Raw genomic sequence first — 49,600 nt, 5'->3', positions numbered from 1 at the left:
CAGGCCGTGGAGGAGCTGCTGCGGTATCTGACCGTCGTCAAGGGGCTCATGCGGGTCGCGCTGGAGGACGTCGAGCTGGGCGGGCAGACCATCAAGGCCGGCTCGATGGTCATCCTGTCGTACAACACCGCCAACCGCGACCCCGAGCGCTTCTCCGACCCCCACGTGCTCGACCTGCGCCGGCAGGACGGCGGGCACCTGGCCTTCGGCCACGGCATCCACCAGTGCCTGGGCCAGCAGCTGGCCCGCGTCGAGATGCGGGTCGCCTTCCCCGCGCTGGTCAACCGCTTCCCCGCGCTGCGCCTGGCCGTACCGGCCGACGAGGTCGCCCTGCGCCCGGAGACGGCGGACGTCTACGGGGTCAAGAGCCTGCCTGTCACCTGGGACGCGTGACCACGAACTGACGACAGGCGAGGGTTCGTACGGGCCGGACGCTTCACCGCCTCCATCGCTCGCGGCTGACCAGCCCCTCTCCCATGTCGTGCCGCGCTCGAACAGGCGGAACATGCTTCATCGGCGGCCTCCCCCTGAGCGGCACCACCCGGTGCGAGCCGGAGCCAGACGATGGCCTGGGGCTGACGGCCGGGTCGCCTTTCGACAGGAACCGCTCGTGCTCCTCGCACCTCGCTCTTGCCGTGCCGATTCAGTAACGCGGACCGTCCCGGTCGATCAGAGCGCACGTCTTCTCCAGAAGCCTCAGCTCTCTGAGTTTCAGCTCTCCAGAAAGGAATCCCAGCATGGCAGACACAACAGGCGGGACACCCGAACAGGGACACGTCGCGCGTCGGACCGTGTTGCGGGGCGTGCTGGGCGCCGGCGCGCTCGCCGGCGCACATGCCGCCCTCCCCGGCCGCGCCTACGCCTCCGTGAGCGGTGGTGGTGGCGATGGCGAGCGCGGTGTCGAGCACGGCTGGGGAAAGGTCGCCGACGTGTTCCGCGCGAACTTCGGAAACCCTGGCGAGGTCGGTGCGGCGTGCAGCGTCTACGTGGGCGGCCGCCCCGTGGTCAACCTGTGGGGCGGCCTCGCCGATCGCGAGGCGAATCGGCCGTGGCGCAGGAACACCATCGTCCAGGTGGCCTCCACCACGAAAGGTGCCACCGCCATCTGTGCCCACATGCTCGTCCAGCGCGGTGAGCTGGATCTGGACGCCCCGGTGGCCCGGTACTGGCCAGAGTTCGGCGCCGCCGGCAAGGAGCAGATCCCGGTTCGCTGGTTACTGTCGCACCAGGCCGGCCTGCCGATCGTCGACGGGCCGCTGACGTTCGAGCAGGCGTGCGCCTGGCACCCGGTCATCCGCGCGCTCGAGGCGCAGAAGCCGCTGTGGCAGCCGGGCACCGAGCACGTGTATCACAGCGTCACGTACGGGTTCCTGGTCGGGGAGGTCGTACGCCGGATCACCGGCAAGTCGCTCGGCACGTTCTTCGCCGAGGAGGTGGTCGCCCCTCTCGGGCTGAGCGCCTGGATCGGGCTGCCCGAGAAGGAAGAGAAGCGGGTGGCCCGGCTCCACGATGCCGCGCCGTTCAGCGTGGAGGAGCTGCTGGCCGGGCTGATCGCGACGACCGGGCTCGATGCGGAGACGGTCACCGCCTGGGTGAACGCCGTGTGGGCCCCGGGTTCGGTCCAGGCCCGCGCCGGCGAGCTCGGCGGCGCCTTGACCAACCCCGAGGTCTACGCCACGCGTGCCTGGCGCGCGGCCGAGTTCCCAGCCGCGAACATGCTCGCGGATGCCCGATCGGTGGCGCGGATGTATGCCGCCACGGTCAGCGACGTCGATGGGGTGCGGCTGCTCGAACCGTCGACGGTCGAGAGGATGACCGTCGTCCAGACCGACAGGACGCCGATGCACGGACTGCCGCCGGGGCTGAACCTCCCGGCCGACCGCTCCTTCTACATGTCGCTCGGGTTCTGGCGGGCCTGCCCGCCGATGCCGCTGACCGGGCCGGGGGCGTTCGGTCACCCGGGCTCCGGCGGATCGATCGGCTTCGCCGACCCCGACGCCGGTGTCGGCTTCGCCTACGTGACGAACCTCTGGAACTATCGGCCCGACGACCCGCGGGCAGCGAACCTGGCCAAGGCCGTCCGCTCCTGCCTCGGATGACGACAGCCCTCGTGGGGGCGGGCATCGGCACTGCTGCCCGGTCCCGTGATCCGGGCGCGAACCGGCCGCCGCAGGCCATCCGGCTCCCTTCCCGACGCACGTGGTCCTCGCCGGCGTCGACCGTGCTCTCGGCTGCTGCCGGCGACGGAGCACGACCTCACAAGCGCTGCTGCAATGGGCGACCGGCGAGTCGGCCTGGACTGAGGTCGGCTTAGGCCGGCAGGCGGGTGTGTTCGGCTCGGCTGGCGGCGATGCGCTGGGCGGCGAGCCCGCGGGCCCGCTCGGTGTCGTGGTCGGTGAGCCGGCCGAGGATCGTCGCGAGCGGCCTGACCTGCCCGTACCCGCCCCAGTGGCCCTCAGGGATCTCGGTGGGGAACACCCAGATCCGGCCGGCATCGCGCGGCCAGGCACCGTTCTCGGCGTCCAGGATCGCCTCGGTGACGTCCGCGATGACGCCCGCCCGCGTCTTCTCGTCGAGCTGCCCCTCAGGGACAGACGGGACGACCTTGTAGTGCGGCGCGTCCGCGGGCGATCCGCCGACGTAGACGGCGACCGGCCGGTGCAGGAAGACCCAGGAGACGGACCGGGTCACCGGGTCGGCGGGGTCGAATCCCTCGTGGCGGATCAGGATCTCGGTGATGTGGTTCAGGAGTGCTGCCTCGGCATCGGGCTGGAGCGCACCGTCGGGGATGTACACGTCGAGCATGGGCATGGCCCGCCTCCTCGGTTTATTTCTTCAACTCAGCGCCCGGAGCCTAGGAAGGCTGAGTGGAAATTGTCAACTCAGATCGCTACGATCCACCCGTGGAGACACAGCGGATCGACCCCGTGAACTGTTCGGTGGCCCGTGCCCTCGCGATGGTGGGTGAACGCTGGTCGCTGCTGATCGTGCGCGAGGCACTGGACGGCGCACGCCGGTTCGGGGAGTTCCGGGCCCGCCTCGGTGTGGCGAGCAACCTTCTGGCCACCCGGCTCGACACCCTCGTGGCGGCAGGAGTGATGCGACGCGTCCCCTACCAGGAACCCGGCGACCGGCAGCGCTTCGAATATCACCTCACCGAGCAGGGCCAGGACCTGCGGCCCACGCTGGTTGCCCTCCTGGAGTGGGGCGACAAGTATCTCGCCGACCCGCAGGGGCCGTCGGTCATCGTCCGGCACCGACCCGCCGACGATGACACCGCCTGCGAGGAGCCGGTGAGGGTCGTTCTCGAATGCGCTGCGGGGCACACCCGTCTGGCACCGGAAGCCGTCTACCGCGCCCCCGGACCGGGCGCCCGCTTCCTGGACCCCGGAAAACCGAAACCGGCCACGCCAGGGGCAGGAACGTGATCGCCGTGAGGTCCTGACACGGACCCGGGCACCGACATCCGGCCGCCGGGCCAATACGATGACGCACTCGCAGGTCAAGCAGCGGGTGACGGAGTGGGCATGGAACTGATCAGGGTGCTGGTGGCCGAGGACATGCGCATCCTGCGCGAGGCGCTGGTCGGGCTGCTCGCGATGGAGGCCGACATCGAGGTCGTGGCCGAGCTCGGTTCCGGCGACGGCATCGTCGGCGCGGCGCTGGAGCACCGTCCGCACGTGGCCGTCCTCGACATCGAACTCCCCGGGCTGGACGGGATCGCCGCGGCGGCCCAGCTGCACGAGCGGCTGCCCGGCTGCCGGTCACTGGTGCTGACCGGGGTGGGGCGGCCGGGCAACCTGCGCAGGGCGGTCAACGCCGGCGTGGCCGGGTTCATGCTGAAGGACTCCAGGCCGCAGGACCTCGTCGCCGCCGTGCGCACCGTCGCGGCGGGCGGGCGGGTCATCGACCCGCAGCTCGCGTACGCGGCACTGGACGTCCCGGCCGGCCCGCTGACCGACCGCGAGCTGGACGTGCTCAGGCTGACCGCGTCCGGCTCCGAGCCGCGCGACGTGGCCCGGCTGCTCAACCTGTCGTACGGCACGGTGCGCAACTACCTCGCCTCAGCGGTGACCAAGCTCAACGCGCGTAACCGGGTGGACGCCATCCGCATCGCCACCGAGGCCGGCTGGCTCTGAGCAGGGCACCTCGGCGGTCAGCGTGAACCGGCCTCCGTCCCGCTCCACCGACAGGCGCCCGCCCGCCTCCTCCAGGCGCCGGGTCAGGTTGGCCAGGCCCGTGCCCTCCCGCGGGGCGGAAGCGGTCGCGCCGTCGTTGGAGACGGTCAGGCGTACGGCGTCGCGCACGGTGATCGCGCACCAGGTGGCCTGCGCATGCCGTACCACGTTGGTCACCGCCTCGCGGAGGACGACGGCCAGGAGGGAGTCGGTCTCGGGCGGCAGCCGTACCGGTGGCAGATCCACCGTGACCTCGACCCCCGAGGCCGCGAGCATCGAGCGGGCCGTCGCCGCCTCCTCCCGCAGGGAGAGCGGCGCGGGGCCGCCGGTGATGGAGCGGACGTCCACCAGCGCCTGCTCGGCGAGTTCGCGCAGCTCGGAGGGGTCGGCCGAGTCCGGGCCCGCGATGAGCAGCTCGCCCTTGAGCACGATCGCGGAGAGCCGGAAGCCGAGCAGGTCGTGCAGGTCGCGGGCGACCCGCAGGCGTTCCTGGAGCATGGCCATCCTGGCCAGGTCGCGGCGGGCCTCCTCCAACTGGAAGGCGGCGAGGGGCAGCGTGCTCAGCCCGTAGGCCATGGCGGTGAAGCCGATCATGACCATGGCGTATTCGGCGCCCCACAGGGGAACGCCGGTCTGCGCTATCCAGAGGGCCACACCACCCAGGAGCGGACCGAAGCCCAGCGCCCAGGCCCAGGCGGAGCGGATCAGGAACAAGGTGGTGCCCGCGGTCAGGCCGACATAGGAACCGGCGCGCTGCCCGATGATCGCCATGGCCGTGACCATGAGCACGATCTGCGCGCCCAGCGTCCAGCGCCAGGCGCGCGGCCGGGCGCCACGGCGGGGCAGGCCGTTGTAGAGCTGCAGGCCGCTCACCACGGGCAGGAACACGGCCACCGTCACGACCTGGAAAGCCGAGGACGACCCGAGCCTGATCATGTTGACCACGGTGCTGCCCAGGGTGTCCACCTCGAGGATCACCAGAGTGAACCAGGCCAGCCACGGCGCGCCCGCCAGCGGGCCGGACGCCGCGGCCTTGACCGGCGTCACGGGCAGGCGAACCTCCGTCCATCCGGCGCCGGAGGTGAGGCAGCCGCCCAGCTCGGCCGCTTCCTCACCGAGCTCACCGAGTTCCTTGGGTTCGTTGGGTTCGTTGGGTTCGCTGGGTTCGGCGAGCTCGGCGGCCCGCCCTCCCGTACGGCCGGCGCGCAGCACGACGAACCGTGTGTCCGCCTCGAGCTCGACCAGGACCCGCTCCGGCGGATCGGTGCTCAGCCAGGCGAGCATGGTCCTGCGCAGCACCCTGGCCAGCAGGCCGTCGACCGGCAGGGGCAGCCGCGGCCGGTGCGTGGTGACCTCCGCGTCCACCCCGGCCGCCGTGAGCACGGAGCGCGTCGCCTCCAGCTCGGCGGCCAGCGTCCGGTCCCGGTGGTCGTCGGCGATGGATCGCACGTCGGTCAGTGCCTGGCGGGCGGCGCCCACGACCTCGACGAGGTCGGCGCGGTCGAAGCGGTGGACGAGCGCCGACAGCTTGTCGCCCAGCGCGTCGCGCAGGTCGCGGGCCACGCGCAGCCGTTCGCGGGCCGCCTCCAACTGGCCGATCTCGGCACGGGCCGCGTCCGTCTGCCTGATCAGGTCATGGAGCCAGCAGACGGCGTACAGCCCGACGCCGGGCCCGAGTGTCGCCAGCGCCGACCAGTAGCTGAGCGAGCCCAGCTCGGGATAGAAAGCGGCCCTGACCGAGAACTCGCCCGCGAGGATCAGGACCACCAGCGGCCAGGCCGTTCTCGCCTTGAGCGTGAGCAGGAGCGAGGCGACGAGCATGGCCATCACCGGCGTCCACGGTGACTGGACCAGGTAGAAGGAGGAGGCCAGCAGCGCCTGAGCCACCAGGTTCCAGCGGGCCGTGGCGGGCGACGCCCGGCGGAACGCGATCGGGACGAACAGCGCTTCCAGGGCGACGACGATGAGCAGGCCAGGGACCAGGGCGACCTGCTCCTTCAGGAGCGACGCCTGCACCAGCTGGCTGACCTTGACGGCCAACTGGACGGCCAGGCAGATCAGGATGAGCGTCCTGGCGAGCCTCAGCTGAGGGGTCACAGGCCGTCCTTCCGTCTCATCCAAATAAATGTGCATTTTGCACGATTCATCAGGGTGAGTTGTAGGTGGGCCGCCGCCCCCTTTCGCGATTCCGCGCGGCTTGGCCGGACGTGAGCACGCGGCCGTCCGCGCCAACGCCGCGCGTGACCCAGAGGAGTACGCCAACCTCGCCATCATGGCGGGCATCCGCATGGGGCACGAGCACAAGCGAAGCGCAGGCCGCTCGTTCGGGCCGCTCACCGCGTCCCTCGTCCGCACCGAGAACGCGATGGTCGCCGGCGACCCCGGCAAGGCCGTCGAGCGGTTCGGCACGCTACCGCGCGGCGTCGGCAAGACGGACTCCAGCACGTGGAACCGGGCTCTGCTGGACGCCGCTCGAGCCAATGCCCGCATCGGTGACGTGGCACGGGCGACGGAGAGGCACGGCTGTCACCGGGGGCTGATCATGGTGGTCGCGGGAACGCCCCATCAGCGGTGACCGGCCAGGTCGAGGAAGGCCCGTACGGCAGGCCCGCAGTCGCTCGGTGACAGGACGGCCAGGGCCAGCGTCCGGGTGAGGCGGGGTTCGAGCGGCCTGGTCACGACTGCTGCGAGCTCGGCGGGCAGGCCGAGCGTGGGCACGATGCTGACGCCCAGGCCTGCGGCCACCATTTCGAGGATGGCCGACTGGCCGCCGGCCTCGTAGGCGATGTCGAGCTGGGCATCGGCCTGGCGTGCCGCATCGGTGATGAGTGGGCGACAGCCTGCCGTGGTGAGGATGAACGGCTGTCCGGTCAGGTCGGCGATGTGGATGGTCTCCTGCCCGGCCAGGTGATGGCCGGCCGGAACCACGGCGACCATCTCGTGGGTGCTGAGCGGGATCGTGTGCAGGCCGGGGGCCGGGAGCGTGACCACGCCGACCTCGGCCGCGCCCCCCTGCAGCCAGCCGCGGACGTCGTGGTCCGCCCCCTCGAACAGACGCACCTGGACCTGGGGGTAGCGATCGGTGAAGGCCCGCAGCAGGTGGGCGATGAGGGTGCCGGTGGCGCTCGGCAGGCTGGCCAGGCGTAGCGGCCCGGTGACCTCGCCGGCGGCGGCCGCCACCTCCGCGCGGATCAGGTCGAAGTGGCGCAGCGCCTCGCGGGCGCGGAGATGGGCCCGCCGTCCGGCTTCGGTGAGCGCGATGCCGTCCGCGTGGCGGACGAACAGCGGGGCGCCGAGCTCGCGTTCGAGGCTGGCGATCGCGCGGCTGACAGCGGGCTGGGACATGCCGATCAGGTCCGCCGCCGCGGTGAATCCGCCGTGCTCGGCCACCGCGATCAGCACGCGGAGCTGCGTCAATGTCATGAGGCCATACCCTAAGTGGTATTTGACCCGTGCAGGCCCATTCCCTGATGGTTATGGCCATGTCCACACGCATGATGATCGAAGTTGACGGCCGCATGGCCAGCTATCTGACGGCGGGCGAGCACGGCCCGCAGGTGTTGCTGCTCCACGGCACGTATTGGAGCCGGGTCTGGCTGCCAGTGCTCGACGACCTGGCCGCGGCCGGGTTGCGGCCGGTCGCCGTCGACCTCCCCGGACTGGGCCGCTCGGAAGGGGAGCTGACGCTGGAGACGGCCACCGTGCCCGCGCTGGCCGCCTGGGTGACGCGGTTCGCTGCGACGCTGGGCATGGGCGCGCCGGCGGGGGTGGCCGGGCATGACATCGGCGGTGCGATCGCCCAGCAGCTGCTGGCCGGCGGCGAGCTGGCGGTTCCCCGGCTGGCGTTGGTCAATTCGGTGAGCTACGACTCGTGGCCGGTGCCCGGCGTGGCGCGCTACCGCGATCCTGCCGTGGTCGCCGCCACCACCGTGGAGGAGTTGCTCGCCGCCCGGCGCGTGGCCGTTTCCACCGCCTTGGCGCGGCCTGTCTCCGAAGGGGAGATGGCCGACTATCTCGACCCGTGGCGTGATCGGCGAGTGGGTCGGTCCTGGATGGCGCTGGCCGGCGCCGCCGACAGCCGCTACACCTTCGACCTCATGCCCGCTCTGGTCGCCTCCGATGCGCCGAAGCTGCTGGTGTGGGGCGAGGACGACACCTTCCAGAAGGTCGGCTACGCGCAGCGGTTCGCCGATGAGGTGCCGAACACCACGCTGGTGCGGGTGCCCAAGGCCGGTCACATCCCGATGGAAAACGACCCCGCACTGGTCGCCCGCACGCTGGCCGCGTTCTTCCTCGCCTGACGGGTTGATCCGTCCGGCGCCCTCCCTCTCGCGGTAGCGCGGGTCTCGCAGTTCGACCTCGTAGCCGCCTTCGTCCAACAGCGACACCGAGGCAAACCAGTCCTGTTCTTCACCGTCGGGCTGAACCACGACGAAAGTGTTGTCGGTGTGGTTCAGCTTCTGGAACATCATGAACAGCCCGTCCTCGGAGGGGCTCGCGGTGCTGTCGCCGTTCTCGGCGTCGGCGATACAGCCGGGCATCGGGATCCCTTGCGGTTCAAGCAGTGCGCGGCCACCAGCATGGCAGGCGCCCGCTGGGGATCACAGCCACTCGGCCAGCGCGGCGATAGTGACAGCCGCGGCGAATCGGACGGCGAGCTTGTCATACCTGGTGGCAACGGCGCGGTATCGCTTGAGCCGGTTGATCCCGCACTCCACCGCGTTGGCGCAGCTTGTAGTCCTCCTTGTCGAACACCGGCGGCCGGCCACCAGAGCTGCCGCGACGCTTGCGCCCGGCGATCTGGTCACGGCGCTCCGGGATCGTGGCCCGGATCCCGCGTCGGCGCAGGTAGGCCCGATTGGCCTTCGAGCAGTACGCCTTGTCCGCGCGCACCCGATCCGGACGGCACCGCGGCCTGCCGGCACCGAGTCGGGGCACCCGGATCTGCCTCCAGGACCGGCACGAACTGCCGGGAGTCCCCGCGCTGCCCCGTGGTGACGACCAGCGCGAGCAGCCGCTGACCGTGCTCACACGCAAGGTGAATCTTGCTGGTCAGCCCGCCACGGGACCGCCCCAGACCGTGATCGGCGGGCTCGGCCTGCACCCCGCCAGGCGGCTCCTTCTGCGCCGCGCCGTCCCGGCGGGCATCAGCCCTCGCGCTGCCAGCGCCGGAACAGCCCGTAGACCGTCTGCCGAGGCCCGTACTCCTCCGGCAGGTCACGCCACGGCAGACCGGTGCGGACTCGATACCGGACCCCGTCGATCAGCCTGCGCTGGCACAACGCAGGCCGTCCCGACACTGCCACCGGCAACAACGGCTCCAGCACCGCCCACTGCGCATCACTCAAGTCCCCTCGCGCCACACCGAGATCATCCCGGTATAGCGCGATCACCACGACAGGGTTTAAAACGCCCTAGGACCCGAAGTCGATCTCGGCGGTCGGGTGCGCGGCGGTGATCCGGTCGCGGACCTCCTCGGGGAGCAGGTTGTATCCGAGGTCGACCGCCGCCAAGTCGGGGAGCGCGTCGAACTCGGCCGGCAGGTCTTTGAGCTTGTTGAAGGACAGGTCGATGGTCCGCAGTCGGCGGAACGTCCCGATCCCGGCGAGGTGTTCGGGCTTGAGCTCGCGGCCCTCGCCGTCCCCGTGCCACCGGTCGATCCGGAGTTCTTCCAGCCCGGTCAGCGCCATGCCGAACAGCTCCCGCAGGAAGATGTGCGCCGGCTCGCGGACGAGAGCGTGCCTGGTGCGCCACCCGCTGAGGCCGAGGACCCGCAGGGCGGGCAGGCGGCCGAGATCCGGCAGCGGGTCGCGCACCAGGCTGAGGCTGCCGCCGAGGTCGAGGTCTTCGAGCCGGGTCAGCCGAAGCAGGCTGTCGGGGACGGTGTCGAAGAAGTTATGGCTCAGGTCGAGCCGGCGCAGGTTCGGGAAGGTGGTGACGGCCTCGGGGAAAGTCCGCAGGTACAGGTAGCTGCCGCCGGACATGGACACCTCCTCGATGCTGGTCAGGCCGTGCGCGGAGTCGGGGAACACGACGTTGGTTCCGTCGGCGATCAGCTGCCGCAGCGCGACCAGGCCGCCGAAGGTGTCCGGCAGGACGAACCGCGTCACCTCGGGCGGGTTCGCCCTCGGCCAGGTCACCGCGCCGGAGGGGACGGACAGTCGGGAGATGTCGAGTTCCTCCAGGGCGGTGAGCCGGCCAACACCGGCCGGCAGGGTGAACCCGACCTTGTTGCCGGCGACCCGCAGCACTCGTAGCGCGGCCAGGTCGCCGATCGACTCGGGCAGGGCGGTCAGCCCGCACTCGCGCACCGACAGGTGCTCCAGCCGGGTGAGCGTCCCGAGCGTCTCGGGCAGCTCGTCGATCAGGTTGCCGTCCAGGATCAGGGTGCGCAGCCACGGCATCTGGAGCACCTCGGCGGGGAACGCCTGGAGTTTGCGCCCGGTCAGGTCGAGGTGCTCTGCCCGGTCGGCCAGAGACCGGGACACGTGATCACTCGCCGACTCGGCCGCCGTCCGGGCTCCTGGCCGCAGGACCGGCAGCCCGGCCCGCAGCCGGTCCAGGAACTCGTCGACGTCCAGGCAGCGGTCCTCCGCGTCGACGACCTCGGGCACGAACGCCTCGACGATGCTGTCCCCGACGGCGAAGTCGGCGTCGTCGTCATCGTCGTAATTGTTCACCCAGCGCCCGCCGGGGGCGTACACGTCCATGGCGTGGTCGTAGTCGATCACCCAAGGGGTATCGACGATCCCGGTCCGCAAAGAGCCGTGGTTGTACCAGCCGTAGACCAGGTGGGTGAAGGCGCCGTCGTGGATGTAGATCTCCGCTTCGCCGCCTTCCAGGGTCTCGGCCTCGGTGTGACCGCCGACGTACAGGCCGGGCCGGTCCTCATAGAGCGCGATCGGGCCGTTGACCGTCAGATCGCCGGTGACCACGATCAACTCGACGTTGCCCTCGGCGTCGCCGCCGCGCAGTTCGTTGATGGCGTCCAGGAAATTCCCGTCGAGGGTGAGGTCGCCGTCGAAGAACAGCACCTCGTCGTAGCCGGGCGACGCTCCCGCACCCTCGAACACGGCGGACAATGCGCCGCCCAGGCGGGCATCGGCATCGGCAAAGGACAGGGACGCGGGGATGGCGGATATCGGCATGGGGAAGAGCGTAGGTCCGTGTACAGACAATCCGGCGCGCGCGACAGGGTTCTGGAACACGGCCCTAGACCCTAGCGACCTGGTCAGGGGTCGTACGGGGGCTGTTTCCTGATCTCCCGATGCATCCGCTCATTCATCCGCTGCCTCCGCTTCCAGGACTTCCTGTCGACTCCAAACGGCGGGTTCTTGTCGTCGAAGCTCGGCTTCGGAATCCCTCGCCAGCCGGGATGCTCTTCGCTGTCCCCGTCCGAGCCGATCAGGTAGATGATCGCGATGACAACCGCTATGCCCAGCAGAAGTTCCATGGGTGACCCCCTCGCAGCCCTGGCTGCGTCTGTTGTGGCCATCGTGGTTCTGACTTCAGTTCAGAGTGTCGTTGTGCGTCGCGCCTGGCAACCCACCGCTCACGCGACGTTGTGATCCTCCTCATTCGTGGTCGGATTTGTGGAACCCTGCCTGAGCTGCGCTGGAGGGCCGTCCCGTTAGGCTTCCTCGTCCCGAACATGTCCCCAGCCCCAAGGTAGGCAGGTCTGCGCAGATCACCGGGTTTCCGGGAAGCCCCCGTTCTCGGAAGCGGATACGGCTTTTGTGATCACACTGCGCGTGTCATGGACGACGGAGCGCGACGTGGTGCTCCTCATCGCGTACGGCGGACTGGGCTACGACGAAGTGGCGGCGGCGCTCAGGATCGCCTCGGGGACGGTCGCGTCCCGGTTGAGCAGGGCCAGGATCTCGCGCGGCCCGTCGCCCGGGAAGTCCCCAGCCGCCACGTAGGCCGATCACGATGATCAGGTACAGCTCTGTCTTATGCGTCGGCGGGTTCGATGAGCTCCATCTCGAGGGCCGGCACATCGAGGGCTTCCTTCTCGGCATGGCGTCGAAGCTGTCACCAGGTGCACGCGAAGTGCGTTACCCCTGGTCAGCGTCGATTGCTGTGGTGAATGCGATGGTGGCCCGTACGGTGCGCGTGGCCATCATGGTGGGGGACTAGTGAGTGAGCCCACCGGTGCACGCCGCATGCCGGGGGACCTTCATCTCGTGAGGGTGCCCGGCACGCGGCGATCTGTCACAGCCGTGTGCCGTTGACGACCAACGCCACTTCGATGTTGCCGCGCGTGGCATTGGAGTACGGGCAGACCTGATGCGCCACCCGGACCAGGTCGACGGCCTGGGTGGGGTCGGCGATGGACGGCAGGCTGATCTCCAGTTCGACGCCCAGCTTGAAGCCGCCGTTGCCGGCGGGGATGAGCATGACCTTCGAGTCGATTGCCGCGTCGTCGGCGCGTAGGTGCTTGCGCTGGCCCACCAGGGCAAGTGAGGCGGCGAAACAGGCGGCGTAGCCGATGGCGAACAGTTGCTCGGGGTTCGCCCCTTCGCCGTCCCCGCCCAGTTCCTTGGGCTGCCTGAGGTCAACCTCCAGCCTGCCGTCGGCGGTGCGTCCGTGACCGTCGGCCCGGCCTCCGACGACGTGGGCCTGTGCGGTGTAAAGGGCGTTCGTCATGATGATCTCCTTCGCGCGTCTGCTACTGGAAAAAGAATCATAAACTTCAAAAACAGGAAGTCAATGGTTATGATCCGGGAAGCTGTCATCGACGAGAGGGATCACATGGCCTCACTGAAGGTCGGCTACCTGTTATCGACGCGCGATCAAGCCGTACGCGGCGATCACGACGTGGAGCATTTGGTCGAACAGACACGGCGTGCCGAAGCGCTCGGTTTCGACTCCGTGTGGGCCGGCGACAGTCCTCTCACCCGGCCCCGCGCCGACCCCTTGCTCCTGTTGTCGGCCGTAGCCGTCGCCACCCGGCGCATCACGCTCGGCACTGCCGTACCGCTGCCCGCGCTCCGTCATCCGATCCTGCCGGCGCACCAACTCGCCACCTTGGACAGGCTCGCCGGCGGGCGCCTGATCGTCGGCATGGGCGGCGGATTTCCCAGCCCCGGCACCGAAGCTCAGTTCACCGCGATCGGCGTCGCCTTTGAGCGCCGCATCAGCCGGCTGGAGGAATCGATCGAGGCCTTGCGTCTCCTGTGGAGCGGCCAGGAGGTCTCCTTCACCGGCCGGCACTTCGACTTCCACGGTGTGACCCTGGCTCCCGCGCCCGCTCATCCAGCAGGCCCGCCGATCTGGCTGGCCGGAGGCGGCGCTGCGGCGCGTGGCCGGCCTCGCCGACGGCTGGCTGCCCTACCCGCCCCAGGCCCAGATCTACGCCCGCGAGCGGGCGGCCATCCAGCAGAGCGCGGCTCGGGCGGTCACTCCCGGCCTGTACGCGACCCTGTGCCTGGATGAGGACCCCGAGCGGGCGCGCCGGCGCCTGCGCGAGAGCGTCGAGCGCTACTACAACGCCCCCTGGAGGCCGTCGAGGCCGTCCAAGCCCTGTTCGCCGGTACGGCCCGCGCGGCCGCCGACTGGCTCACCTCCTACGCCGAGGCCGGCGCTGGCCATGTGGTGATCCGCCTGGCCGCCGACGACCACCACGCGGCCCTGGAGAACTTCGCCGGCCACGTCCTGCCCCTGCTTCGCCCGAAAGGAACAGCATGACCACCTTCGTTCTCGTACACGGCGCCTGGCACGGTCCCTCCGCCTGGGAGCGCCTCACCCCGCACCTGCACCAGGCAGGGGCGCGCACCCTGACCCCCTCCCTCACCCTGGAAGGCGACGTCGGCCTGGACGTCCACGTCGACGAGGTCCTCACCTGCCTGGACGGCGCCACGACCGCCGTTGACGACGTGGTGCTGGTCGGACATAGCTACGCGGGCCTGATCGTCCGGCAGGCCGCCGACCTGCGACCCGACATGGTGAAGCAGGTCATCCTGATCGACGGCTGGGCCGGCGGCGACGGCGCCAGCATGTTCAGCCTGGCCTCCGACGCCTTCGTCAACGCGATCCGCGCCGCCGCCCGGACGAGCGCGGACGGCCGTCACATCCCCGCCCCACCCCCGGCGAGATACGGCATCACCGACCCCGACGACACGCGCTGGCTCGCCCCACGCCTGCGCCCACAACCTCTGCGCACCTTCACCGACGCGACCCGGCTGAGCGGAGCCGTCGACCAGATCCCCGGCACGGCCATCTACTGCCGGCCGCAGGCCTACCCCTTCGACCGGTTCGCCGCGGCGATCGGGTACCGGACCATCGCCATGGACGCCCCGCACAACGTGATGCTCACCCATCCCGCGGCCCTGGCCAAGCTCCTCCTCGACTCCCAGGCGTTCCATTTCAACAACGAGAAGCTGGAGGATTAGAATATTGAAGTGGAACAGCGCACCTACAACCAGTACTGCGCCACCGCGCGCACCCTCGACCTCGTCGGTGAGCGCTGGACGCTGCTGCTGATCCGTGAACTGCTGACCGGGCCCAAACGCTTCGGCGACCTGCAACACAGCCTGCGCGGCCTGGGCACCGGACTGCTGGCAGCACGGATGAAGTATCTGGAACGCGAAGGGCTGATCCACAAGGTCACGCTCCCGCCGCCGGCTCGGACCCCCGCCTACGCCCTCACCCCGGCGGGTGAGGGCCTCGAGCCGGTGGTGCTGGCCCTGGCCCGGTGGGGGCAGACCTGGGCGATGGACGAACCCCGCGACCAGGAGAACTTCCACCCCGGCTGGGCGGTGCTCGGCCTGAAGGCATGCTTCGACGCCGAGGCCGCCACCGGCCTGCGGGCGCTGTACGAGTTCCGCGTGGAGGAGGAAGTCTTCCACGCCCGCATCGACGACGGCACCATCGAAACCGTGCACGGCCCGGCCCAGCACCCTGACGTGATCATCACGACCAGCAGGGAGACTTTCCGCGACATCGCCGCCAGCAGGTCGAGCCTCGATGAAGCGATCAGCAGCGGCGCCGCGTCAGCCTCCGGCGACCGGCAAGCCCTGCGCCGGCTCCCCCACCTGTTCCACCTGCCGCTCCCACGTGCGCGATCCACGGCTCCAGCCTCCACGTCATGAATCGAAGGGCGTCATCACGTCCACGCGTCGTTACGCTCCTCCAATCCGTCGAAATCGATAGGCGGACCGGCCCTTTTGACGCCAGCGATTCGCGCGACTGGTGCAGACATGGCCGATGCCCTCGTCGATACTTCACTCCTCGGCCCCGTCTACTCTCCAGAACGCGAAAGCCCCCTCCGAAGAAGGAGGGGGCTTGAGTGAGCGGCCTCGTACTGCTACACCACGGACGAGGAGATACGCGGCGGCGGTAGCAACCCGAGCAAGCGCAGCCAGGGCGTGCTCCTCGCGGGAGGTAGCGGGCGGCCGTTGGGCGGCAGGTGGATGGGCAGCACGGTGAGCGGTATGAGGCCGGCGAAGACTCGGCTGCCTCCCCTCTTCGGGGTGGCTGCCGATCTCGGCTGATTGTCGGTATGGCCTGCCAGCATGGCCCGCGTGACGGCAACTGATCCCTTGGCCCCGTTCCAGTGGCTCAACGTGTCCGAGAGAGCGAGGGCGGCGGCCCGCTGGGCGTGATCTTCAGCGTGGCCTTCTTCCGCGGGCTCGATCCGGCGGAGGTGGTACGCCGCTTCAGCCGCGGCGAGGACTCCGGCCAGGAGTCGGACTTCGGCGGACTCGACGAGCAGGCCCACGAGTTCGTCGCGGAGACGGATGGCGGGCTTCCAGGCCGGCGAGTGGTGCGGATCTCTCGGGTCAGGCGCTCTGTTGACGCACTGCCTCAGCCGGTCTTGCGCAGCGCCACCACCGCCATCACGGCGGCCAGCGCGATGCAGGTGGCCACCGCCACCGTCATCCCCGCGCCCCATCCGAACGCGCCGATGGCCAGCGCCACGCCGCCGGTCCCCAGGGACGAGCCGACGTAGCGCGCGGTGTTGTTGGCGCCGGAGCCCATGCTAACCCGGTGGGAGGGCACGCTCTCGACCGCCAGCTGTGTGATCGAGGCGTTGGTCAGGCCGGCCCCGACCCCGCTGACCGCGAGCCCGGCCAGCACGAGGCCACCGGAGAACGCCGACCCCACGCCGAGCAGCCCGGAGAACCCCAGTGCTGTCAGAGCCATGCCGAGTGCCAGACGCGACCGGGTGGCCAGCCGTACCCGCTTGGTCAGCAGGGCGGAAACGAAGGACAACCCCGACCAGAGGCAGAGAAGCAGCGCCGTGTGCAGCGGCGTCAGACCGTGCGCGGTCTGGAGGACGGTCGGCAGATAGCCCATCAAACCCACCACCGCCGCGCCCACGACCAGCGCACCACCCGTCGCCACCAGGAACGGTGGTCGCTTGAACAGGTCGAGATCGATGAGTGGATCCGCACGTCGCCGCTCCACCCGCACGAAGCAGGCAACCAGCGCGACCGCCGCCGCGATCGCCCCGAGCGCGGTCGGGCGCGACCAGCCGAGCCGTCCCTCGGTCACCCCGGCGAGCAGCGTGGCCACCCCCGAACCGAGCAGGATCACCCCGGGCACGTCGAAGCGCCGCGGCTCGGCTGAGCGTGACTCCTCCAACGCGCGCGCCGAGATCACAGTGAGGGCCAGGGCGCAGGCCGCCATCAGCCAGTAGACAATCCGCCAGCTCGCCGCCACGGTCAGCAGCCCCGACACCAGCGGCCCCACCGCGGTGCCGAGCCCGATCATCGCCCCGTAGCGTCCTGTCGCCCAGACCCGCTCGACCCCCGAAGGGTAGGCGTGGCCCACCAGGCCCAGACTGGCCGCCAGCATCGCCGCGCTCGCGCCGCCCTGCACCACCCTGGCCGCCACGAACATCGGCACCGCCGTACTCAGGGCGGCGAGCACGCTGGCCGCGGCGAGCACGGCCGTCCCCATCACCAGCACCCGCTTGCGTCCGTGGTCGTCGGCCAGTCCGCCGGATACCAGCAGGAGCGCCGACAGCCCCAAGGCGATCCCGCCCAGCATCCATACCGGTCCCGTGGCTCCCGCGCCCAGAGCCCGTGCGGTCTGGGGGAGGGTGACCATCGGCACCGTGTAGTTGGTCAGCACGAGCAGGGGCGCCATGGACGCCACAGTGAGTGTCTCCCGCCGCAATGTCGGTTCGGTCATTGAACTCATGCGGTCGCACGCTAGCACGGTTCATTCAATGAACTAAAGTGAGCCCATGGCGCTCGGCAAGAACTACGAAGGCCAGGACTGCTCGCTGGCCAAGGCGTTGGAAGTGGTCGGCGAGCGTTGGACGTTGCTCGTGATCCGTGACGCGATGTACGGCGTGCGCCGCTACGGCGACTTCCTGGCTCACCTTGACATCCCGAGGGCGGTGCTGTCGCAGCGGCTGACCGCGCTGGTCGCGGCCGGCATCCTGGACAAACGCCGCTATCAGGAATCTCCGCCGCGCGAGGAGTACGTGCTGACCCCGATGGGCCGCGAACTCTGGGTCCCGCTGCTTGCCCTGGCTCAGTGGGGTGGGCGGCACCTGGCCGAGGCCGGCCCCTGCCGGCTCTTCTTCCACCAGACATGCGGCACCCTGCTGGATCAGGTCTCGTTCTGCTCCCATTGCGGTGTGCGCGTCCCAGTCGAGGACGCGGAAGTACGGCCAGGCCCTGGCCTGAAGGGCGTCAGGGGCGACCAGGTCAGCCGTGCCCTGGAGGAACCCCATCAGATGTTGGATCTGATCCCCTGACCAGATGGGGTCAACCCCGAAGGGAGATCACATGAGCTGCGCGGAGATCGAATCCGAGACGGATCTGCGCGACCTGCTGGGTGCGGTCGCACCAGCGCACCCCGGCCCTGTCCGTGGTTTTCAGCCCCCGAACCCCGATGCGTGCTCTTCGGCCCAGGCGGCGAAGGTGCGAGCCGGACGGCCGAGGATCTTCTCCACGTCGCCCGTGGGGCGGGTCGGCCTGGCCAGGTCCCGGGCGTACCGTGCCATGAGCGCCGTGACGAAGGGCTCGGGCAGGCCGCGGGCGATCAGTCCCTGGGCTGCGGCCTCCGGCGAGATCTCCGTGTAGGTCAGCGGCCTGCCGATGGCCTCGCTGATGATCTCCACCATGTCCGTGTGGGTGAGCGCTTGCGGCCCGGTCAGGTACGTGCGCCGGTTCACCAGGTCGTCGGTCAGCAGGGCGTGGGCCGCCACCGCCGCGATGTCGTGCTCGTGGATCGGCGTCTCGGCGAAGCCTGCGTACGGGCCGCGGACCACGTCGCCCGCCGTGATCTGGCCGCCCCAACTGGTCAGGGCGTTGACCGCGAAGCTCGACGCGCGCAGGCTCGTCCACTCCAGGCCGCCGGCGACGGCCGCATCCTCCGTCTCCTTGTTGCGGTCGCCGCGGAAACGCGACGGCTGGTGGTCGAGAGGCTCGTCGATGTTGATGGCCGACAGTGCCACCACGCGCCGCACCCCGTGCTCCTTGGCCAGCGCGACGAGCTCCGCCGCCGCGTCGCCCGCGGCCCGCGGGTGGAGGAACAGCGCGGTGACCCCGTCGAGGTGGCGGGCGAGGGTGCCGGGTTGTGCCGGGTCGCCGGTCACCACCTCGGCCGTGGCAGGCAGGGACGTGGGCCCGGTGGTGCGGGTGACGGCGCGGACCTTGGCCTTCGCGCCGGTGAGCAGGTCGACGAGGGGGCGGCCGATGGTGCCTGTGGCTCCGGTGACGAGGATCATGTCAAATCCTTTCGTATGCCGTATAGTATGGAAACCGTAGCATCTAATTTGAAAGTCATATGATATGAGTTCCGTCACATCTGGGCATGTGGATGACGCGCGCCGCCGCAGGCGGGCCATGGTGGCGATCAAGGAGGCGCTGCGCGAGCTGCGCGGCCAGCTGTCCCTGCTCGACCGGCAGGTGAGCGCGCGGGCGGAGCTGAAGGACGTGGATCTTGACTGCCTCGACCTCATCGGGAGGTGCGGGCCGATCAGTCCGACGGCCTTGGCACGGCAGGCGGGGCTGCATCCCGCCACGCTGACCGGCATCCTGGACCGGCTGGAGAGGGCGGGGTGGGTGGCCCGCGAGCGCGACACCGCCGATCGCCGCGCCGTGCTGATCAAGGCGCTGCCCGAGCGTAACGCGGAGCTGTTCCGGCTCTACTCCGGCATGAACCACGCGATGGACGAGATCTGCGCGGAATACACGGAGGCCGAACTGGACCTGCTGGTCGGCTTCCTGCGCCGCGCCACCGGCGCCGGCCGCGACGCCACCGCCGCGCTGGCCGGCGACTGAGGTGTCCCGGTGGGGCCGGGGTGGTGTCGGGCACGGGTGGGTCAGGCGGAGGGCGGCCGGCAGGCGGGGGCCGGGGCGGCGGCGTCCTGGACTGTCGGCAAGGCTGGTCCCGCCGGCCGGCATCTGTGGCATTTCGCAAGCTAAGGCCTGTTGCGAAAGGACTCGTAGTGTCTCAGGCGCGGGCAACTTGTCCCTCGCCAGTCGGCCGTCACCTACCCGGGGAAAGGCGGCTTTCCAGCGGCCGTGGCAGTGGATACACCCGCTCTGCGGGGAACAGCCGCTGGGCTTTGGCAGCGTGCCCGGTTTGTGCCAATACCGCGGCCTTGCGGACCTGGGGGGTGAGGTCGGTGAGGCTGACGATCCAGTTGTCGGTGAATGTGCGGATCAGATTGCGGCCGATGCCGACCTGGATGCTGTAGTGGTTCAGTGCCGCTCCGCGCAACGAGCGTTCCGGGTCCCACTGGACATGTACGGCTGCCTGGGTCACAGCTGCCGGATCCGCGGTCGTGAGCACGGCCTGGGACAGAGCGTCCTCCCAGCCCTGCCGGGTCATCCGCACGGCGAGAACGCGCTCTTGACCGGGTTTGCGGGCCCAGTTGCTGCGATGCATGAGCCACAGGAATGAGGGCTTGATCCATGTCATCCTGTGGAATGAGAACGGCGCGACGAAGCGGCCCGCTCGTAGTGCTGCGTCGGCTATGGCAGGCGCGTATGCCTGGTAGACCACGATCGTGTCAGCATCGTAGTCTGCGCGAATCTGGTACTGGGGTGCCATGCGTTGCACCCTGCCATCCGGTGCACTCGCATCGCGAAGCCTTTTCCCCGCCCTCGGCCGAAGCGAATGTGCCGGTCACAGCCACTCGTTGATGGCCGCTACGAGGACGGTCGCCCTAGCGGACCGCGAGCTTGTCGTATCTGGTGGCCACGGCACGGTGCTTTTTGAGGCGGTTGATGCCGCACTCCACCGCCTGCCGAGCCTTGTAATCCTCCGGATCGAACTTCGGCGGACGACCGCCCCTGGATCCGAGTTTCTTGCGGTTGCGGGCCTGGTCGGCCTTGTCCAGGTGATCAGATCCTGAGCGTCTGCACGGCCTGAAGCTGCTCGAAAATGCGATGCCAAGGTGCCGTCCCGCTGCCGGCGCCGGAACAAGTCGTACACCCGACCCCACGGCCCATACTCCTCAGGCATGTCCCGCCACGGGATGCCGGTGCGGACCCGGAACCGTATGCCGTCGATCAACCCCTTTGTCAGCAGGAAGGGGCAGGACCAAGCGATTCGATCCAGGACGCGAAGTCCGCGGACACGACGTCGAAGTCCGCAGGCTCCAGATCGCCCAGACCCGAGGAGAACACGGCCGAGTCCGGGTCATCGGCACGCAGGAGGAATCCGCGGCCACCACTGTCATCGCCGACGAGGAGGAATCCTGGTGCATACTGCGCGACTTCGTAAGTGGCGTTGCGTTCACCCATGTCCCCTGCCGAGTACACCGCGACACCGGACTCTGTGTGGAGGCCGTTCCTCACGCTCCACAGTGCCACCAGCGGAGCTGGAAGGCTCATCGCCGTCTCGGCCCGCGCCCGCATCACATCGTCCGGCGTTGCCGCCGCCAGCCTCGAAACCGACCCCGCCACCCTGCACCCCTCCCAACAGACTCCGGCCGCCCTGACAAGCGGCGGCACAGCCACTCCCACCAGGACCGCTCCCGAGCAACCCACTACAACCGGCCGACGGCGGCCCTAACATGATCACGATCTACGGCTGAAGTACTACGGAGAACGCACGCTGGACACGTCATCACCGTCACATGTGTCACTGCGGGCCTTGATGGCGGCGAGCCGGGCAGACCACTCGCGTTCGGCGATGACGAGGCCGCCCTGCAGCGTCTCGACGAGCAACGTCCGGCTCACCGACACCACCGTTTGCTCACGCCGGGCCTCGGTGCCCCACGCGGGACCACCTCCATCGCGTACCCGACAGGCGAGGTGCACCCGGTCCCCGTCAGGGAACGCGAACGCTGTCACCTCGTCGGTGCACTCACCCCACTCCAGGAACACACACCGTGCGAGTGCCGCCTCGGCCCCAGGTGAGGCCCCGGTACTGGCGCCGTCGTACATCCAGCTCTCGGCAATGCGGAAGGACTCAGACGGCGAGGTGAACCCCACCGGCGGCGCAGTCGGCGTGCGAAAGCGGCTGAGCTCGTCCTGGAGCTTCTTGACCAGTAGTGGCGGATAGAACGCGTTGTCCCACGTGTTCACATGGAGCCCTCCGACGAAGACGTCGACGCACAGCAGCCCCGGGTCCTGTTCGACGTGGAACTCCAAACCGAATCCGGTCCGCGACCCGAACAACATGGCGACCTCCTCAGCCCTCGCGCGACACCCATCACGGCCCAACCCTATTGATCCACTTTCGATACACGGCCTTGAAGCTGCTTCTTAGATCTCCTGACGGTGAGCGCTGGTCTTGTCACTGTTGGCATATGGGTCGTGGCGATCTGACGAACGTCGAGTGGGCACGGCTGGTGCCGTTACTGCCGGCCGGGCAGGTCGCTGAGATCGATAGGGGGTCGAACATGGGCCCGTCCTTGCGTGGTTTGCCGAGACGCCGATGCGAGCCCTCTCCGACGACGCCGCGCCGGGAGGTCCCCCCGGTCACCTCCGCTTCTTGGCGCAGTCCGCCGGTTCCTCGGGCCGCTCGTCGGTCCACCCGTCGCCGGGGGCATGCGCCGTGTAGTGCAGCACCGTTCCCTTCGGCAGTCCTTCGCGAGCCTCCAGCAGGACCGTCACCTCCGCGAGGATCCGGCCGGTCTCCGGGTCGAGGATCTGCTGGAACTCGGTCGGCACCTCCTCACCTCCCGGATAGGACATGCCCTTGCCGTCCCAGAAGGAGACCCTGATCCCGGGGCGTCCCAGCGGGTCGGTGGCCTGTCCCCGCACCCGGGTGGTCGGCAGATCGGCCAGAAGGTGAAGCAGCGCCGCTCTGGTGCCTGGCTTGAGCGGAAGGTTCAGCAGGGAGGCCGCCATGGGCAGCGCGTCCTCGAAGGACCTACCGGTCCTGCGGTCGTGGAGCGTCCGCAGGCGATCACGCAGCCGTGCCGGGTCGGCCGGGAGGCGCTCCACCTCCGCGATGGTGAGCCCGGCGAACCGCCGGTCGGGCAGCAGGCCCTTCGCGCCGACCCCGAGGGTGTACTCGCAGGCGGACGGCTCGGAGCTGAGCTTCAGCCGGACGCAGTCCTCGCCGGGGGTTCCGCCCATGCACGCCTGCTCGACCTCCGCCGGCGAACCGGCCGCCCGCCAGGCCTTCTCGTCGGCCGCGGTGGCCGGGCGCGTGAACAGCCGCCGTGACTCCGTCATGAGCGGCCCGGTGGGGTCACGCGGCTGCCACCAGTCGAACCTCGCCTCCTCCTTGAGCCTGTAGACGGCCCCCGGCGCGCCCACCCTGATCAACGATCCGTTGGTCAGGGTGCGCCGCCAGTAGGCGCCCGTCCGTGCCGGGAGCTTCTCCACGCGATCGGCGATGTCATGGAGCGGCCGCGCGGCCTGGACGTCGTACGCCGCCACCGACCAGGCCCCGGGACGGCTGCCCAGCTCGGCGGCCAGCCGGTCGGCCGTCTCCGGTCCGGACAGCTCGTACGCGCCGTCGCACGAGCCCTGGGGCGGGCAGGCCTTGCGCCCCCGCGCCACGGGCGCGTCGGGTGGGAAGACCCAGAAGGTGATCTCGTGGTCGCGGCCGAGCCAGCCCGGCTCGTGCGCCTTGTCCGCCAGCATGCTGGGCGCGCCGTCCGGACCACACGTACCGCCGGCGCTGCTCCCACCCTCGTTGCTGAAGAAGATCGAGCCAGGCTTCTGGCAGAAGAGCACAATCGCGATCCTCTCGCTCGTGGGACGGAACCGGAGCGTCGTCTTCGTCGCCGACTGCGGCATCCTCGCCCCCGCGAGACGGTGCAGGCCCTGGTGGACGCGTGGTGCCTGCTGGAACGCTGGAGGGGCCGCGGGCTGCGGTGCCGGCTCCGGAACGCCGCCCAGGTGCGACACCAGCATGATCACCGCCGTGACGACCGCGATGGTGGCGACGCCGGCGCCCGCCGTCCAGGCCCAGCGCCGGAGCGGGCGGGGCCGTCGAACCGGGTCATCGAGAGCGGCCAGCCGCGCCCGAGCCCTGGCCACGGTCTCGGCCGAGGGCTGCGGCACGTCCGGGATCGCCTGGGCGAGCAGCGTGACCTCATCCATCGTGCGCCTCCTTCAGCGGGTTGACGTCGCCCAGTGCCTTGCGAAGCTGCTTGCGCGCCCGGTTGAGCCGGGACGCGACGGTGCCGTAGGGGATCTCCAGCGCGGCGGCCACCTCCAGATGGGTCAGCCCGCCCAACGCCACCAGCAGCACCACGTCCCTGTCTCCGCGGTTCAGGCCGGCAAGCGCCCCCGCGAGCCTGCCGGTGAGCTCTCCGGCCGCGACACGGGTCAGCGTCGCGTCCTCGTGGTCCTCCGCCTCGCGTTCGGCTGTCCGGCTGAGCGCCTTCCACCTGCGGATCTCGGTACGGCGGTGCCGGGCGATGAGGTTGGTGGCGATGCCGTACAGCCAGGGCCTGACCTCGCCGCGCGAGGAGTCGTACCCTCCTCGGACGGCGACGAGGAAGACCTCGGCCGCCAGGTCGTCGGCGGCGTCCACGGACAGCCTCCGGGCGATGTAGCGGTGGATCTCGGCGAAATGCGCGTCGAAGACGCGATCGAGGTCGGTCCGCAGATGGGTTGAAACGCTCATGCCGACTGTCCCGTCGGTATCGGTGTCTGGCTCACGCACTGGTCTCCATCCGGTCAGGAACGGCGGTCACCCCTGTTTGCCCGACGGCCCGGAATGCTTTCACGAAGCATGTGCCGCCGCGGCACGGCGCCGGCCCGCGCCTGCGAGGGCGGCCCGTCCGGTCCGCCCCCCGGCCCGGCCCGACTCGCTCTCGTCGGCCCGGTACGGCCCGCTCTTGCCGAGCCGGGACGGCGATGGGGGCTGGAGCCCGCCTCGGCGTGGGGCACTATGGAGGCGTGACGCAGGTGGTGCAGAACGGGTCGGCGCTCCGCTCCTTCGACAGACTGGTCGAACTGGTCGGCGACGGCGGCGTCGTGATCCTGAGCGGAGCGGGACTGTCCACGGAGTCGGGCATCCCCGACTACCGCGGCGAGACGGGACGGACGCGCAAGGCCGAGCCGATGACCTACCAGACGTTCGTCGGCAGCGCCGCCGCCCGCCGGCGCTACTGGGCCCGCAGCCACGTGGGCTGGCGGCACATCGCCCACGCGACCTCCAACGCGGGTCACCGCGCCGTCGCCGCGCTGCAGGCCCGCGGGCTGGTCACCGGCATCATCACGCAGAACGTCGACGGCCTGCACCAGGCCGCGGGGGCGAGCCAGGTGGTCGAGTTGCACGGCAGCCTCCACCGCGTGCGGTGCCTGGCGTGCGGCGAGCGCACCCCGCGCGAGCGGCTTCACCAACGGCTGAGCGCTGCCAACCCCGGCTGGGACGACGGCGTGACGGGCACGATCAACCCGGACGGCGACGCGGTGCTCGCCGCCGACAGCATCGACTCGTTCACGATCGTCGACTGTGCCGCCTGCGGCGGCGTGCTCAAGCCGGACGTGATCTTCTTCGGCGAGAACGTGCCGCGACCGCGCGTCGCCGACTGCTTCGAGCTGACCGAGAGCGCGGGCCTGCTGCTGGTCCTCGGCTCCTCGCTGACCGTGATGTCCGGCTACCGGTTCGTCCGGCGGGCCGTCGAGCACGCCGTCCCCGTCGCGATCATCAACCAGGGCCCGACGAGGGGCGACGCGGACGCCCGGGTACGGCTCGACGCCCCGCTCGGGCCGACGCTCACCACGCTGCTGGACGCGCTCGGCCGGTGAGCTGCTGTCCGGTGGTGCCCGCGGTCGGGACGCTCGGCCGGTGAGCTGCTGTCCGGTGGTGCCCGCGGTCGGGACGCTGGGCCGGTGAGCTGCTGTCCGGTGGTGCCCGCGGTCAGGACGCTCGGCCGGTAGCGCGCGATCAGTCCCGTGGCCGATCATCCGGTATCAGGAAATGTCCCTGAAGCCGATCTCTCCGGGGCTGCTGTGCCGTTACGATCCTCAGCAACAGAGGAAGGGCGAGGGCGTGGAGCGCGACGGACAGCCGCCGGCGGTGATCGATCCCAGCACGCCGAGCGTAGCTCGCATGTACGACTACTACCTGGGCGGCAAGGACAACTTCCCCGCCGACAGGGCAGCCGCCGAGAAGATCATCGAGCTCGTGCCGAGCATCACCCGGATCGCCCGCGACAACCGCGACTTCCTCATCAGGGTCGTGCGCGTGCTGGCCGCGGCGGGTGTGCGGCAGTTCATCGACATCGGCGCCGGGCTGCCGACCAGGCAGAACGTCCACGAGGTCGCGCTGGAGGCCGCGCCCGACTCCAGGATCGTCTACGTCGACAACGATCCTTGCAAGCCGGGTTGTACGCACGATCCTCGATCACGAGTAGGGCTGAGTGATGACTTCCATGCTGTGTCCGTTGGGATCATCGAAGTAGACCCCACGCCCGCCGAACAGATGGTTGATCTCGCCAGGCTTCTCGTGATCGGGAGCTGCCCAGTAGTCGAGACACTGTGACTTGATGCGCCCCATGATCGAGTCGAACTGAGACTCACTGACAAGGAAACAGCAATGGATGGGATGGAAAGCCTCCACATCCATGAAGTAGAGAGTGACCCCGTTGCCGGTGTCGAGCGGCACGAACGGCCCCCACTGCGACTTCGCCTCAAGCCCAAGGACCTCCGCCAGGAACGCGGCCGATGCCTCTTTGTCCCTGCTAGGCACAATGATGTGGTTCAGATCCACCATGGGTCCCACCATGCCCTCTTCGCTGGATATGGGTCCCCCATCACGACCCCTAGATTGTCTAAGCAGGAGGTCACCGTGTTCAGACACAGCCCGTCCGGCTTGGCTGGCATGCGATCGTGACCAGCAGATCTTGCAAGTGCGTCCGTTGACATGGTTCTGTGGGTCTCGATCATTGTTCGAGAGGCAGGAGCATAACGGAGATGGCGGACAATCTGGTGCCGGAAGAGAATTCGACAAGAGACGCCGACGCGATTACTGACATCTACGACGACACGCCCCGATACGAACAACTGGACGTGATCAAGCAATATGTCAGTAGCCAAATCGGGGAAGAGTCTCAAGGCTGGGTCGATGATCTAGCCCAAGCTGCCATTCGGTTCACGCTCGACGCGCCAGAGATTCGCTCCTTGGCTACCGATCTGGCATGGATTAGTCGCGCATCCGGAGAGAAAGTGCCTCCAGCCGTCGCCCCCATCCCAGAGGGTTTCTCACGCCACGCCCATCTATTCCGCCTCATTCGCGCATATGTGGTCGGGCAGCGCCTTCGCTTTGACTTTAAGTTCGATGCGCTACGCGATGCGGCTACCCCATGGCTGAAAGAATTCGATGGAGATGCGCTAATACTAAGCTTCGCCGCTTTCGCGAATTTCGGCCTGCAATCCCCGCACGCTCTCACCCTCTACAAGCGAGCCATCAGCTCAGAGAATGCTGATCACCGGACACGGCACGTGAGCCTGGCTGGCCTATGGTTCGCCCACTACATACCCGAGGCGCCGGAGATGATGATAGAACTCTCCGATACCATGATTTCGCTGGGCGAGATGGATAGCAATGTATTCTTCCGTCGAGCCTTCGCCTTCCGCAAGCTCAAGAGATACGAAGAAGCGTTGAATGAGATTGACCATGCAATAACTCTTCTCGACCCTGGCAACAATTTCGTCCATCAGGACTATATCCGCGAGCGAGAGGTGATCATAGCTATGATGGATATGCATCGCCACGCCGAAAGTCTCGCCACTCAAATCGGCGAAAGAATTTTAGATCAAGCGGAAAAGCGCATAGAGGAAGCCTCTCAAGCGCTAAGCAAAGAAGTAGAGTCAGCGCAAAAGGTCGTGAGCGCAGCTCTATTGAAAGTGGTCGAAATCCTAGGCTTGTTCGTGACCCTCGTGGGCTTCCTGGTAGGATCGGGGGTAGTGGCCTTCCGTGCGTCATCCTTCGGCGAACAAGCACTAGCGATGGTTCTGACCCTCGTGGGGGCGCTCATCTTCTTCATCTTGCTCCGACAGGTCACGAGTTTCAGACGGAAGCGGTGAATCGTCATGAGTGACGAAAACAAGAGAATCTTCATCCCGGAAATCATCGAGCCGGTGCGAACGATCGGCAATCGGACCTTTGATTTCAGCCGCCAAGTGGCTGTTATGGGAATCGTGAATCGAACCCCAAACAGCTTCCACGACAACGGAAAGACATTCGACCTGCAAGCGGCGATTGATGCTGTGCATCAGGTGGCCGAAGAAGGGGCCGATTGGGTTGATATCGGGGGACTAGCGTTTCGCGCCGACCAGCCCGACGTTTCCGTAAGTGAAGAGATCGACAGAGTTGTGCCTGTCGTAGCCGCCGCACGGAGACACAGGGTAGACCTCGTTATCTCCGTCGATACCCACCGCGCAGAAGTGGCAAAGGCTGTTCTGGACGCTGGGGCACACGTAATCAACGACACGTTCGGACTCCGCGATCCTGGTATGGCAGAGGTCATCGCCGAAGCCGGTGCCACTGTCGTAATCGCTCATAGTCTGGGAGGCCCGCATAAGCTCGTATTCCGTCCGAGCTATTCAGATGTGGTGACGGAAGTTGCAGACTTCCTTCGTCAGCGTGCCCTATACGCGCTCAATGCCGGTATCTCCGCCGACAAAATCATTATCGATCCGGGCCACGATCTCAACAAGAACACGCATCATTCGCTTGAGCTTACTCGGCGACTGAAGGAAATTACCGAGATCGGATACCCCACGCTCGTCGCCGTGTCCAATAAGGACTTTATCGGCGAGACTCTTGACGTTCCGCAGAACGAGCGGCTTGCGGGAACCATTGCCACGAACACGATCTGCATTTGCCTCGGTGCGCGAATCATTCGTGTGCACGATGTTCGTGCCGCAGTTGGCGCCGCGCGGATGACAGAGGCAATGCTTGGGTTCCGAGGGCCCGAGCGCCCGATTCACAATCTCGTCTGATTTTGCGCACGGCGGCAAGTCGCTTTGGGGTTCACCCTGAAAGAGGGACGCTTGCCGCCGCGCGGCTTATTGACGCCAGGAGTGGCCGCGAAGGGCGGCCAGTTCCGCGTCAGTCAGAGGGGCCACCCCAAATAGGGCAGCGATGAAATCCAGATCAGCACGTGATACGCGCCAAGGAAGTATGAGCTTGGCCATGCGTGTCTTTGGTGCTGCAAACCAGCATAGAAGCCAACGCCTATCTATATCGCCTCTGTGAAGAGCTAGCTCGAAAGCGAGCATTTCTAGCGCGATAACGGAACGTTTAGCAATGAGAATGATTCGTTCCTCTAAGGCTACTCGAAGAGTGATGCGCTGAATTGTCAGCTTAGTCCACCATAGGGGCGGTGCTTCTTGAATGCGCTCCACATAGCCTTCCGTCATGCGTAACTCATGGCGGCTCACGCCGAAGAACGACTGCGCCTCCGTTAGTGCCTGCTTCCCCATCTCGGCTAGGTCGTCACCGACGAGACTAATCTCTACCACGGCGTTTTGCTTGGGACTGGAGCGGCCATAACGGGACCCGAACCATATACGCGTTCTAGACATGTAACTCCCCTCGTGGCTGATACTCCCGGAGGGTCAGATGGTGAGGAGAGGGGGAAAGGAGAAGACCTCCCCCCACCACCGGACCGGTCTCAGGGCGTAAAACTAGGGCCGAGATATTTGTCTATGACCGCGCGCCCATCCGTCGTATTAAGTGCTTTCTCCCATGAACCGTAGACCGCGATAAGGCAGTCATATACGGCTTTGGGTGACAGTCCATCGGTGGAGTCTAGAGCGGTGAAGATATAGTGCATCGCTCTTCCTCCTCTTTGGGCGCGGAGTGGCGCCGGCGCAGATCGTTGTAGCGTCTAACGATTCGCTTGGCGGCGTTATAGGGGTCGCTGGTTAGGTGCCAGCAGCGCATGTATTGGCCGTTGGGTTGGGTGACGTACCACCAGTAGTGAATTCCGTTGGTCCAGACTATGAGTCCTCTGTAGACAGACACCACAGCTAGTCGGTAGCCGTCATTCATGTCGCTCGTGACCCCGAATTCCTTAAGCTCAGCTTGCAGCTTCAAGGCTGTTACGGCTGGATCTATGGAGGAGATCGGGAAGGGCTTCCTTGGCGAACTCATCGGCTACCTCCGGCGCGGTGGCTCACATGGGAACCACCTGGACGTTTTTAATGACGTGCCTGTCCGCGCGAAGGACTATGTTCGCTGTCTCCACAGGGACATGAGCCCTATGGGTCCGCTGAATATCAATGACTGGCACCCCTGGCGACAGCCGCATTTCCATCAATTCGGCGGGGTTTGGCATCCTTGCGCGAATTTGCTCCTCGACTTCGTCAACGTGTATCCCGATGGCATCAAACCGCGTGATCACGTCTGGTGCATTCACGCGTCCATCAGCCGGTACTTCGGCCGATGTGCCGCGTGTAAGTGCAAGGGGTTCCCACTGTGTACTGATCTCTACGCATTCGCCTTCGACGTACCAGTGGTAAACGACCTCGGTCACCATGTCGCCTGGCGCAATCTGCAAGCGTGTGGCGATTGCTTCTGTTGCCTGAACGTGCCGGAATTGCGAGGTGACATGTGCTTGCCAGCCGCCATCCTTTGATTCTTGGAGGTTCGGTTTGTGGGCGCGGCTGTACCGATTTCCTGTTTCGCGTGCGTATTCCTTGCGTTTTTGAACGAAGGTCCCTTTGCCCTGCTGGCTGTAAACAAGCCCCTCGGACCTGAGTAGTTCAATCGCCATTCGGGCTACGGGTTGAGACACGCCGTACGTCGCGCGTATCTCCTTCTCCGTCGGTAGCTGATCGCCCGGCTCTAGCTCTCCCTCCGTGATCTGCCGTCGTAGCTGGTCAGCGACCTGTGCATAGAGCGGGGGTGTGACCGCCATCACACTTTCCTCCCTCGGGGAACCATCATAGGCACAGTGTAGTTATCAGGTTGTTGTAATAAGTAGGCGAAGTGCAGTGTCCACATGCATCATCGCATGCCCGGACCTGCCCGGACAGTCATGGAGGTGATCATTAGGTGTCGGAAAGCGAGTTAGATCCAAGAGCGGAGTTCATCTCTGACCTGCGAAAACTCGCCACCTTTCTGGAACGGCATCCGCACCTGCCCGTTCCGACGTTCGCGGATGTGATCGCGGTTCCCGCACTCGGAAGGTCTGATACCGAGGCGCGAAGCGAGATCATCCGCATCGCAAAGATCATCGGTCGCCCACCCACCTATGCCAACGGCCACTTCCGCGCAGCAATCGAGCTAGGCCGCGTGAGCTATCGGGCGGTGGCCGTCCTGAAGGAATCCCCTCACGCCGCCGATCGTGCGATGCCGTCGCGGGCAAGAGGGACCGCCCCCAAGCCTCCTCTTCCGAGGAGGTGAACATGTTCCTGATCGCGATATGGGGTGGTGCCCTACTTGGGCTCGCCGCCCTCACGGTGATCGGCTTCGCGACTGTCGCCATGAAGCGCGAGGACGGGCGTGCGAGACCGCACGCACACCCCCGCACGACCGCCCTGACGCGTGCTGTCTTCGGGATCTACGCGCGCCATGCGGTCAAGTCCAGCGCCCCCCGAGCGAGGGGAGGTGAAAGCGCGTGATCATCAGCGTGTCGTTCGTCGTGATCCTGGGGGCGGTCGTCCTGCTCTGCCTCCGGTATGGACGGCTGAACCCGCTGCAAGCTCTCGCGTCGGTGCTCTTCGGCTTCCTGCTGGCCCAGACGGCATATGCCCCGGAGGTCCGCCGAGTGCTCCAAGCGATCTTCCACGTCCTCTTCGGTACCTGACAATCCGTTAGTTCGAGGAAGGGGAGCTGGCCGTGACGCCTCTAGACCACTGGTCGAGCCCCTGTAGATCGAAATTCTGTTTCCGCAGGTCAGATAGGGTCCGCGGATTGCCGGCGCGGCTAGTTGATCTTGTTTTACGAGCGAACCACTGAGCGGCATCCCCCTTGGGGACTCAGGGGCGCATGGACACCGAACGTCACCACGGGGCGGGTATTCGGCCCGCCCCTCCCCACCAAGGAGATGGTTGCGACGTCACACGCACAGACCCAGACGGCAGACGACTTTCAGGAGGCACGTGCATGGCACCGCATCGCCGGTGACCTGGAGCGCACACATCCGCACCTGATGACTGAACTCAGGCGCACCAAGTCCGGCCTCGCTTTGCTCATGGCATGGGCATCCATCCCCCACCTCTGCGACGAGATCACGCGTCTCCACGCTGCACTGAGGGAAACGAGGCTGAGCCGCGCAGACATGATCGCAGCTGCACGGGCGACGATCACCGCTGATCGCGAGGGAGAACCCGACCCCCTGTGGTACCTCCATGACGAACTGACCGCACAGAACGCGGCACCCACGTACGACGGGCGGGCGGGAGCCTCCCAGTGACGCGCCCAACGGAGGAGAACGACCCCGAGATCAGGGACGACGACGGCGACGGGTTCTTCGATCAAGAATCCGTCCCCGACGAGCAACGGACGGCAGACGCACCTCCCGTTGACCCTCCGGACGACGGCGTGACCCCTGACCGGACCTCCACCGGTCAGGGGCGCGCCCCCATCCTCCCGGCATGGGCGATGCGCTGGTCAGGCATCCGCACGATGCTGGCTTGGTGGGTCAAAGATGCCGGATACGTGATCGGCTATCACGCTGTGAGGCTGCCCAAGTATGCAGCCAAGACGCTCGCGTACGCACTCGTCGGACTCTTCACCAGCATCGGCCGACTCGTCCATTGGGTCGGTGCTGAAGAAGGCAACTATGCGTTGCGCCAGGCTGCCGCCGACCGGAACGACCCGATGACCTGGCTGAAGCTCGACAAGCAGCGAGAACGGCAGGCGCGGTGGCGCTGGTCTGTCGTGATCGCAGCTTGTCTGCTGACGCTGGCACTCGTGCCGATCCTGGTCAGGTCTGGAGTGCTCGGGGTGCTCCCGAGCTGGTTGCGGTACGCCCTGCTTGCCGCCGCCGTGGTGGTGTTCGCTCGTGCTGGCAGACCAGCGGATAAGCCCATCACCGACCGTGTAAGCCAAGGTCCTAGATATCGCAAGCTGACAGCCGAACTCGTGCGCCACGCACTCCTCAGGATCGGCATCGGGGCGATCAACCAGGCTGTAGCGAAGGATCAACACGCGCTGTCGTTCCCACAGGAGATCCATCGCCATGGACCTGGTCATCTCGCCATCGTGGATCTTCCATGGGGGGTAGAGGCGGCTGCCGTTGTGGCGCACCGAGGACGGCTCGCCTCTGCCATGCGGCTACCGCTCGACCAGGTATGGCCTGAGGAGGTCTCCAGCGAGCATCCAGGGCGACTTGCGCTGTGGGTCGGCTACCAACCCGCCTCGAAGATGACACAGCCTCTCTGGCCGCTTCTGAGCGGCGGAAGCGTGGATGTGTTCAAGCCATTCCCGATCTTCACCACGCCGCGCATGGAGACCGTCAACGCATCGCTGATCTTCCGAAACTGGTTGATCGGCGGTCAGCCAGGTAGCGGCAAGACGTTCCTTCTCCGACTCCTGGTGTTGGCTGCCAGTCTCGACCCTCGGGCCGAACTACGGGGTTACGAGTTCAAAGGCGTCGGCGACTTCACGGTCATCGAACCTCTCTGCACCGAGTACGGCAACGGCGGCACAGATGAAGTCATCGCTCGTGCCGCCGCGTTGATCAGGTGGCTCTACGGCGAGTGCCAGCGGCGTGCCGCCAAGATCAGCCACTACCACGCGCTCGGGAAGGCTCCCGAGAACAAGGTCACTCCCGAACTCGCTTCGCGCAAAGGGTCTGGCCTGCATCCACTCGTCGTCTTCCTGAGTGAGGCTCAAGAGCTGTTCCAGCACAAGACCCTCGGCGGTGAAGCGGGGGACCTGGCTGAAAAGGTGATCAAACTGGGTCGGGCGCTCGGCGTGATCCTGCTAATGGACACCCAGATTCCTGACAAGGACTCCCTTCCCACCGGCATCACACGCAACATCAACACGCGGGTGTGCATGTCAGTGGCCGATCACGTCGCCAACGACATGATCTTGGGCTCCGGCATGTACCGGGCAGGCCGGCGAGCTACCGTCTTCGAGCCGGTAGAGGACGCTGGTTGGGGAATCCTGGTCGGCATGGGCAAGCCTGGTGCATGCCTGAGCTTTGAGATCAACGGTGATCAAGCAAAGCAGATCGTCAACCACGCCATTGACCTACGCGTCAAGGCTGGCACCCTGCCCGCCCCCGAGACACAGGCCAGACCTGACGCCCCCGCCTATGACCTCCTGGCGGACGTGGCAGAGATATGGCCTGGTGACCAGGACAGAGAGTGGAATGAAGTCCTGTGCGCCCGGCTCGCCGAGTTGCGGCCATCGGTCTACGGCGGATGGCAGTCAGAACAGCTCACAAGCGCACTCAAGCCGCATGGCGTCAAGGTCACGGACATCGGCCGACGCATCGACGGCAAGAAGTACACGCGACGTGGCATCTACCTGTCCAGCCTTACCCAAGCGATCACAGACCGTGGCGGAACGAGGTAGCCAATGCACTGCTTCCGGAAGCGGCCATGGCTGCTTCCGGAAGCACCCCCTCTAGCACCCCAAAGCATGCCATGACCAGGCTGTTAGCAGGTAGCACTCCAGAGCCCGAACAACCCACAACCACGCCAGGAAGGTGCTGTGAACCCTCAGGAGTTAGCCGCTACCGCCGCAATCGCTGCGCTGGCGGTTCTCACGCTCGGTTACATGATGCTCTGCTTCGCCCGTCCGTTCCGCGATTGCTGGCGGTGTGACGGCACAGGACGCGTCGGCTACTGGATCGGCCGTGGCTGGCGCTTCTGCCCGCACTGCCATGGCACTGGTCTACGCCTACGCATCGGCCGACGCGTGTGGAACTACGCCCGACGCCTGCATGCGGAAGGAGGTGAAGCCAAGCGAGAACAGACCTCGCTGGAGAACCAGAACCGGAAGAGGTAAACGCCTATAAGGCACACGATCAAGACGCTCATAATCTAGTGATCCTGTCGCCGCACAATTTTAGGCTTCCTGATGTGCTCAATCACATTGAAGCCGGACGGATCGTGCTTATCCTGCCCGAACCCAACACCCCGACCTAGCCCTACCTGAAGACAGCAAAAGCGCTGCCCTAGGATTTCTCCCTACGGCAGCGCTTTCGTCTTGTGGCCGACTAGCGCCGGAAGCACAAACCGTTGCCCAGATCCACAACGTCCGCGCCCTCTGCGCCTTTCGGGGCTACCGCATCGATGGCAAGTCCCCATCGTTCATCATGATGCGCCAGAGACAATCCCCACGTCTGCTTAACCGCGCGGACCATTCCCCGCTTGACGGTGTCATCCCCGTCATTCCACATCTGGGCTACTGTCTGCCCGGTGGGCGCATAGTCATAAGAGTCCGGCACGATCGCGAACCCTTCAATGCGCGCCTTGATTGCCTTGCGTTCGGCAACCATAGCGTCTAGCTCATCATCATCTTCGGTGACGCTGAGCCGCGCCTGAAGTTTGCTGAGCGACGCCTTGAGCGCATCGAGTTCGTGAGCGTTACCCGCTACTCGCTGGAAAGCGAGAATCTCGGTTGTGTCGCTTGCGAACATAGCGCCGATCAGATCAACGATCGGTTGAGCTTCGCATCCCTTGAATGCCCCACACGAAAGGCGCTGCTTATTGTGGCCACCACAGCGCAGCTTCGGAGTACGGGCGTTACCTGCGGGCGTCAGGCCAGCGTTGAGATAGAGCTTCCCGCCGCACTCAGGGCAATCGAGAACGCCAGAAAGCCAGTTGGCGGGGCGCGCTACCGGGCGTCCGCCCTTGTTGGCGCGATCCTTGGTCATGTTCGCGTCGAGCACCTTGTTAGCCTGCCACCATAGGGCCGAGTCTACGACGGGCGTAACCTTATGCGGCCAGGATTCCGTGACGCCCTCGTGCGTGTAAGAGCATTCGATAATGCCTGTGTGATTCGCCGCGAACCGGATCACGTTCTTCACGCTGTTCGGATAGAGTTCGTAGGCCCGTCCGACAGAGGACAGAGATTCGCCTTTCCCTACTCGCTCGTAAATGTCGATTACGGCTTGCGGGTTGGCGCAATACGCTTGCTTGAAGTAGCGGTCTCCCTTGATCGCCCAGAAGGACGGTAGCGGGCCATGGTGTGCATTGTTGTCCCGAATCATTATCATGCCACGGTAAGTCGTCTGCTTAACCGTCTTCGATTTCTCGGCATTCGCATGCTGTGTCACCAAAGTGACGATACGCCCGGCGAAATCAGACTTTCCGAAAGTCGGTTCCGCAATCGAGATGATGTCTCCGCCAGCGGAACGGATAGCAAGCAGGATTTCGGCTTGCGCGTCGAGATCCTCGCGACGGTCGAGCCGGGCAGATTCCGTGACAATGAGCGTGCCGTAATCTCCACGCTGAATATCCGCGATGGCCTCTCGAAGGGCGGGCTCTTGCATCCCTTTCGACGCGCTGTAGCCTTTCAGGGTGAACGTCTTGACGATCGTAATGCCGTTTTCTTGCGCGTAGGCATTAATAACTTTGATCTGTGAGGCTTCGTCCTGGCTTCCCGTGCTGACGCGGACGAACGCGGCGGCGTGGCTCACTGTCTGTCCTCCCGGTAGCGTGTTCTACGTGCACACTACCCGGCAGCCTACGATCCGATCGTGCTGGTGCACGCCAGGGCGCTGCTCGCCGAGACCCCGCGGACGATCGTGGTGCGGGCGGACCTGCGCGATCCCGCCTCGATCCTCGAGGATCCCTGGGTCCGCGCCCACATCGACTTCAGCCGCCCGGTGGCCGTGCTGCTGTTCGCCATCCTCCACTTCGTCCCCGGCGACAGGGAGGCGGCCGAGATCGTCGCCCGGCTGCGCGCCCCGCTGGTCTCCGGCAGCCATCTGGCGCTGTCGCACAGCTACGCGGGCGACCTGACGGGCGAGACGATCAGGAACGGCCGGTCGGTGTACCGCTCGGCCACCCCCGGATCCATCACGCCCCGCACGACCGAGCAGGTCGGCGCCCTCTTCACGGGCCTCGACCTGTTGGAGCCCGGTGTGGTGCCGATCGACGCCTGGCGCCCCTCGCGGCCCGGCGTCGCGGCCGACTTCGACAAGCCGGGCCTGCTCGGCGCTGTCGCCCGCCTCCCGTAGCGCCGCCGGCCCTCTTCACAGGCGTCACCCACCCGCCCCACGGCGCCTCCAGCCGTCTCTTCGCAGGCGTCACCGGCCTCCCACGGGCCGTCAGCCGTCCATGCGAAGGCCTCGCTCGCCTCGCCGGGCGCGATCGGCCGTTTCTGTGAGGCGTCGCCCGTCTCCCACGGCGCGGTCGGCCGTCTACGCGGAGGCGTCACCGGCCTCCCACGGTGCACTTCGGCCGCTTCTTCGGAGGCGTCGCCCTCCTTCGTCGGCCAGCGTCTTCGAAGGCGTCGCCCGCCTTTCCGGGCGCGGTCAGCCGGTGGCCGGTTCCTCGGCGGCGGCCGGTGCGCCGAAGCCCGCCGCCACCCGGTGGCCCAGCGCGGGCGGCAGGGCCGGGAGCGCCTGTCTGACCTGCTCGGCGCCCAGCGGCCCGAACCGCCCGGCGTGTTTGAGCGCGAGCTGGGCGGCGCGGCCCTGCACCTCGTAGGAGCTGTGGTGGAAGGCGGTGCCGAGCGCCGCGGCGATCTCGTCCGGCTCGACGGCGCCCTGCCGTACGCTCTGGTCCAGCCAGGTCAGGCCGGTGCGGGCGAGACCGGCCTCGGCCCTGAACACCAGCCCCTCGACGGCCTCGGCCACGTGGCCGGGCTCGTGCCGGGGCAGCCGCCGCAGGTGACGCAGCGCGAGCTCGGCGACGGGCCCCGGCGCGGCGGGCAGCAGCCGCAGGTAGTCGCGGGCCCGCGCGGCCACCTCCGCCTCCTCGGGGGCGAGCAGCTCGTGCAGGCGGACGAAGAAGCGCAGGTCCTGGGCGGTGCCGCCGCGCAGGAAGCGGCGCACGCACCCGTCGAGCAGCACCTGCCTGTCGTCGGGTCTGCGCAGCCGGCGCAGCCACGGCGACAGCGGTTCGATCCGCTCGTGCCGCAGCACCCTGCCGACCCCTTCGGCCTCGAACATCCGGGGCAGCAGCGCGGGCCACAGCGGATCCACCCGGGGCCGCACCCCTTCCGACACCCAGGCGACGACCAGCGGATCGTGCTCGGGCGGCGGCGCTCCCGTGTTCCGCAGCAGCGCCAGCGCGAGCGGGGCGGCGACGTCCTGCGGGCCGCTCAGCCCGGCCGCCAGCCGTACGGCGAGGTCGGCCTGCCACGTGGCGGGCCGCTCGCCGAGCAGGCGGAGCAGGGGAGCCGGGTCGGCCGACACCACACGGCCGGAGAGCGGGCGCCGGCGCGTCAGGTCGCGCCTGGTCAGCCATGACGCCACCGCCGAGACGGCGCTGAGCGTGCCGGCCCCCGCCAGCCGCACCAGGTCGGGCCACCTCTCCCACGGCTCGACCGTGTCGTCCCAGACGTCGCTGGACCAGCGCGCCTCGTCCTTGGCCTCGCTGCGGGCGCGCATGACCGCGATGTGGCCGCGCAGCTCGCCGGCGACCCGCTTGCGCTCGCCGCCGCCGAGCGCGAGCAGGCGCCGGACGAGCGCGTCCGCGTTGCCCGCGTCGATGAGGTCGCGGATCTCGGCCCAGGCGGTGGAGGTGGTTCCCATGTCCTGCGTCATGGGTGGGAACCATAGAGATCGTCTCCGACAGAAACGGCGGGCGTGACGCCCGTGTGAGGAGGGCCGGGACCGGTGTGAAGAGCGTGTGAAGAACGGGTCAGGCGGGCCGCCTGTTCGGCGCTGCGTTCGACGTCCTCGCCGAGGAGCCGCTGCCGGAGGACTCCCGGTTGCCGCCCGCGCCGGGTGTGGTGCCGACCCCGCAGGGCGAGCAAGGAGACGGCGCGGAAGGCGGCCCGGGGCCGGGGACCGAGGCTCGCGCTACCCTTGCGGCAACCCGCCCGAGGAGGTAGACACCGTGACCCTGCCCCGCTGCTCCGGCGCCAGGGCGGAACGGTGGTGAGAGCACCGGGACGGCCGCGCAGCCAGGAGGTCGACGCGGCCATCCTCGCCGCCGCGCTCGATCTGCTCATCGAGTGCGGTGCCAGCCTGACCAGCATCGAGCAGGTCGCCCAGCGGGCGGGGGTGACCAGGGCCACGGTCTACCGCAGGTTCGCCGACAAGACCGCGCTGCTGGTCCAGGCGATCGAGTCGGTGCACAGGGACCACGAGCCGGGCGCGATCGACTGGCCGAGCGTCGAGGCGATGCTCACCGACTGGGCGCACTACCTCGGCGAGCCCCGCAACCGCAGGATGCTGCGCCGCCTGTACGGCGCCGCCGACGACTACCCCGAGCTGCTGCGGGCCTACTGCGACCAGAACGGCGCGCGGAGGGCGGCGGCCGAGCACGCCGTGCTGGCCGCGGCGCTCGAGCGCGGAGAGCTGCCGCCCGGCACCGATCTCGGCGTCCTGCAGCAGGTGCTGAACGGCTCGATCCTGCAGCACCTCGGCTCCCGTCCCGACACCGAGAGCACGGCCGACATCAAGGCCTACTTCGAGGCGGTGCTCAGGCAGCTGGGCTACCGGCCCTCCTCCTGAAGGACGCGCTGGGCGACGGCGAAGGCGGCGTTGGCCGCGGGCACACCGCAGTAGACGGCGCTCTGCAGCAGCACCTCGCCGATCTCGTCCGGCGTGAGCCCGTTGCGCAGCGCGCCCCGCACGTGCAGCTCCAGCTCCTCGGTGTGGCCGCGGGCCACCAGCGCGGTGAGCGTGACGCAGCTGCGGGTGCGCATGTCCAGCCCCGGCCTGGTCCAGATCTCGCCCCACGCGTACCGGGTGATGAGGTCCTGGAAGTCGCGGGTGAACGGGGTGGTGCGGGCGATGGCCCGCTCGACGTGCTCGTCGCCGAGTACGGCCCGCCGTACCTCCATGCCGCTCGCCCTGCCCAGGTGGGCCTCCATGGCGGCGGTGACGGCCTCGGGACGGTCGAGGTTGGCCAGGTGGGCGGCGCGCGGCAGCTCGACCAGGGTGGCGTCGGGCAGCCCGTCGGCCAGTTCTCTGGCGTGCGCGGGCGGGGTCGCCGGATCGGCGCGCCCGGCGATGACCAGGACCGGCACGGCGATCCGGGCCAGCTCTGGTCGCAGGTCGTAGCCGGCCAGCGCGTCGCAGCAGGCGGCGTACGACTCGGGGTCGGTCGCGGCCAGGTCGTCGAGAAGCGCGCGGACGGGCGGGCCGGCGAACCAGCGGGCCGCCGCGCCCTCCAGCAGGGGAGCGGTGCCGTGCTCCCGCACCAGGGCCGCCCGCTCCCGCCAGCCGCCGGGCTCGCCGAACCTGGCCGACGAGCAGACCATGCTCAGCGTCGTCACCCTGCCGGGGTGGTGGAGGGCCAGGTGGGCGCCGATCGCGCCGCCGAGCGAGATGCCCGCGTAGTGGAAGCGGTCCCAGCCGTGGTGGTCGGCCAGCCGCAGGACGAGGTCGGCCAGCCCCGCGACGCCGTCCACCCTGGCGGGCTCGCCGGCGCCGTGACCGGGAAGGTCGAAGCGCAGGACGCGGTGGCGGCGGGCGAGGGCGGCCACCTGGGGCTCCCAGACGCGCAGCGACGTGCCGAGCGAGGGACCGAGGATGATCGGGTGTCCGGCCGCGGGGCCGTCGAGCCGGTGGTGCGGCAGTGTCACGAGGTCTCCGGTGCCGGTGGCATGGCGGTACGGCGCGCGGTACGGCGCAGCGCCCTGTCGACGAGTTCGGGCGCCGAGCCGAGATAGGTCGCCGGATCGAGCAGGTCGGGGTCGGCCACCTGCCGCGGGTCCTGGCCCTCGGCCGGCTCCCTGCCGGCCATGGCGGCGACGCGCTCGGAGAGGATGCGGCCGCCGGTCGCCTCCAGATCGGCGCGCATGCGCTCGGGGTGGACGCGCAGGCCCTCGGCCAGCTCGGCGGCGTCGCGCACGGCCCCGCCGACGACGCGCAGCAGCTCGCGCAGCGGCTGCCACTCGGCGTGCCAGGCCCCGGCCGGCCGTTCGTCCTCGGCGGCCAGCGAGCCGTACAGGACGGCCGCCAGCGGTGGCGCCTGGCGGGCGGCGGCGGCGATCCAGGTGGCGCGCACCGGGTTGTACTTGTGCGGCATGGCCGACGAGCCGCCGCCCGCCCCCTCCGACACCTCGCCGATCTCGGTGCGCGACAGGACCAGCACGTCCGCGGCGAGCTTGCCGAGCGCGCCGGCGGTGAAGGCCAGGGCGCCGCCCAGGTCGGCGACGGGGGTGCGCAGCACGTGCCACGGCAGCGCCGGCTCGGCCAGCCCCACCTCCTCGGCGAAGGCCGCGGCCAGCGCCATCCCGATGTCACCGGCGGGCGGCGCGGAGACGGAGGCGGCGGGGGATGCGGAGGCCGACGCGGCGGGGGACGCGGAGGGGGACAGGGCCAGCGCGTGCGCGTGGAAGGCGGCCATGGTCCCGGCCGCGCCGCCGAGCTGGGCGGGCAGCCCGGCGCGGACGGCCCGCAGGCGGTCGGCGGCGTCCAGCGCGAGCGCGCGCCAGCCCGCCGCCTTCAGCCCGAACGTCGTCGGCACCGCGTGCTGGGTGAGCGTGCGGCCGGGCATCGGCGTGGCGCGGTGCTCGGCGGCCAGCGTGGCGAGCGCGGCAGCCGTACGGGACAGGTCGGCGAGCACGTGCTCCAGCGCCCGGTGGGCGACGAGCATGAGCGCGGTGTCCATGATGTCCTGGCTCGTCGCGCCGAGGTGCACGTACGGCGCGCCCTGCGAACCGGCCGCCGATCTCAGGTCGGCGACCAGCGGGATCACCGGGTTGCCGCCCTCGCGGGCCCGCAGGACGAGCGCGTCCAGGTCGAACCGGCCGGCGCGGGCCGCCTCGGTCACCGCGCGGGCCGCCTCGGCGGGGACGGCGGGCAGCACCGACGCCCAGGCGCGGGCCAGCGCCGCCTCGGCGTCGAGCATCGCCCGCAGCACCGCCGCGTCGCCCGTCGCCGCCTCGGCGGGCGAGCCCGCGCGACCCGCCGACAGCAGCCCCCGATCAGCGGAAGTCAAGGAACACCGTCTCCCGCTCGCCCTGCAGCCGCACGTCGAACACGTAGACCCCCTGCCGCTCCTCCCGCGCCAGCAGCGTCTGCCGCCGCTGCGGCCCGAGCCCGGCCAGCAACCGGTCAGTCTCATCGAAGCGCAGGTAGGCGCGGGTGTACAGGTGGTGGCCGAGCCCGCGTGCGAAGACGCACACCGAGATGTACGGCAGGCCGGGAACCAGCGTGCGCAGCATCCAGTGGCCGTCGGCGTCGGTGGCGACCCGGCCGAAGCCGGTGAAGTCGAGCCCGTGCCTGCCGACGATCGCCCCGGTGACCGGATCGCGGCGCAGCGTGCCCGGCGCGCCGCGCAACCCGCCCGTGGGGTCGGCCTGCCAGAACTCCAGCAGCGCGTCGGGCACCGGCTCGCCCGCGCCGTCGTACACGTGGCCGTGGACGACGATGCCGCCGCTCGCCAGGTCGCCGCCGCCGGCGAACGGCAGCGCGTAGCCGTAGAAGGGGCCGACGGTCTCCGAGGGCGTGGGATGCGTCATGACTCCGTCCAGGTGGCCGAGGGACCGTCGAGCACGATGTCCCACCGGTAGCCGAGCGACCACTCCGGCACCGACAGGTCGTGGTCGTAGGCGGCGATCAGCCGCCGGCGCGCCCGCTCGTCCAGCACCGAGTTGAAGATCGGGTCGTAGGGGAACAGCGGGTCGCCGGGGAAGTACATCTGGGTGATCAGGCGCTGGGTGAAGGCCGTGCCGAACACCGAGAAGTGGATGTGCGCCGGCCGCCACGCGTTGACGTGATTGCGCCACGGGTAGGCGCCCGGCTTGATCGTGGTGAACGCGTACCGGCCGTCGTCGTCGGTCAGGCAGCGGCCCACGCCGGTGAAGTTGGGGTCCAGCGGGGCCGGATGGTCGTCGCGCTGGTGCGCGTAGCGGCCCGAGGCGTTGGCCTGCCACACCTCGACGAGCTGGCCGCGCACGGGACGGCCGGCCCGATCCAGCACCCGCCCGGTGATGGTGATGCGCTCGCCGAGCGGCTCGCCGCGGTGCTGGCGGGTCAGGTCGGCGTCCAGCGCGGTCACGTCGGTGACGCCGAAGACCGGCCCGGCCAGCTCGGCGGCTTCTGGGTCGTCGACCACGACCAGCGGCTGCCGCGGATGGCGCAGGGCGCTGCTGCGGTAGGGGGCGAAGTCGCGGGCGGCGTGGTGCAGCTCGGCGCCCTCCTTGAGATACGCCTCGTGCAGTTCGGCGATCTCCGCGGAGATCTGCTCTTGCGTCATGGGGGCTCCTCAGCGTTCCAGGACGACGGCCAGGCCCTGGCCGACGCCGATGCACAGGGCGGCGAGGCCGATGCCCGATCCCGCGGCGGCCAGCTGGTGCGCGACCGCGCCGGTGATCCTCGCGCCTGAGGCGCCCAGCGGGTGGCCGACGGCGATGGCGCCGCCGCGCGGATTGACGACCTCGGGGTCGAGCTCGGGCAGCTCGGCCAGGCAGCCGAGCACCTGGGCGGCGAACGCCTCGTTCAGCTCGACGACGGACGGCTCGCGGCCGCGCAGCGCCTTCCGCATCGCCTCGACCGGCGCCAGGCCGAAGTACTGGGGTTCGACCGCGCTGACCGCGCTCCCGGTGATCCTGGCCAGCGGTTCCCGGCCGATACGGGCCAGCCCCTGCCGATCGCACAGCAGCAGGGCGGCCGCGCCATCGTTGAGCGGCGAGGAGTTACCCGCCGTGACCGTGCCGTCGTGCCGGAAGGCGGGCTTCAGCCTGGCCAGCGCCTCCATCGAGGTGTCGTCGCGGATCGACTCGTCGCGCGTCACGTCGCCGACGGGCACGATCTCCCGCGTGAAGTCGGCCCGCGCCGCCTTCCGGTGGCTGGCCAGCGCGTAGGCGTCCTGGGCCGCCCTGGTGATCCCGTGCTTGTCGGCGATCAGCTCGGCGCCCTCCCCGAGCGGCACGGTCCATTCGGGCGCCATGCGCGGGTTGACCAGGCGCCAGCCGAGCGTGGTGGAGACCAGCTCCTGGTTGCCCGCGGGAAAGGCGCGCGACGGCTTGGGCAGCACCCAGGGGGCGCGGCTCATCGACTCCACACCGCCCGCCACCACCACCGACGCCTCACCGAGCGCGATGGCGCGGTAGGCCTGGATCACCGCCTCCATGCCCGAGCCGCACAGCCGGTTCACCGTCGCGCCCGGCACCCCGACCGGCAGGCCCGCCAGCAGGACGGCCATGCGGGCCACGTTGCGGTTGTCCTCTCCCGCGCCGTTGGCGTTGCCGAACACGACGTCGGCGATCGTGGCCGGGTCGAGGGCGGGGGAGCGGGCCAGCAACTCCCTGACGACGTGCGCCGCCAGGTCGTCGGGGCGGACGCCGGACAGCGCGCCGCCGTACTTGCCGATGGGCGTGCGGACCGCGTCGACGACGTAGACCTCGTTCACAGCCACGACGCTAGGGCGCCGGCCGCCTGACCGCACGCACCCGCTTCCGGTGAGCGGAAGCTGCCGCGCGCCCTCAGCCGCCATCGATCCACAGGCGGGGCCGGCCGTCCTCCTTCCGCACCCGGGCATCGAGGACCGTGGGCCGGACGTACGCGCCGACGGGGGTCACGGCGGCCCGGCAGAAGCCATGGGCGTGCCCTTCCCCCGACGGCCTCGGGGGTCAGGTCTTGACCGCCCCGGCGGTGAGGCCGCCGGTGATGAAGCGCTGCAGGAACTGGAAGAGGACCAGCACCGGCAGTGCCCCGATCAGCGCGCCGGCCGAGAAGACGCCCCAGCTCTGCCCCAGCTGGTAGGAGACGAGCTGGTAGAGGCCGACGGCGAGCGTCTGCTGGTCGGGGTCGGTCAGCACCAGGCCGGCGATCACGAAGTCGTTCATGGTCGCCACGAACGAGAACAGCGCCACGACGACCAGGATGGGCCGCACCAGCGGCAGCAGGACCAGGAAGAAGACCTGGGCGTGGGAGGCGCCGTCGATCTGCGCCGAGTCGTCCAGGTCCTTGGGCACCGAGTCGAAGAAGCCCTTCATCAGGTAGGTGTTCACCCCGAGCGCACCCCCGAGGTAGACCATGACCAGGCCGAGCCTGCTCCCGAGGCCGAGCGGCGGGAACACCTCCTTGACGGCCGACAGCAGCAGGAAGATCGCGACATAGGCCAGGACCTGGGGGAACAGCTGGATGAACACCAGCCCGAGCAGCCCTGCCCTGCGCCCCCTGAACCGGAAGCGCGAGAAGGCGTAGGCGGCGCACGCCCCGAGGAACACCGACCCCGCCGCCGTGATCAGCCCGATCGCCATGGAGTTGGCGAACCAGCGGGGGAAGGGATGCAGCTCGTCGGTGAACAGCGTGGCGTAGTGATCCCACGTCACCGCCGCGAACAGGTCGTTCGACCCGGTCAGCGTGCCGCTGGGGTTGAGCGAGGCCGCGACCACGAAGACCAGCGGGAACAGCGCGACCGCCACGGCCGGCAGCCCGGCCAGATGCCTCCACGCTCTCATGCCGCCTCCAGCCGCCGTGCCCTGCGGAACCCGGCCAGCGAGACGGCGGCGATCACCATGAAGATCACGATGGAGACCGCGCACGCCAGGCCGTAGTTCCTGGAGGCGCCGCCGAAGGCCAGCTTGTACACCAGCGAGATCAGCAGGTCGGTCGATCCCACGTCGACCGGCGCGTTCGCGTCCCTCGGCCCGCCGCCGGTGAGCATGTAGATCACGTTGAAGTTGTTGAAGTTGAAGGCGAACGTCGCCACCAGCACAGGGGCGGTCGATGCCAGCAGCAACGGCAGCTTGATCGTCCGTAGCACCCGCCACGGCCCCGCCCCGTCCATCTGCGCGGCCTCCGACAGCGTGGGCGGGATCGCCTGCAGGGCGCCGGTGCAGATGAGGAACATGTAGGGGAAGGCGATCCATACGTTCACCAGCAGCACGCTCAGCTTGGCCAGCCACGGGTCGGACAGCCAGGGGACGCGGGCGCCGCCGAGCAGCACGTCGTTGACGAAGCCGTGGTCGGTGTTGAGGAGTCCCTGCCAGAGCAGCGCCGCCATGAACGCGGGGAACGCGTAGGGGAAGATCAGCAGCGAGCGGTAGATCCGGTGCCCGTCCAGGAGCAGCGCGAGCGCGAGCCCGAGGCCGAAACTGAGCGCCACCGACAGGGTCGCGAACACGAACGTCCAGGCGAGCACCTCCAGGAACGGCCCCCTGATCCCGGAGTCGGTCAGCACGCGGGTGAAGTTCTCATGGCCGACGAAGACCTTCCAGCCGGGGCTCAGGGAGCGCCCGTCGGCGGCGGTGAAGGCGCCGCGCCCCGTGTCGCGGTACACGGTGGTCCCGTCGGTGATGCTCCCGGCCGCCGCGTCATAGGTGAGCGTGGCCCGGTACAGCGTGGCCGTCATGCCGTCGGCGGTCTTGAGCGTGCCGCCGTCCGCCGGCTCGCGCAGCGCCGTGATCTCCGCCTGCCTGGCGACGATCTCGCCGTACGTCAGCGGCCGCCATCCGGCCGCCGGCCGGCCCTGCACCAGGAGTCCGAGGCGCCCGTCCCGCTCCATGACCCTGATCGGGTACGGCACGGCCCCCGCCACCTTCACCTCGCTGCCGGCCAGGATCGCCGCGACCGCGTCCGCCTTGCTCCCGTTGTGGCCGTCGCCGTAGTTCGTGAACGCCGCGTAGCCGGTGTAGAGGACCACGTACACCTGGTACACGAGAAGCAGCACGACGCCGGGCGCCAGGTACTTGGCGGGCACGGCCCGCCTGCTCAGGTAGATCCAGTTGATCGCCGCCGTCCCCGCCAGCAGGCCCGCGAACATCCACCACGACCGTTGCGCGCCGAGCGCCACCAGCCCGTACAGGGCCAGCGCGTCAGCGACCGCGAGCGGCAGTAGCCTCAGCGCGCGCTTCACGAGGAGCCGATCTTGGCGCGGATCTTGTCCCCGGCCTTCCTGGTCAGCTCCGCGGGGTCGCCCTCGCCGGCGATGATCGCCAGCTGGGACAGCCCCCAGTCGGCCCACACCGCGTCCATCTGGGGGACGTTGGGCGTGGGCACGCCTTCGGCGGCGGCCTTGGCGAACCCCGTCATGACCAGGTCGCCCGCGAGCTCGTCGCGCACCGACGTCATCGCGGGCGGGCGCCCTCCGGCCGCGTGGAGCGCCTTCTGCGCCTCCGGTGTGGCCAGGTAGTTGAGGAGCAGGTCGTTGGCCAGGATCGGGTTGGCGCTCTTGGCGCTGATGTAGAACCCCTGCACGCCCACGAACGGCCTGGCCGGCTCGTCTCCCGCCGGAGGCAGGGCATCCACCGAGAACGGCACGCCCGCCTTGACGACGGCCGGCGCGTCCCACGGCCCCGTGACCAGGAAGGGCGTCTCACCCTTGAGGAAGGCGCTGGTCGCGATGTCCCCGGTCAGCGAGGTGGACACCGCCTTCCGCTGGGCCAGCTTCCGCAGGTACGCGGCGAACCGCAGCCCGCCCGCGTTGTCGATCTCCAGGTCGCCGCCCTCACCGAAGACCCGCGAGCCGAAGGAGGTCTGCAGGGCGTAGAGGTGGAACGGCGAGCCTGCCTTCGGATCGACGGGCAGGCCGACGGGGTGGACGGCCCTCCCCGCGGCCACCAGCGCCTCCCCCTTGGCCACCAGCTCGTCGAAGGTCCGGGGGGCGACGGGGACCAGCGTGTTGTTGCGCAGGACCGCCACGCTCTCGACCGCGTACGGCAGGCCGTAGGTCTGCCCCTGGTAGGTCATGCCGTCCAGCGCCACCTTCGAGAAGAGCGAGGCCTTGGCTGAGAGGTCGAGCGGGCTGACGACGCCGTTCTGGACGAGCTTGCCCAGCCAGTCGTGCGGGCCGACGATCACGTCAGGCCCCTGGCCCGAGGGCGCCTGCGAGACGAAGTCGTCACGCAGGTTCCCCATCGCCTTCTGCACGATCTTGACCTTGACGCCGCGGTCCTGCTCGAACCGGGCGGCGATCCGCGTCAGCGGGGCGGCCCTGTCGTCGTCGGCCCACACGGTCAGTGTCGGTGTGGCCGCGGGCTTGTGCTCGGCCGCGCGTTCGTCCTGCGCGCAGCCGGCCAGAGCGCATCCGGACAGCAGGAGGGCGGTGAGGATGGGAAGGGTACGCATCGGGGTTCTCCTCAGGATCCGGCGTGCGGATCGACCTGGGCGGGATCGCTCCAGCCCGCGACGCGCACCCACACGCGCCGGTCACCGTCGTGCCGTAGGGGGGTTCGGATGGGCAGGCCGTCGGCGCCCAACCCGTCGCGGCGCCAGCCCCGGCCGACGGTGCCGTTGAGGCCGACGCCGCGGGGCAGCCGCCACGCGCCGTGGTGGACGCCGGGCGCGACCTGGGTGGTGACCAGGCCGGAGAAGTAGACGGGGAAGTCGGCAGGGGTGTCCACCGGGACGACGACGGTGACGTCGAGCAGCGCGTCGGGCGCGCCGTCGACGACCGTGACCCGCTCGGTCACCTGCAGCTCGCCTGTCCTGACGACGACCTCGGCGGTGCCAGCCCCGGCGCCGGTCAGCAGGCCGTGGCCCGCGGGCACCAGCACGTGAGGCGGCCGCCACGTCACCTCCGCGCTCAACACCGAGTAGACGCAGCCGTCCGCCCGCACGCCGACGGGCGCGACGTCGACCGCCTGGCCCACGGCGACCGGGCCGTCCGCGCCGTTCGTGCCGTTCGTGCCGTCCGCGCTGTCCGTGCCGTCCGCGACGTCCGCGACGTCCGCGACGGACAGCGTCACGGGCGGCCCTTCCGTTCCGAACAGGTGCAGCAGCGCACTGCCCGCGCGCGCCGCCCAGGCGTCCTCGTGGTGCGGCGCGGCCGGCTCGTGGTGGTAGCGCAGCTCCGTGTCGGGCTCGTACCCCACGTCGATGAGATGCTCGACCAGCTCGCGGACCGGCCTGACCATGATCAGGCCCTCCATGCCGCCGATGTCGATCCAGATCCTGCGCGGCCCGCGCCCCGGGAAACGGCGGAAGACCGGGGTCTCCTCGAGCGTCGTCGGATCCACGAAGACGAGGAACGGCGACAGCACGGCCGACAGCCCGAACACGTCGGGACGGCGGAAGGCCAGGTGGTAGCTGACCAGGCCGCCCATGGAGGAGCCCATCACCGCGGTGGCGCCCGGATCGTCGGTGACCGCGTAGCGTCCGCGCACCAGCGGCAGCAGCTCCGTGACGAGGAAGCGCTCGTACAGCTCGCCGCGGCAGATCCCGTTCGGGTCCCGCGGGTAGGGCACCTCGTGGGAGTACTCGTTGCCGCGCTGGTCACCGGCGTTGGCGACGGCCACGGCGACCAGCGGCGGCAGCAGTCCCGCGCCGATGAGCCCGTCGAGCGTCTCGTCCACCCGCCAGCTCGGCGCGAGGCCCGCTCCCGCGAACACGTGCTGCCCGTCGTGCAGGACGACGAGCGGGTACGGCCCGGCCGCCGGGTCGTAGCCGGGCGGCAGGTAGACGAACACGTCCCTCGAGTTGCCGAGCGCCTCGGAACGCACACCGGTCAGAATCTCGATCATCGGGCGACCTCCCAGACGTGGAAGGCCGGTCCGTCGGCGGGCATCGGCTCACCGGGACGCAGGTCGGGGCCGCCGGTGAGGCAGGACAGCGCGGCAGGGGCCGCAGCAGGCGCGTGGTTCGCCCTGCTGACCTGGACGAGTATCGTCTCGCCCGGCAGTGCCCGCTCGAAGAGCAGGACGTCGTCGTCGGCGCGCAGCCATCGCAGGCCGCCACGGCGCAGCGCCTGCCTGCTCCTGCGCAGTGCCACCAGCTCCCTGTACGTCGCGTAGGTCCGCCGGTCCCAGGTCTCGCCGTCCCACGGGAAGGGGCGGCGGCCGTCCTCCAGGTGGACCCCCTCCACGCCGACCTCGTCACCGGCGAAGACCATGGGCAGGCCGGGCAGCGTGAACAGGAGCGCGGCGCCGAGAAGCTGGCGGTCGCGGCCCGCGATCGACCGGAACCTGGCCGTGTCGTGGGAGTCGAGCAGCGTGAGGTTGTGGGTGTAGGAGCGCCACGGGATCCGGGCGGCGTGGTCGCGCATCACCTCGACGACGTCCTGCCCGCCGTACAGGGGGATGGGGCCGGGGGTGCCCCAGAACTCGGT

General features: G+C 68.9%; 48 protein-coding genes and 3 pseudogenes (1 of these 51 only partly in view). 23 read left to right on the top strand and 28 right to left on the bottom strand.

From position 1 onward, the window contains the following. Together ACWDLG_RS34715 and ACWDLG_RS34710 are read left to right on the top strand one after the other, a co-directional pair. On the top strand, positions 1–393 hold a 393-nt coding region (locus ACWDLG_RS34715; protein ID WP_449928292.1), incomplete at its 5' end, for a cytochrome P450. A 344-nt stretch (positions 394–737) separates the two neighbouring features. Beyond that, a complete protein-coding gene (locus ACWDLG_RS34710) occupies positions 738–2,099 on the top strand; it encodes a serine hydrolase domain-containing protein (RefSeq protein ID WP_449928290.1) in 1,362 nt (453 codons plus the stop codon). A gap of 211 nt (positions 2,100–2,310) precedes the next feature. On the opposite strand, the gene ACWDLG_RS34705 is transcribed toward ACWDLG_RS34710, so the two are convergent. Continuing rightward, positions 2,311–2,811 carry a hypothetical protein gene (locus ACWDLG_RS34705; RefSeq protein ID WP_449928289.1) on the bottom strand — a complete coding sequence of 167 codons (501 nt, stop codon included), beginning with the start codon at positions 2,809–2,811 and terminating at the stop codon, positions 2,311–2,313. 92 nt (positions 2,812–2,903) lie between these two features. Here ACWDLG_RS34705 and ACWDLG_RS34700 point away from each other — a divergent pair, with 92 nt between their 5' ends. Together ACWDLG_RS34700 and ACWDLG_RS34695 are read left to right on the top strand one after the other, a co-directional pair. Then, on the top strand, positions 2,904–3,428 hold the full coding sequence (locus ACWDLG_RS34700) for a winged helix-turn-helix transcriptional regulator (RefSeq protein ID WP_449928287.1): 525 nt from the start codon (positions 2,904–2,906) through the stop codon (positions 3,426–3,428). Positions 3,429–3,533: 105 nt separating this feature from the next. Beyond that, positions 3,534–4,139: a response regulator transcription factor gene (locus ACWDLG_RS34695; protein WP_449928300.1), complete on the top strand. Its 606-nt coding sequence runs from the start codon at positions 3,534–3,536 to the stop codon at positions 4,137–4,139. On the opposite strand, the gene ACWDLG_RS34690 is transcribed toward ACWDLG_RS34695, so the two are convergent. After that, positions 4,065–6,275, bottom strand: coding sequence for a histidine kinase (locus tag ACWDLG_RS34690; protein ID WP_449928285.1), 2,211 nt, complete (start codon positions 6,273–6,275; stop codon positions 4,065–4,067). The two genes, ACWDLG_RS34695 and ACWDLG_RS34690, sit on opposite strands and share 75 nt — an antisense overlap. A 100-nt stretch (positions 6,276–6,375) precedes the next feature. Here ACWDLG_RS34690 and ACWDLG_RS34685 point away from each other — a divergent pair, with 100 nt between their 5' ends. After that, entirely contained in the window at positions 6,376–6,753 is a 378-nt protein-coding gene (locus ACWDLG_RS34685; RefSeq protein ID WP_449928283.1) for a hypothetical protein, read from the top strand. On the opposite strand, the gene ACWDLG_RS34680 is transcribed toward ACWDLG_RS34685, so the two are convergent. Beyond that, positions 6,744–7,601, bottom strand: a complete 858-nt coding sequence (locus tag ACWDLG_RS34680; protein WP_449928281.1) for a LysR family transcriptional regulator — start codon at positions 7,599–7,601, stop codon at positions 6,744–6,746. The genes ACWDLG_RS34685 and ACWDLG_RS34680 overlap by 10 nt on opposite strands. 59 nt (positions 7,602–7,660) lie before the next feature. On the opposite strand from ACWDLG_RS34680, the gene ACWDLG_RS34675 reads away from it, so the two are divergent. Further along, a complete protein-coding gene (locus tag ACWDLG_RS34675) occupies positions 7,661–8,479 on the top strand; it encodes an alpha/beta fold hydrolase (RefSeq protein ID WP_449928279.1) in 819 nt (272 codons plus the stop codon). Positions 8,480–8,779: 300 nt separating this feature from the next. Here the strand turns inward: ACWDLG_RS34675 and ACWDLG_RS34670 are convergent. The 3 genes and pseudogenes from ACWDLG_RS34670 to ACWDLG_RS34660 all read right to left on the bottom strand — a co-directional run bounded on the left by ACWDLG_RS34670 (position 8,780) and on the right by ACWDLG_RS34660 (position 11,631). After that, positions 8,780–9,541, bottom strand: a pseudogene (locus ACWDLG_RS34670) (IS5 family transposase). 51 nt (positions 9,542–9,592) lie between these two features. Then, on the bottom strand, positions 9,593–11,326 hold the full coding sequence (locus ACWDLG_RS34665; protein ID WP_449928277.1) for a leucine-rich repeat domain-containing protein: 1,734 nt from the start codon (positions 11,324–11,326) through the stop codon (positions 9,593–9,595). Positions 11,327–11,409: 83 nt separating this feature from the next. Next, positions 11,410–11,631: a hypothetical protein gene (locus tag ACWDLG_RS34660; RefSeq protein ID WP_449928275.1), complete on the bottom strand. Its 222-nt coding sequence runs from the start codon at positions 11,629–11,631 to the stop codon at positions 11,410–11,412. Positions 11,632–11,929: 298 nt separating this feature from the next. Between ACWDLG_RS34660 and ACWDLG_RS34655 the strand changes: the two genes are divergently transcribed. Next, positions 11,930–12,100, top strand: a complete 171-nt coding sequence (locus ACWDLG_RS34655; RefSeq protein ID WP_449928273.1) for an RNA polymerase sigma factor — start codon at positions 11,930–11,932, stop codon at positions 12,098–12,100. Positions 12,101–12,110: 10 nt separating this feature from the next. Further along, a complete protein-coding gene (locus ACWDLG_RS34650) occupies positions 12,111–12,317 on the top strand; it encodes a hypothetical protein (RefSeq protein WP_449928271.1) in 207 nt (68 codons plus the stop codon). Positions 12,318–12,392: 75 nt separating this feature from the next. Here ACWDLG_RS34650 and ACWDLG_RS34645 read toward each other — a convergent pair whose 3' ends face one another. Further along, on the bottom strand, positions 12,393–12,827 hold the full coding sequence (locus ACWDLG_RS34645) for an organic hydroperoxide resistance protein (RefSeq protein ID WP_449928269.1): 435 nt from the start codon (positions 12,825–12,827) through the stop codon (positions 12,393–12,395). A gap of 63 nt (positions 12,828–12,890) precedes the next feature. On the opposite strand from ACWDLG_RS34645, the pseudogene ACWDLG_RS34640 reads away from it, so the two are divergent. The 4 genes and pseudogenes from ACWDLG_RS34640 to ACWDLG_RS34625 form a co-directional block, all read left to right on the top strand. After that, positions 12,891–13,421, top strand: a pseudogene (locus ACWDLG_RS34640) (LLM class flavin-dependent oxidoreductase); the annotation flags it as partial. 61 nt (positions 13,422–13,482) lie between these two features. Beyond that, the gene (locus ACWDLG_RS34635) at positions 13,483–13,779 is read left to right on the top strand and encodes a hypothetical protein (protein ID WP_449928304.1); all 297 of its coding nucleotides are present in this window, start codon (positions 13,483–13,485) and stop codon (positions 13,777–13,779) included. An 85-nt stretch (positions 13,780–13,864) separates the two neighbouring features. Next, positions 13,865–14,572, top strand: a complete 708-nt coding sequence (locus tag ACWDLG_RS34630; protein ID WP_449928267.1) for an esterase/lipase family protein — start codon at positions 13,865–13,867, stop codon at positions 14,570–14,572. A 9-nt stretch (positions 14,573–14,581) separates the two neighbouring features. Continuing rightward, positions 14,582–15,271 (top strand): winged helix-turn-helix transcriptional regulator, encoded by a 690-nt coding sequence (locus ACWDLG_RS34625; RefSeq protein ID WP_449928265.1) that lies wholly within the window; start codon positions 14,582–14,584, stop codon positions 15,269–15,271. A gap of 715 nt (positions 15,272–15,986) precedes the next feature. Here ACWDLG_RS34625 and ACWDLG_RS34620 read toward each other — a convergent pair. After that, on the bottom strand, positions 15,987–17,273 hold the full coding sequence (locus ACWDLG_RS34620; RefSeq protein ID WP_449928263.1) for an MFS transporter: 1,287 nt from the start codon (positions 17,271–17,273) through the stop codon (positions 15,987–15,989). A gap of 100 nt (positions 17,274–17,373) precedes the next feature. Between ACWDLG_RS34620 and ACWDLG_RS34615 the strand changes: the two genes are divergently transcribed. Continuing rightward, positions 17,374–17,892 carry a winged helix-turn-helix transcriptional regulator gene (locus tag ACWDLG_RS34615; RefSeq protein WP_354912842.1) on the top strand — a complete coding sequence of 173 codons (519 nt, stop codon included), beginning with the start codon at positions 17,374–17,376 and terminating at the stop codon, positions 17,890–17,892. A gap of 120 nt (positions 17,893–18,012) precedes the next feature. Here the strand turns inward: ACWDLG_RS34615 and ACWDLG_RS34610 are convergent, their stop codons facing one another. Beyond that, positions 18,013–18,867: an NAD(P)H-binding protein gene (locus ACWDLG_RS34610; protein ID WP_449928261.1), complete on the bottom strand. Its 855-nt coding sequence runs from the start codon at positions 18,865–18,867 to the stop codon at positions 18,013–18,015. An 88-nt stretch (positions 18,868–18,955) separates the two neighbouring features. Between ACWDLG_RS34610 and ACWDLG_RS34605 the strand changes: the two genes are divergently transcribed. Then, positions 18,956–19,423, top strand: a complete 468-nt coding sequence (locus ACWDLG_RS34605) for a MarR family transcriptional regulator (protein WP_449928259.1) — start codon at positions 18,956–18,958, stop codon at positions 19,421–19,423. Positions 19,424–19,631: 208 nt separating this feature from the next. Here the strand turns inward: ACWDLG_RS34605 and ACWDLG_RS34600 are convergent, their stop codons facing one another. The 6 genes and pseudogenes from ACWDLG_RS34600 to ACWDLG_RS34575 form a co-directional block, all read right to left on the bottom strand. Further along, entirely contained in the window at positions 19,632–20,198 is a 567-nt protein-coding gene (locus ACWDLG_RS34600) for a DUF4291 domain-containing protein (RefSeq protein WP_449928257.1), read from the bottom strand. 351 nt (positions 20,199–20,549) lie between these two features. Continuing rightward, positions 20,550–20,663: pseudogene (locus tag ACWDLG_RS34595) on the bottom strand (transposase); the annotation flags it as partial. 8 nt (positions 20,664–20,671) lie between these two features. Next, a complete protein-coding gene (locus ACWDLG_RS34590) occupies positions 20,672–20,893 on the bottom strand; it encodes a hypothetical protein (RefSeq protein ID WP_449928255.1) in 222 nt (73 codons plus the stop codon). 297 nt (positions 20,894–21,190) lie between these two features. Continuing rightward, positions 21,191–21,775 carry a hypothetical protein gene (locus ACWDLG_RS34585; protein WP_449928253.1) on the bottom strand — a complete coding sequence of 195 codons (585 nt, stop codon included), beginning with the start codon at positions 21,773–21,775 and terminating at the stop codon, positions 21,191–21,193. Positions 21,776–22,075: 300 nt separating this feature from the next. Further along, a complete protein-coding gene (locus ACWDLG_RS34580) occupies positions 22,076–23,653 on the bottom strand; it encodes a hypothetical protein (protein ID WP_449928251.1) in 1,578 nt (525 codons plus the stop codon). Further along, positions 23,646–24,182, bottom strand: a complete 537-nt coding sequence (locus ACWDLG_RS34575) for an RNA polymerase sigma factor (protein WP_449928249.1) — start codon at positions 24,180–24,182, stop codon at positions 23,646–23,648. The genes ACWDLG_RS34580 and ACWDLG_RS34575 overlap by 8 nt, the downstream gene beginning before the upstream one ends. A 275-nt stretch (positions 24,183–24,457) precedes the next feature. Here ACWDLG_RS34575 and ACWDLG_RS34570 point away from each other — a divergent pair, with 275 nt between their 5' ends. The 4 genes from ACWDLG_RS34570 (at position 24,458) to folP (ending at position 28,510) form a co-directional block, all read left to right on the top strand. Continuing rightward, positions 24,458–25,312, top strand: a complete 855-nt coding sequence (locus ACWDLG_RS34570) for an NAD-dependent protein deacetylase (protein ID WP_449928247.1) — start codon at positions 24,458–24,460, stop codon at positions 25,310–25,312. Positions 25,313–25,484: 172 nt separating this feature from the next. Further along, the gene (locus ACWDLG_RS34565) at positions 25,485–26,048 is read left to right on the top strand and encodes an SAM-dependent methyltransferase (protein WP_449928245.1); all 564 of its coding nucleotides are present in this window, start codon (positions 25,485–25,487) and stop codon (positions 26,046–26,048) included. 431 nt (positions 26,049–26,479) lie between these two features. Continuing rightward, complete coding sequence (locus ACWDLG_RS34560) at positions 26,480–27,592, top strand: hypothetical protein (protein WP_449928243.1); 1,113 nt, start codon at positions 26,480–26,482, stop codon at positions 27,590–27,592. A gap of 6 nt (positions 27,593–27,598) precedes the next feature. Beyond that, positions 27,599–28,510, top strand: coding sequence for a dihydropteroate synthase (folP, locus tag ACWDLG_RS34555; protein ID WP_449928241.1), 912 nt, complete (start codon positions 27,599–27,601; stop codon positions 28,508–28,510). A 1,178-nt stretch (positions 28,511–29,688) separates the two neighbouring features. Here the strand turns inward: folP and ACWDLG_RS34550 are convergent. Then, entirely contained in the window at positions 29,689–30,432 is a 744-nt protein-coding gene (locus tag ACWDLG_RS34550) for a GntR family transcriptional regulator (protein WP_449928298.1), read from the bottom strand. A 137-nt stretch (positions 30,433–30,569) separates the two neighbouring features. Between ACWDLG_RS34550 and ACWDLG_RS34545 the strand changes: the two genes are divergently transcribed. The 3 genes from ACWDLG_RS34545 to ACWDLG_RS34535 all read left to right on the top strand — a co-directional run bounded on the left by ACWDLG_RS34545 (position 30,570) and on the right by ACWDLG_RS34535 (position 34,046). After that, positions 30,570–30,920, top strand: a complete 351-nt coding sequence (locus tag ACWDLG_RS34545; RefSeq protein WP_449928239.1) for a hypothetical protein — start codon at positions 30,570–30,572, stop codon at positions 30,918–30,920. 214 nt (positions 30,921–31,134) lie between these two features. Then, positions 31,135–31,323 carry a hypothetical protein gene (locus ACWDLG_RS34540; protein WP_449928237.1) on the top strand — a complete coding sequence of 63 codons (189 nt, stop codon included), beginning with the start codon at positions 31,135–31,137 and terminating at the stop codon, positions 31,321–31,323. Positions 31,324–31,928: 605 nt separating this feature from the next. After that, positions 31,929–34,046, top strand: coding sequence for a hypothetical protein (locus tag ACWDLG_RS34535; protein WP_449928235.1), 2,118 nt, complete (start codon positions 31,929–31,931; stop codon positions 34,044–34,046). 646 nt (positions 34,047–34,692) lie between these two features. Here the strand turns inward: ACWDLG_RS34535 and ACWDLG_RS34530 are convergent. Then, positions 34,693–36,117, bottom strand: a complete 1,425-nt coding sequence (locus ACWDLG_RS34530; protein WP_449928233.1) for a recombinase family protein — start codon at positions 36,115–36,117, stop codon at positions 34,693–34,695. Between the two features lie 60 nt (positions 36,118–36,177). Between ACWDLG_RS34530 and ACWDLG_RS34525 the strand changes: the two genes are divergently transcribed. Next, a complete protein-coding gene (locus ACWDLG_RS34525) occupies positions 36,178–36,660 on the top strand; it encodes an SAM-dependent methyltransferase (protein ID WP_449928231.1) in 483 nt (160 codons plus the stop codon). A 297-nt stretch (positions 36,661–36,957) separates the two neighbouring features. Here the strand turns inward: ACWDLG_RS34525 and ACWDLG_RS34520 are convergent, their stop codons facing one another. Continuing rightward, on the bottom strand, positions 36,958–38,193 hold the full coding sequence (locus ACWDLG_RS34520; protein WP_449928229.1) for a hypothetical protein: 1,236 nt from the start codon (positions 38,191–38,193) through the stop codon (positions 36,958–36,960). Between the two features lie 336 nt (positions 38,194–38,529). Between ACWDLG_RS34520 and ACWDLG_RS34515 the strand changes: the two genes are divergently transcribed. After that, entirely contained in the window at positions 38,530–39,108 is a 579-nt protein-coding gene (locus ACWDLG_RS34515; RefSeq protein ID WP_449928227.1) for a TetR/AcrR family transcriptional regulator, read from the top strand. Here the strand turns inward: ACWDLG_RS34515 and pcaDC are convergent. The 10 genes from pcaDC to ACWDLG_RS34465 all read right to left on the bottom strand — a co-directional run. Beyond that, positions 39,090–40,178, bottom strand: coding sequence for a bifunctional 3-oxoadipate enol-lactonase/4-carboxymuconolactone decarboxylase PcaDC (gene pcaDC, locus ACWDLG_RS34510; RefSeq protein ID WP_449928296.1), 1,089 nt, complete (start codon positions 40,176–40,178; stop codon positions 39,090–39,092). The genes ACWDLG_RS34515 and pcaDC overlap by 19 nt on opposite strands. Positions 40,179–40,180: 2 nt before the next feature. Beyond that, positions 40,181–41,545: a 3-carboxy-cis,cis-muconate cycloisomerase gene (gene pcaB, locus ACWDLG_RS34505; RefSeq protein WP_449928225.1), complete on the bottom strand. Its 1,365-nt coding sequence runs from the start codon at positions 41,543–41,545 to the stop codon at positions 40,181–40,183. Beyond that, entirely contained in the window at positions 41,532–42,068 is a 537-nt protein-coding gene (gene pcaG / locus ACWDLG_RS34500) for a protocatechuate 3,4-dioxygenase subunit alpha (protein ID WP_449928223.1), read from the bottom strand. The genes pcaB and pcaG overlap by 14 nt, the downstream gene beginning before the upstream one ends. Beyond that, positions 42,065–42,805 (bottom strand): protocatechuate 3,4-dioxygenase subunit beta, encoded by a 741-nt coding sequence (gene pcaH / locus ACWDLG_RS34495; protein WP_449928221.1) that lies wholly within the window; start codon positions 42,803–42,805, stop codon positions 42,065–42,067. Before pcaH ends, pcaG begins: the two co-directional genes overlap by 4 nt. A gap of 9 nt (positions 42,806–42,814) precedes the next feature. Continuing rightward, positions 42,815–43,960 (bottom strand): thiolase family protein, encoded by a 1,146-nt coding sequence (locus ACWDLG_RS34490; protein ID WP_449928219.1) that lies wholly within the window; start codon positions 43,958–43,960, stop codon positions 42,815–42,817. A gap of 220 nt (positions 43,961–44,180) precedes the next feature. Further along, a complete protein-coding gene (locus tag ACWDLG_RS34485) occupies positions 44,181–45,014 on the bottom strand; it encodes a sugar ABC transporter permease (RefSeq protein WP_354912791.1) in 834 nt (277 codons plus the stop codon). After that, complete coding sequence (locus tag ACWDLG_RS34480) at positions 45,011–46,411, bottom strand: ABC transporter permease subunit (protein WP_449928217.1); 1,401 nt, start codon at positions 46,409–46,411, stop codon at positions 45,011–45,013. Before ACWDLG_RS34480 ends, ACWDLG_RS34485 begins: the two co-directional genes overlap by 4 nt. Then, positions 46,408–47,622, bottom strand: coding sequence for a sugar ABC transporter substrate-binding protein (locus ACWDLG_RS34475; protein ID WP_449928215.1), 1,215 nt, complete (start codon positions 47,620–47,622; stop codon positions 46,408–46,410). The genes ACWDLG_RS34480 and ACWDLG_RS34475 overlap by 4 nt, the downstream gene beginning before the upstream one ends. 11 nt (positions 47,623–47,633) lie before the next feature. Beyond that, the gene (locus ACWDLG_RS34470; RefSeq protein WP_449928213.1) at positions 47,634–49,016 is read right to left on the bottom strand and encodes an alpha/beta hydrolase; all 1,383 of its coding nucleotides are present in this window, start codon (positions 49,014–49,016) and stop codon (positions 47,634–47,636) included. Continuing rightward, a protein-coding gene (locus tag ACWDLG_RS34465) for a glycoside hydrolase family 13 protein (RefSeq protein WP_449928211.1) crosses the window boundary here: on the bottom strand, positions 49,013–49,600 show its 3' end. It continues 1,182 nt past the right edge of the window; only the last 588 of its 1,770 coding nucleotides appear in the window; the start codon falls outside the window, past its right edge; it ends in the stop codon at positions 49,013–49,015. Before ACWDLG_RS34465 ends, ACWDLG_RS34470 begins: the two co-directional genes overlap by 4 nt.

The organism is Nonomuraea sp. NPDC003727, from assembly GCF_053586935.1.
This window is presented reverse-complemented; position numbering and strand designations above follow the sequence as displayed.

Bases quoted from the DNA above. Each gene is read 5' to 3' on its own strand.
- ACWDLG_RS34710 (WP_449928290.1), top strand. From the start codon at position 738: ATGGCAGACACAACAGGCGGGACACCCGAACAGGGACACGTCGCGCGT.
- ACWDLG_RS34705 (WP_449928289.1), bottom strand. From the start codon at position 2,811: ATGCCCATGCTCGACGTGTACATCCCCGACGGTGCGCTCCAGCCCGAT.
- ACWDLG_RS34680 (WP_449928281.1), bottom strand. From the start codon at position 7,601: ATGACATTGACGCAGCTCCGCGTGCTGATCGCGGTGGCCGAGCACGGC.
- ACWDLG_RS34675 (WP_449928279.1), top strand. From the start codon at position 7,661: ATGTCCACACGCATGATGATCGAAGTTGACGGCCGCATGGCCAGCTAT.
- ACWDLG_RS34665 (WP_449928277.1), bottom strand. From the start codon at position 11,326: ATGCCGATATCCGCCATCCCCGCGTCCCTGTCCTTTGCCGATGCCGAT.
- ACWDLG_RS34660 (WP_449928275.1), bottom strand. From the start codon at position 11,631: ATGGAACTTCTGCTGGGCATAGCGGTTGTCATCGCGATCATCTACCTG.
- ACWDLG_RS34650 (WP_449928271.1), top strand. From the start codon at position 12,111: ATGATCAGGTACAGCTCTGTCTTATGCGTCGGCGGGTTCGATGAGCTC.
- ACWDLG_RS34645 (WP_449928269.1), bottom strand. From the start codon at position 12,827: ATGACGAACGCCCTTTACACCGCACAGGCCCACGTCGTCGGAGGCCGG.
- ACWDLG_RS34630 (WP_449928267.1), top strand. From the start codon at position 13,865: ATGACCACCTTCGTTCTCGTACACGGCGCCTGGCACGGTCCCTCCGCC.
- ACWDLG_RS34620 (WP_449928263.1), bottom strand. From the start codon at position 17,273: ATGGCGCCCCTGCTCGTGCTGACCAACTACACGGTGCCGATGGTCACC.
- ACWDLG_RS34615 (WP_354912842.1), top strand. From the start codon at position 17,374: ATGGCGCTCGGCAAGAACTACGAAGGCCAGGACTGCTCGCTGGCCAAG.
- ACWDLG_RS34610 (WP_449928261.1), bottom strand. From the start codon at position 18,867: ATGATCCTCGTCACCGGAGCCACAGGCACCATCGGCCGCCCCCTCGTC.
- ACWDLG_RS34600 (WP_449928257.1), bottom strand. From the start codon at position 20,198: ATGGCACCCCAGTACCAGATTCGCGCAGACTACGATGCTGACACGATC.
- ACWDLG_RS34590 (WP_449928255.1), bottom strand. From the start codon at position 20,893: ATGGGTGAACGCAACGCCACTTACGAAGTCGCGCAGTATGCACCAGGA.
- ACWDLG_RS34585 (WP_449928253.1), bottom strand. From the start codon at position 21,775: ATGTTGTTCGGGTCGCGGACCGGATTCGGTTTGGAGTTCCACGTCGAA.
- ACWDLG_RS34580 (WP_449928251.1), bottom strand. From the start codon at position 23,653: ATGGATGAGGTCACGCTGCTCGCCCAGGCGATCCCGGACGTGCCGCAG.
- ACWDLG_RS34575 (WP_449928249.1), bottom strand. From the start codon at position 24,182: ATGAGCGTTTCAACCCATCTGCGGACCGACCTCGATCGCGTCTTCGAC.
- ACWDLG_RS34565 (WP_449928245.1), top strand. From the start codon at position 25,485: ATGTCCCTGAAGCCGATCTCTCCGGGGCTGCTGTGCCGTTACGATCCT.
- ACWDLG_RS34560 (WP_449928243.1), top strand. From the start codon at position 26,480: ATGGCGGACAATCTGGTGCCGGAAGAGAATTCGACAAGAGACGCCGAC.
- folP (WP_449928241.1), top strand. From the start codon at position 27,599: ATGAGTGACGAAAACAAGAGAATCTTCATCCCGGAAATCATCGAGCCG.
- ACWDLG_RS34550 (WP_449928298.1), bottom strand. From the start codon at position 30,432: ATGGCGGTCACACCCCCGCTCTATGCACAGGTCGCTGACCAGCTACGA.
- ACWDLG_RS34520 (WP_449928229.1), bottom strand. From the start codon at position 38,193: ATGACGCAGGACATGGGAACCACCTCCACCGCCTGGGCCGAGATCCGC.
- pcaG (WP_449928223.1), bottom strand. From the start codon at position 42,068: ATGACGCATCCCACGCCCTCGGAGACCGTCGGCCCCTTCTACGGCTAC.
- pcaH (WP_449928221.1), bottom strand. From the start codon at position 42,805: ATGACGCAAGAGCAGATCTCCGCGGAGATCGCCGAACTGCACGAGGCG.
- ACWDLG_RS34485 (WP_354912791.1), bottom strand. From the start codon at position 45,014: ATGAGAGCGTGGAGGCATCTGGCCGGGCTGCCGGCCGTGGCGGTCGCG.
- ACWDLG_RS34475 (WP_449928215.1), bottom strand. From the start codon at position 47,622: ATGCGTACCCTTCCCATCCTCACCGCCCTCCTGCTGTCCGGATGCGCT.
- ACWDLG_RS34470 (WP_449928213.1), bottom strand. From the start codon at position 49,016: ATGATCGAGATTCTGACCGGTGTGCGTTCCGAGGCGCTCGGCAACTCG.